Source organism: Promicromonospora alba, assembly GCF_042654905.1.
Lineage (GTDB): Bacteria > Actinomycetota > Actinomycetes > Actinomycetales > Cellulomonadaceae > Promicromonospora > Promicromonospora alba.
Map to the genome: position 1 here is coordinate 168,582 of NZ_JBHSFI010000007.1, position 40,442 is coordinate 209,023.

Consider the following 40,442-nt stretch of genomic DNA (forward strand, 5'->3'; position numbering starts at 1 on the left):
CTGCTGGTACATCTGCTCGAGCGTGCTCACGACGCTGCCTCTCTCGGTGCTGAAGTTCTCATTCTGCTCCGAAGAACGCGCGGACCCCCGCCAACGCTTCCCGGAACGCCACTACCTCTTCGACGGTCGTGTAGACCGACGCCGACGCGCGGGCCGTCGCCGCGACCCCGAACCGGCGGTGCAGCGGCTGCGCGCAGTGGTGCCCCACGCGGACGGCGATGCCCTTGTCGTCCAGCACCTGTCCGACGTCGTGCGCGTGCACGCCGTCGACCACGAACGAGACGACAGCCAGACGATCGGCCGTATCGAGCGGCCCGATGACCCGGACGCCCGGGATGTCGGCGATCTTCAGCATCTCGGCGGCCAGCTCGGTCTCGTGCCGGGCGACGCCCGCCATGCCGAGCTCGTCGAGGTACTGCGCCGCGCACCCCATGCCGACCGCCTGGGCGACCATCTGGGTGCCCGCCTCGAAGCGCTGCGGGGGCGGCGCGTACGTGGTGCTCTCCATGGTCACGACCTCGACCATGGACCCGCCGGTGACGGTGGGCGGCATGGCCTCGAGCAGCTCGCGCCGCCCATACAGTGCGCCGACGCCGGTCGGGCCGAGCATCTTGTGCCCGCTGAACGCGGCGAAGTCGACGCCGAGCTCGTGGAAGTCCACCGGCATGTTCGGCACGGACTGGCAGGCGTCGAGCACCGTGAGGGCGCCGACCCGCTGCGCCGCCGCGACGAGCGTGGCGACCGGCGCGACCGCCCCGGTCACGTTCGACACGTGCCCGAAGGCCAGCACCTTGGTCCGCTCGGTGACGACCGCGTCGAGGTTCGACAGGTCGAGCCTGCCGTCGTCGCCCACCGGGATCCAGCGCAGGACGGCGCCCGTGCGGGCGCACAGCTCCTGCCACGGCACGAGGTTCGCGTGGTGCTCGGCCTCGGTGACCACTATCTCGTCGCCCGGCGCGAGCCGGAACCGCTCGGCCGCCTCACCGCCGCGACCCAGGGACGCGTTGGAGAAGGCGTAGGCCACCACGTTGATCGCGGCGGTCGCACCCGGCTGCCAGACGATCTCGCCATCGGAGGCTCCGACGAACGCCGCCACGGCCGCCCTCGCCTGCTCGAACGCCTCGGTGGCCTCCTCGGCGAGCTGGTGCGCGCCGCGGTGGACCGCGGCGTTGCGCTGCTCGTAGAAGTCCACCTCGGTGTCGAGCACCACCTGCGGCTTCTGGGAGGTCGCGGCAGAGTCCAGGTACACCAGGGTCTGACCGCCCCGCACCGTGCGCTCGAGCAGCGGGAAGTCCGCGCGGACGGCGGCGAGCTCGGTCGTCGAGAGCTGCGTCTCGACGGGCCCGGCGCCCGCGACGGCGGCGGCCTGCGGTTCCTGGTTGCCCGGTCGCACGGTGGCGGTGGTGGTCATGGTCTTCCCCTTGCAGCTAATCAGCAGAGCGTCAGCGGTGGATCAGGCCGAGACCGTCTTGTTGTTGACGAGGTACCGGTCGTAGCCCTCTTCCTCGAGGCGGTCGGCCAGCTCGGAGCCGCCCTCCTCGGCGATCTTGCCGTCGACGAAGACGTGCACGAAGTCGGGCTTGATGTAGCGCAGGATCCGCGTGTAGTGCGTGATGAGCAGGATGCCGATGTCGGTCTGCTCCTTGGCGCGGTTCACGCCCTCGGACACGATGCGCAGCGCGTCGACGTCGAGGCCGGAGTCGGTCTCGTCGAGGACCGCGAAGCGGGGCTTGAAGAGCTCCATCTGCAGGATCTCGTGGCGCTTCTTCTCACCACCGGAGAAGCCCTCGTTCACGGAACGCTCGGCGAAGGCCGGGTCCATGCGCAGGTTCTCCATCGCGCCCCGGACCTCCTTGCCCCACGTACGCAGGGCGGGGGCCTCGCCGGAGATGGCGGTCTTGGCGGTCCGCAGGAAGTTCGCGACCGACACTCCGGCGACCTCGACCGGGTACTGCATGGCGAGGAAGAGACCGGCGCGAGCGCGCTCGTCGACCTTCATCGCCAGGAGGTCCTCGCCGTCGAGCGTGGCGGTACCCGAGGTGACCGTGTACTTGGGGTGGCCGGCGAGCGCGGAGGCGAGGGTGGACTTGCCCGAGCCGTTGGGGCCCATGATGGCGTGGGTCTCACCGCTGGCGATGGTCAGGTCGACACCGTGCAGGATCGGCTTGGGGCCTTCCTTGGTCTCGACGCTGACGTGCAGGTCGCGGATCTCGAGGGTGGGCATATCGATTACTCCAGGGTTGCTTGCGAAGTCAGAAGATTCAGGAAACGGGCACGGTGGCGTCGATGTCGACGAGCACCTTGTCGCCGTCGACGGTTACCGGGTAGACGGGCACGGGGCGCACAGCCGGAAGCTGGATCGGCTGACCGGTCCGCAGGTCGAACTGGGAGCCGTGCAGCCAGCACTCGACCAGGCAGCCCTCCACCTCGCCGTCGGACAGCGAGACCGCACCGTGGGAGCAGATGTCGGAGATGGCGTGGAAGTTGCCGTCCGCGTCACGGGCGACGGTCACGGGCACCGGGGCGCCGTCGGCGCCGTCGAGCTCCACGAGCATCGCCTCCTCCGGTCCCAGGTCGTCGGTCATACAGGCCAGCTGCGCGGTCATGCGGTCGGTGCTCCGGTGATCACGCTCATCGACTTCTCCAGCTCGGCCTCGATGGAGGCGAGCAGGCGCTCCTCGACCGACGGGATGCCGATCTCGTGGATGAGCTCCGCGAAGAAGCCGCGCACGACGAGCTTGCGCGCCTCGGTCTCGGGGATGCCGCGAGCCTGGAGGTAGAAGAGCTGCTCGTCGTCGAACCGGCCGGTGGCGCTGGCGTGGCCGGCGCCGGCGATCTCGCCGGTCTCGATCTCGAGGTTCGGCACCGAGTCCGCGCGCGCGCCGTCCGAGAGGACGAGGTTGCGGTTGAGCTCGTAGGTGTCGGTGTTCTCGGCAGCTGCCCGGATCAGGACGTCGCCCACCCAGACGGTGTGCGCGCCGGAACCCTGCAGGGCGCCCTTGTAGGTCACGCGGGACTTGCAGTCCGGTACCGCGTGGTCCACGAAGAGGCGGTGCTCCTGGTGCTGGTTCGTGTCCGCGAAGTAGAGGCCCACCATCTCGACCTCACCACCGGGGGCGGTGAACTCGGCGTCCGGCGTGACGCGCACGACGTCGCCGCCGAACGTCACGACGACGTGCTTGAGCTTCGCGTCGCGGCCCAGGCGTGCCCGGTGCGAGGAGGCGTGCACGGCGCCGTCGGCCCAGTCCTGGACGCTGACGACGGTGAGCTGCGCACCGTCCTCGACGACGATCTCGACCGTCTCGGCGAGCGTGCCGCTGCCGTCGTGGTCCAGGACCACGACTGCCTCGGAGTGCCGCTCGGCGCGGACCAGCACGTGGGCCGCCGTCGCGTCCTTCGAGACGCCGGTGAGGCGCACGGAGGTGACGTCGGAGGCCACGGCCTCCTTGGGGATCGTCACGATCGTGGCCTGCTCGAAGGCGTTCCACGCGGTGACCGCCGTGCGGTCGCCGGGCTTGCCGGCGGTGCCGAGACGGGCGTCGTCCCGGCCGACGGTCTCCACGGTGACCTCGGGGGCCGCCGTGACCTGGACCGTGACGCCCGAGGCGCCGAGCTCGGCCTGGAACAGCGGCTGGAGGCGGTCCGCCGGGGAGAAGCGCCACTCCTCCTCGCGGCCGTTGGGGACCGGGATGTCCGCCAGGTCGAAGGACGTGAGGCGCTCGGCTCGTGAGCCCTGGGGCTTGACGGCGCCGTGCGTGTGGGCGCCGTCGGCAACAGCGCGTGTGTGATCGGTAGTGAGAGTCATGTCAGCCGACGGACCCTTCCATCTGCAGCTCGATGAGGCGGTTGAGCTCGAGTGCGTACTCCATGGGCAGCTCGCGTGCGATGGGCTCGACGAACCCGCGCACGATCATGGCCATGGCCTCGGTCTCTTCCATACCCCGGGACATGAGGTAGAACAGCTGGTCCTCGCTCACCCGCGAGACCGTGGCCTCGTGACCCATGGAGACGTCGTCCTCGCGGACGTCGACGTAGGGGTAGGTGTCGCTGCGGGAGATCTGGTCGACCAGCAGCGCGTCGCAGAGGACGGTGGACGCGGAGTGCTTGGCGCCCTCGAGCACCTGCACCAGACCGCGGTAGGACGTGCGGCCGCCGCCGCGCGCCACGGACTTGCTGACGATCGACGACACCGTGTTCGGCGCGGCGTGGACCATCTTGGCGCCGGCGTCCTGGTGCTGGCCCTCGCCGGCGAAGGCGATGGACAGCGTCTCGCCGCGGGCGTGCTCGCCCAGCAGGTAGATCGCCGGGTACTTCATGGTGACCTTCGAGCCGATGTTGCCGTCGACCCACTCCATCTGGGCGCCCTCAGCGGCCGTGGCGCGCTTGGTGACCAGGTTGTACACGTTGTTCGACCAGTTCTGGATCGTCGTGTAGCGCACGCGGGCGTTCTTCTTCACGATGATCTCGACGACTGCCGAGTGCAGGGAGTCGGAGGTGTAGATCGGCGCCGTGCAGCCCTCGACGTAGTGCACGTACGAGCCCTCGTCGGCGATGATCAGCGTGCGCTCGAACTGGCCCATGTTCTCGGTGTTGATCCGGAAGTAGGCCTGGAGCGGGATCTCCACGTGCACGCCCGGCGGCACGTAGACGAACGAGCCGCCCGACCACACGGCGGAGTTCAGCGCGGAGAACTTGTTGTCACCGGCGGGGATGACCGTGCCGAAGTACTCCTGGAAGAGCTCCGGGTAGTCGCGCAGGCCCGTGTCGGTGTCAACGAAGATGACACCCTGCTCCTCCAGGTCCTCACGGATCTGGTGGTAGACGACCTCGGACTCGTACTGGGCCGCGACGCCCGCGACGAGGCGCTGCTTCTCCGCCTCGGGGATGCCGAGCTTGTCGTACGTGTTCTTGATGTCGTCGGGCAGGTCCTCCCAGGAGGTGGCCTGCTTCTCCGTGGAGCGCACGAAGTACTTGATCTTGTCGAAGTGGATGCCCGACAGGTCGGAGCCCCAGCTCGGCATGGGCTTCTTGCCGAAGAGGCGCAGGGCCTTGAGCCGCTGGTTCAGCATCCACTCGGGCTCGTTCTTCAGAGCCGAGATATTGCGAACCACCTCTTCGCTCAGGCCTCGCTGCGCGGACATACCCGCGGCATCGCTGTCGTGCCAGCCGTACTCGTAAGAGCCGATGCTGGCGATGATCTCATCGTCGGAGCGCTGCTCTGGCGCTTGCGTTTCTGCGCTCATCACTTTCCTTCGGTGGGGGTCTTCGCGGGGTGGTTCAGGGGGATGTTCACAGGCAGGTTCACGGGGATGTTCGTCGTGCACGCGTGCGCACCGCCCGCGATGGTCGCGAGGCGTTGGACGTGCGAGCCCAGCAGCTCGCTGAACGCGCGGGCCTCCTGCTCGCACAGCTCGGGGAACTCCTCGGCCACGTGCTGGACCGGGCAGTGCCCCTGGCAGAGCTGCACCGCACGGGCGACCGTGCCGGCGGTGGGACCGCTCAGCGGCGCCGGGACGGGTCGCACGGAGGCGGCGTAACCGTCGGCGGACAGCAGCTGGACGAGCTGGGCGGCGCGGCCCTCCGCGGTCTCCGCGGTGAGGTGCGGCGCATAGCTGCGGGCGACGGCGTCGAACCGCTCCTTGGCGAAGCCCGTCACCGCCGCGCTGCCGCCGGTCTCCCGCAGGAACCGCAGGACCTGCCGCGCGATCTCCTGGTAGCCGCCGGCGAGCTCGGACTGGCCGCCGCCCGTGACGACGTACCGCCGGGCGGGGCGCCCGCGGCGGGGCACACCCGAACGGGAGGCCTCGTGGACGGCGATCTTGCCGTCCTCCTCCAGGAGGGTCAGGTGCCTGCGCACGGCGGGCGCCGTCAGCTCCAGGACGGCGGCGAGGGCGCCGGCGGTGACCGGGCCCCGGGAAGCGACGAGCTCGAGCACTCGCCGACGCGTGGTGCCGTCGGTCTCGTGGCTCGCCACGTGGCCCGCTGCCACCTGTGTCGCTGCGCTCATGCTGGTCACCTCCCTCACGTCGGTCCTGCGTCTGCCTCGGGTCGGTCTCGCATCGGTTCGGGAGCAAACTTCACCCCCGGTGTGCACGCCTCGTAGACGCCAATGCTTTTGAGAACATCCTTGTTCCCTAATTCGAGATGCGCAAGGAAGGCGAACCTCAGTTCGGCCCGATCGCGACACATCTCACACGTGTGATCCACACCCAGGTCACGTCGTAAGACGGCGGTCCGCGCGCCGCCACATACGATTGTGCGGTGCCCTTGTCCGACGCGCCCGCGATCGACTCCGCCCAGGCGGCCACCGCAGGCGCCACCACAGCCAGCGCCGCCGGTCCGGCCGCCGGCGACCACGCGGTCGCCGTGGAGGTGCGTGGCCTCGTCAAACGCTACGACGGCCGCGCGGTCGTGGACGGCCTCGACCTCGTCGCCCACCAGGGCGCCGTCACCGCCGTCCTGGGCCCCAACGGTGCGGGCAAGACGACGACCATCGAGTGCTGCGAGGGCCTGCGCTCCCCCGACGGCGGCACGGTCCGCGTACTCGGCCTCGACCCCGTCGCCGACGCCCGGGCCCTGCGCCCCCGCGTCGGCGTCATGCTGCAGGACGGCGGTCTGCCCACCGGGGTGCGCGCACTGGAGCTGCTGCGACACGTCGCCGCCATGTACGCCAGCCCGCGCCCCGTGGACGAGCTCGCCGAACGGCTGGGCCTGCACGGCTTCGCGCGCACCACGGTGCGCCGCCTGTCGGGCGGGCAGCGGCAGCGGGTCGCCCTCGCCGCCGCGGTGGTCGGGCGGCCCGACGTCGTCTTCCTCGACGAGCCGAGCGCCGGCATGGACCCGCAGAGCCGGCGCGCCGTCTGGGACCTCGTGCGCGAGCTGCGGGCCGACGGCGTCGCCATCGTCCTGACGACCCACCTCATGGACGAGGCCGCGGACCTGGCCGACCACGTGCACGTCGTCGACCACGGCAAGGTGATCGCGTCAGGCAGCGTGCGCGAGCTGACCGACGGCGGATCCGGGCCGGGTTCCGTACGTGTCGAGGCCACCCCAGGCCTGGACCTGACGGACCTCCTCACTTCGTTGAGTGCTGGATATTTGTCCAGTCAGAGGCCCCCGGCCGGGCGAATACCCAGCACTCAACAGGGTGGGCAGGACGGGTGGGTCGGGTCCGAGGGCGAGGCCGGGGTCTACACCCTGACCGGGGCGGTGGATCCCGCCGCGCTGGCGGTCGTGACCGCCTGGCTCGCCGAACGCGGCGTGCTGGCCCGGTCGGTCAGCACCGGCCGCCGCACCCTCGAGGACGTCTTCCTCGACCTCACCGGAAGGAACCTGCGATGAGCGCCCTCCGACAGGATCGGGCGCCTGCCGAGACCCCTGCCGCCGCGCCGGCCGTCCGCCGGATCGCCGCCCAGGCCTCCTTCGAGACGCGCGCGATCCTGCGCAACGGCGAGCAGCTGCTCGTGACGATAGTGCTGCCCGTGCTGGTGCTGGTGGGGCTCGTGCGCACCTCGTTCCTCGACCTCGACACGCAGGGGTACACGCGTATCGACTTCGTGACGCCGGGCGTGCTCGCGCTCGCCGTGATGTCGACGGCGTTCACGTCCCAGGCGATCGCCACCGCGTTCGACAGGCGCAACGGCGTGCTGCGCCTCATGGCGACGACCCCGCTGGGCCGCGGCGGACTGCTGGCCGGCAAGGTGCTCGGCGTCCTCGCGGTCGAGGTGGTGCAGGTGCTCGTCATCGCGGGCGTCGCGGTAGCCCTCGGTTGGCGTCCGGAGCTCGGCGCGCTGCCCGCAGTCGTCGGCGCGGTGCTGCTCGGGACCGCCGCGTTCACCGCCCTCGCGCTGCTGCTGGCCGGGACCCTGCGGGCCGAAGGCGTGCTCGCCGTGGCCAACCTCGTGCTCGTGCTGCTCACGGTGGGCGGCGGCGTGCTCCTGCCCGCCGAACAGCTCGCCGGCCCGCTGGCGCATGTCGCGGTGCTCCTCCCCTCGGGAGCGCTGGGCGAGGCGATGCGCGGCGCCCTGCTGCACGGTTCCGTGCCGCCGTTCTCCGTGGTGATCCTGCTGGGCTGGACCGCCGCGCTCGGCGCCGGCGCCGCGCGCCTCTTCCGCTGGCACTGACCGGTCTGCCCGTATCCGGGTAAGTACCTACCGAGGGGCCATACGCCGGAGGTATGACCAAATCGTGGGGTTGGCGGGTGAAATCTGCACCTTTAGGGTCCATTTCACCTACGCTCCTCAGGAGGCAACGTGACTTCCACCCACAACAACCGCCGTCGGCTGATCGCCGGTGCGGGCATCGCGCTCGCGCTCGCGGCAGCCCCGGCCGCCGCGGCAATGACGCCGTCGGCACCGGCCACCGCACAGGACACCGCACCCGACGCGGCACCGGCGCCCGTCGCGGGCGCGCTGATCGAGGACTCGTACATCGTGGTGCTGAAGGACGACGACGTCGCCAAGGCCGAGGTCAGGAGCACGGCCAGCGGTCTCGTGCAGAAGTACGGCGGCGAGGTCCGCCACTCGTACACGAACGCGGTGCGCGGCTTCTCCGCGTCGATGTCGCCCGGCGAGGCGAAGAAGCTCGAGGCCGACCCGTCCGTCGCATACGTGGAGCAGAACCGTGTGATGACGGCGACCGGCACGCAGTCGCCGGTCCCGTCCTGGGGCCTGGACCGCATCGACCAGGCGACGCTCCCGCTCGACGACTCGTACACCTACGGCAACTCGGGCACGGGCGTGACCGCGTACATCGTCGACACGGGGATCCTGACCACCCACGAGGACTTCGGCGGCCGTGCGGTCAGCGGCATCGACACGGTGGACGGCGACGACGACGCCACCGACTGCGCGGGACACGGCACGCACGTGGCAGGCACCGTCGGCGGCACGGAGTACGGCGTCGCCAAGGACGTCTCGCTCGTGGCGGTCCGTGTGCTCGACTGCGGCGGCTCGGGCAGCTTCGACGGCGTCATCGCCGGCATCGACTGGGTCACCGCCGACCACGCCGCCGGCGAGCCGGCGGTCGCCAACATGTCGCTCGGCGGCGGCTTCTCGCAGGCGGTGAACGACGCGGTGTCCGCGGCCGTCGCGGACGGCGTCACCTTCGCCCTCGCCGCGGGCAACGACAGCGGGGCGGACGCCTGCGACGGCTCGCCGAGCTCGACCCCGGAGGCCCTCACCGTTGGCGCCTCCGAGGACACGGACGCCCGCGCCGCGTACTCGAACATCGGCACCTGCGTGGACATCTTCGCGCCGGGCACCGACATCACGTCGGCCTGGTACACCGACGACACGGCGACGAACACCATCAGCGGCACCTCGATGGCCACGCCGCACGTCGCGGGCGCCGCGGCGCTCGTGCTGGGCGGCAACCCCGCCGCCACGCCCGCCGAGGTCGGCGACGCCCTGACGGGTGCGGCCCTGCCGGACGTCGTCACCGACCCGGGCACCGGCTCGCCCAACCTGCTGCTGAACGTCGGCGGCCTCTGAGGTTCGCCCCCTGACATGTCAGACCCTCAGGTCACCGAGGTGACCTGAGGGTCTGACATGTCCGGTGCCACGCATCACCCGGCAACCTCCGGGTAAAGGCCGAACCAACCCCATATGTGGAGAGTATGACCTTTTTGTGAGGTATGCGGGATGAAATTGCCGATTTAGGGTCACCTCACCTACATACCCCAGGGGGGCAACGTGACCATGCACAGCAACGGCCGTCGGCTGATCGCCGGCACCGGTATCGCAATCGTCCTCGCAGCGGCACCGGCCGCAGCGGCGATGGCGTCGACACCGTTGGAGCAGGCGCCCGCGCTTGTCGCCGGCGCGGCGGTCGAGGACTCGTACATCGTCGTGCTCAACAAGGACGACGTGGCCAGGACGCAGGTCAGGAACGCGGCCAGCAGCCTCGTGCAGGAGTACGGCGGCAAGGTGGAGCGCTCGTACACGAACGCCGTGCGCGGGTTCTCGGCGACGATGTCCGCGGCGGACGCCAAGCAGCTCGAGGCCGACCCGTCGGTCGCGTACGTCGAGCAGAACCAGGTGGTGACCGCGAGCGCCACCCAGACGCCGGTGCCCTCCTGGGGCCTGGACCGCATCGACCAGCGGGCGCTGCCGCTGAACAACTCGTACACCTACGCGAGCACGGGCGCCGGGGTGAAGGCGTACATCATCGACACGGGCATCTTGACCACCCACCAGGACTTCGGCGGCCGTGCGATCCACGGCAGGGACACCGTGAGCAACGACAACAACGCCACCGACTGCCAGGGCCACGGCACGCACGTCGCGGGCACCGTGGGCGGAACGTCCTACGGCGTGGCCAAGAACGTCACGCTCGTCGCGGTCCGCGTGCTCGACTGCAGCGGGGGCGGCACCACCGCCGGCGTCATCGCGGGCATCGACTGGGTGACCGCCGACCACGCCGCCGGCCAGCCGGCCGTGGCCAACATGTCGCTCGGCGGCGGGTTCTCGCAGGCCCTGAACGACGCCGTCGCCAGGTCGATCGCGGACGGCGTCACCTACGCGGTCGCCGCCGGCAACGAGACCGCCACCAACGCGTGCACCCGTTCGCCCGCCTCCACCCCGGCGGCGATCACCGTCGGTGCCACCACGAGGACGGACGCCCGTGCCTCGTACTCGAACATCGGCACCTGCGTGGACATCTTCGCGCCGGGCTCCGAGATCACGTCGGCCTGGTACAACAGCACCACCGCAACCAACACCATCAGCGGGACCTCGATGGCCACGCCGCACGTCGCGGGCGCCGCGGCCCTCGTGCTCAGCGCCAACCCGGGCGCCACGCCGGCCCAGGTCGGCACCACGCTGAACAACGCCGCCACGACGGGCGTCGTGACCAACCCGGGCACCGGTTCGCCCAACCGGCTGCTGAACGTCACCGGTCTCTGACGATCCAGCCGGCCTCGTAGATGTCAGGCGCCCCGATCACTCCGGTGGTCGGGGCGTCTGACGTGTCTGTGCGCGTCCTGTGGGCGGCTGTGGCGTTCCTGACAGCTCGTCGGCTCAGGATCACAGTGATTCCGGGACCCGTGCGGGAGGCGACGCCGTCGTCGGCCGCTAGGTTTGGGGGGTGACCGCAACAGCCGCTCCCACCTCCTGGTTCGCCGCGCTCGCCGGACGGGTCGATCGCTTCCGCCACTGGACCCGCGCGATCCTCCTCGCGAACCTGGTCGGCCAGATCGGCATCATCGGGACCGGCGGCGCCGTGCGCCTGACCGAGTCGGGCCTGGGCTGCTCCACGTGGCCGCAGTGCGAGCCCGGGTCCTTCACCCCGCAGTTCCACGAGGCCACCACCCTGCACCCGTACATCGAGTTCGGGAACCGCACGCTGACCGGCGTGCTGGGAATCATCGCGGTGCTGCTCGCGGTCGCGGTCTGCACGGACCTCAAGCGTTCCGCGTCCTACCGCGTGCTCGGCCTGGTGCCGATCGTGGGCGTGCTGATGCAGGCCCTGATCGGTGGCGTCGTGGTGCTCCTGCACCTGCACCCAGGCTGGGTCTCGCTGCACTTCGGCGTCTCGGCCGGGCTCGTGGCCGCGTCGCTGTACGTGCTGCACCGGCACGGCGAGGGCGACGCCGCCCCGACGCCAGCTGTCGGGCCGCGCGTACGCGCCCTGGCCTGGACGCTGGCCGGGCTGACCGCCGTCGTCGTCGTGCTCGGTGTCCTCACCACGGGCGCCGGCCCGCACAGCGGCGACGCCGAGGTGGGTTATCGCATCGCCGTCGACCCGGCGCTGCTGACCAAGTGGCATGCCGCGGCGGTGTGGGCGTTCCTGGTGGTCCTGGTCGCCTACCTCGTGTCTGTGCGCGGTGGGCCGACGGCGGTGCGGCGCGCCGCCCTGATCCTGCTCGGGATCACGCTGGCGCAGGGCCTCATCGGGTACGTGCAGTACTTCACCGACCTGCCCGAGCTACTGGTCGGGCTGCACATGATCGGCGCGGCGGTGCTGATCGCCGGTACGACGCGGGTCGTGCTGACGACGCGGGTGCGGTGAACCTGCCCTGAGATCGACAGTTCGCTGAGCACTGCACCGAGGTCGCCGACCTCGGGACAGCGCGGCGTCAGCTCAGTGCGCCACGGGCAGCGCGGACGGGGTCCAGCTCGCGAAGCGCACCATGCCGTCGAGCGCCGGACCGGCGTCGTCCGCCCGTGTGAATCAGTTAAGTCCGTTGCCCGTGCGGACCGGCTCGCCGACCGTCGGAGGTGCGCTCGCACCGCGAGCGCCGTTCGACGACGCACGCATCGGAGGCCACCCCATGAACTCCCGTGCGGTCACCGGGGAGTACGCCGACCGGTTCCTGGCGATGTACGCGAAGCTGCACGACCCCGCCAACGGCTACTTCTCCGCGCAGGGCATCCCCTACCACTCGGCCGAGACCCTCCTGGTGGAGGCCCCCGACTACGGCCACGAGACGACGTCGGAGGCGTACAGCTTCTGGCTCTGGCTGGAGGCCTCGTACGGCCAGATCACCGGCGACTGGAACCCGTTCAACAACGCCTGGGACACGCTCGAGGCGTACATGATCCCGACCACGGAGAACCAGCCGACCAACGGCGCGTACAACCCCGCGTCGCCCGCCACGTACGCCCCCGAGCACAACCACCCGAGCGCCTACCCCGCTCAGCTCGACTCGGGCGTCTCCGTCGGCCAGGACCCGATCGGCGCGGAGCTCCGCGAGACCTACGGGACCAGCGAGATCTACGGCATGCACTGGCTGGCCGACGTCGACAACGTGTACGGCTTCGGCGCGGCCCCCGGTTCCTCCGAGCTGCTGGGACCGGACTACGAGGGCACGTCGTACATCAACACGTTCCAGCGCGGCCCGCGGGAGTCGGTCTGGGAGACGATCCCGCAGCCCGCCATCGACGACTTCTCCTACGGCGGCCCGAACGGCTACCTCGACCTGTTCACGGGCGACGCGAGCTACGCCCGCCAGTGGAAGTACACGAACGCGCCGGACGCCGACGCCCGCGCCGTCGAGGCCGTCTACTGGGCCAAGCAGTTCGCGAACGAGCAGGGCGCGGGCGGCGAGATCTCCGGCACCGTGCACAAGGCGTCCAGGATGGGCGACTACCTGCGCTACTCGCTGTTCGACAAGTACTTCAAGCAGATCGGCTGCGAGTCCCCGACGGGCCGTGCGGCGAGCTCCGGGCGCAGCTCGGCGCACTATCTGCTGTCCTGGTACTACGCCTGGGGCGGCGCCCTGGACACGAGCGGACCGTGGGCGTGGCGCATCGGCTCCTCGCACGCGCACTTCGGCTACCAGAACCCGCTGGCGGCCTACGCGCTGTCCGCCGACGCCGACCTGGTGCCCGCGTCCCCCACCGCGCGGGACGACTGGTCGACCAGCATGGACCGGCAGCTCGAGTTCTTCCGGTGGCTGCAGTCGGCCGAGGGCGGCATCGCGGGCGGCGCCACCAACAGCGTGGACGGGGCCTACGGCTCGCACCCGGCGGGCACGCCCACTTTCTACGAGATGGCGTACGACGCCGCGCCGGTCCACCACGACCCGCCGTCGAACCAGTGGTTCGGCACGCAGGGGTGGGGCGTGGAGCGGATCGCGCAGCTGTACCACCAGACGGGCGACGAGCGTGCGCGGTCCATCCTCGACAGGTGGGTGCCCTGGGTGCTCAAGGAGGTCACCGTGACCGCCGACTCGTGGCAGGTGCCGTCCGAGCTGTCGTGGAGCGGCGCCCCGGACACGTGGAACCCGGCCGACCCCGGAGCGAACGCGGGCCTGCACGTGGACGTCGTCGCGCACGGGCAGGACGTCGGCGTGGCCGGCGCCATCGCCCGCACGCTCGTCTACTACGCCGCGGCCTCGGGCGACCAGCAGGCGGCCGGCACCGCCAAGGCGCTGCTCGACGCCATGTGGGAGCAGAACAGCGACGAGAAAGGCATCGGCACCGTCGAGTCCCGTGCCGACTTCGCGCGGTTCGACGACGAGTACCAGCCCGGCGGGAACGGCGTCTACGTGCCGGGCGGCTGGACAGGCACCAACCCGAACGGCGACAAGGTCTCGTCCGGCGTCTCGTTCCTGGACCTGCGGTCGTTCTACGCGGACGACCCGATGTTCCCCGAGGTCCAGGAGTACCTGGACGGCGGCGACGTCCCGCAGTTCACGTACCACCGGTTCTGGGCCCAGACCGCCGTCGCGACGGCCATGGCGGAGTACGACCGCCTCCTGGGCGCCGGCGCGGGGTACTAACGCAAAAGCCCGCCCCCACCCAGCGATTGGGCCCGAAACCGTCGAGAGTTCCGGGCCGAATCGCTGGGTAGAAGCGGGCTTCGACCTGCGGCAGGCGCCGGTCAGACCTCCGGGACCCAGAGGTCCTCACCGTTGGGGGGCGTGCCGACGGCGCCGACGGAGACGGGCACCGGCGCGGCCTCCGGCAGGTCGCCCAGCGCGCGCTGCGCCACGGCACCCGACGAGAAGTTCGCGTAGCACTCGGGGCAGTACCAGTCGGGCGTCGGCACCGGGGTGTCGAAGCCGCCGTACACGACGTCCGGCTCGAGCTTCATGTTGTCGTGGATGGCCTGGCCCCACACGATGCGCTTGGTGGCGCCGCGCTGACCGCACGACGGGCACGACGGACGCATCTGCGCGCGCTGCGACAGCACCGCGTGCGGGTGGAGCAGCGCGTGGCACGGGCCGCACACCAGGAAGGTCTGCTCGATGAGCTCCGCGAGGGGGCGCTCGCCGGTCTCGCCGGTGTGGGCGCCGTCGTCGTGCGGCATCAGCTGCATGACGTCGACGAACCGCTCGCACGAGGCGCAACGCTCCTCGCGGCGCAGGTCGGTGCCCGCCACCTGCTTGTGCCCGAGGAGGCGCAGGACGTGCAGGTTCGGCGACAGCTCGTCGGTCTCGCAGTTGCCCGCGTCGAGCGTGCCGGTGGCGCCGTGCTTGTACTGGTGGGCGATGCCGTCGAGCACCAGGCGGGCGTGCTCCTGGGGCAGCCAGCCGGACGACCGCGCGTAGGCCGCGGCGCCGTTGAAGAGGTCGTCCCAGACGACGGGCTTGTCCGGGCCGAACACCTCGTCGCTGACCCAGTCCTCACCCTGGCTGGTGCCCATGAGCTCGACCGCGGCAACGATGCCCGGCTCGGAGCCCACGACGGTGACGACGACGTCGCCGCGCTGCGGGCCGTCGGCGCCGCCGGGCAGACGGTGCTCGTGGCTACGGCTCGCGATGGCGACCGCCTCGCCCAGCCAGTCCTCGGACCAGTTGAGGTAGACGGACGGAACGAGCCACGCCGGAAGGGACGATACGTTGGGAAGCATGTCGGGTTCGCTGGTCACGCGGGGAGAATAGCGCAGCCCGGTGACGTCGTTATGACAGTCCCGGTACGCGACCTCACAGACTTACCGGAACTCGACCACTACCTGGTCGAACCCGGACGCGGACAACATCACCTCAAGGGTTTTCACCGTGTTCGCCCGGGCGCGTTCGTCCAGGTCGGACTTCTCGGCGGCAGACGCTATCTGGTCCTGCGCCGCGGCGAGCGCCTCCTGGCGCGCGTCGGTGTCGGTGTCGAAGAAGTCACCCACCCGGTCGACCAGGCCACGGTCCTCCGTCAGGGCGCGGCTGGTGTCGAGATCGATGCGCGGCTCGGCGAGCTCCGGTTCGGGCAGCGTGACCGATACCGTCGCGCCGTCGTCCGAGATCGCTATGGCTTCCTCGGTGAGGCCTTCGAAGTCCACGTACGCCTCGACCGAACCGTTCACCACGAGGACGGTGCGCTCCCCCGCGACCCAGCCGGGCACGTACTTGACGTCGCGCTCCAGGTCGACGAGGACCTCGTACTGCGCCTCGCCCGCCACGAACCGCGCGAGGTCCTTCATGCTGAGCAGGACCGGACGCTCGGAACGGTCGACCTCGCTCGTCGTGAACGGGTTGAGGCCCTCCACGAGCACCCGCCAGAACGCGTCGCGGAAGTCGTCACGCAGCGCCGACAGCACGCCGAAGACCACCCCTGCGGCGAGCGCGAGGCCCACGAGGAAGCCGATGGTGCCGGCGAGCCAGGACGGCATGCGGCGGCGCGCGGGCGGGGCCGGTGGTACGGGCTTGGCGGTGCCACTGCCCGACGGCGGCTCCGGCGGCCGTCCCTGTGCGTGCACCTGCTTGGTGTCGGCGTCGGTGCCAGTCATCGCAACCGCCCCCTTAGGGAGATATGTCCGAATATCTCGTGGAGTCACACGCTAGCGCCACCCACTGACACTCGCTGGGTGGGCGTTAGATCGGTCGGTTGCACGGCGCCGCTGACGACTTCGGTCGGTTGCCGCGAGATCGGTCCATCAATGGACCGATCTCGCGGCAACCGACCGAAGTCAAGGAATCGAGGGGCGCAACTGACCGAACTCGAGACCCCGCAGCCGTCAGTTCTTGCGGTACTCCCACGGGCTGTCCACCGGGCGCAGCGTCTCCCAGTCCGAGGCCCGCCCGATCGCCGCCGCGAGCACCCCCGCGATCGTTGCCGCGTTGTGCAGCTTGCCCGCGAGCGCCAGCGCCGCGGCCTCCTCCAGCGGCACGGGGACGACGACCATGTCGGCCTCCTCGGCCTCCCGGACGTGCAGCTCGTCGTCGGGCACCGGCGTGAGGTCGCGGGCCAGGTAGACGCGTACCGCCTCGTTGCTGCCGCCCGGTGTGGGCAGCAGGTCGAGCAGCACGTCCCAGGTGGCGGCGGACATGTCCGCCTCCTCGGCCAGCTCGCGGGCCGCCGCGACGTGCGGGTCCTCGCCGTCCAGGTCGAGCAGGCCGGCGGGCGCCTCCCAGAGGAACGCGCCGACGGGATGCCGGTACTGGCGCAGGAGCAGGACGTCGCCGTCGTCGTTCAGCGCCACCACGACCACCGCGCCCGGGTGGTCCACGTACTCCCTGCGGACGATCCCGCCGGCCTCGCCCAGGTCGACCTCGTCCGAGACCATGTCGACCACGAAACCTTGGAACGGGACGTCCAGCCGACGCGCCGGGCGCGGGTCGATGACGTCGGTGACCTCGTCGCTGCTCATGCTCCCGCGGCCTGCTTCTCGAGCGCGGCCGCGATGAGGCCGGAGAACAGCGGGTGCGCGCGGGTGGGGCGCGACTTGAACTCGGGGTGCGCCTGCGTGGACACGTAGTACGGGTGCAGGTCGGCCTGGAGCTCGACGAACTCGACGAGCGACGAGTCGGGCGACGTACCGGAGATCAGCAGGCCCGCCTCCTCCAGCTCGGCGCGGTAGGCGTTGTTCACCTCGTAGCGGTGGCGGTGCCGCTCGGACACTCTCTCGCTGCCGTAGGCCTTCGCCACCACTGAGCCGGCGGTCAGCTGCGCCTGGTAGGCACCGAGGCGCATGGTGCCGCCCATGTCGCCCTCGCCCTCCACGATCGCCTTCTGCTCGGCCATGGTGGCCACGACGGGATGGCTGCTGGTGGGGTGGAACTCGGTCGACGACGCGTCCGCCCAGCCCAGCACGTTGCGCGCGTACTCGATGACCATCGACTGCAGGCCCAGGCAGATACCGAGGGTCGGCACGAGGTTCTCGCGCGCCCAGCGCAGCGCCCCGACCTTGCCGTCGATGCCGCGCACGCCGAAGCCGCCGGGCACGAGGATCGCGTCGACACCCTCGAGGGAGGCCTGAGCGCCCTCCGGCGTCTGGCAGTCGTCTGCCGCGACCCAGCGGATGCCGACCTTCGCGTCGTTCGCGAAGCCGCCGGCCCGCAGCGCCTCGGTCACGGACAGGTACGCGTCGGGCAGGTCGATGTACTTGCCGACCAGTGCCACCTCGACGTTGTGCTCCGGCTCGTGCACGCGCTCCAGGAGCGTGCTCCAGCCGTCCCAGTCCACGTCGTGGAAGGGCATGCCGAGGCGGCGCACCACGTAGGCGTCCAGGCCCTCGGAGTGGATGACGCGCGGGATGTCGTAGATCGACGGGGCGTCGGCGCAGTTGATCACTGCCTCGGTGTCGACGTCGCACATGAGCGCGATCTTGTTCTTGATGCCCTGCGGCACCGCGCGGTCCGAGCGCAGCACGATCGCGTCCGGCTGGATGCCGACGGTGCGCAGCGCGGCGACGGAGTGCTGCGTCGGCTTCGTCTTCAGCTCGCCGGACGGGCCGATGTACGGCACCAGCGAGACGTGCAGGAAGAACACGTTGTCGCGGCCCAGCTCGTGCCGCACCTGACGCGCGGACTCGAGGAACGGCTGCGACTCGATGTCGCCGACCGTGCCGCCGATCTCCGTGATGATCACGTCGACGGCGTCGGAGGCCTGCTCGCGCATCCGGAACTTGATCTCGTCGGTGATGTGCGGGATCACCTGCACCGTGTCGCCCAGGTACTCGCCGCGACGCTCCTTCGCGATGACGCGGGAGTAGACCTGGCCCGTGGTCACGTTGGACGAGGCGGGGAGCTCGATGTCGAGGAACCGCTCGTAGTGCCCGATGTCCAGGTCGGTCTCGGCACCGTCCTCGGTGACGAAGACCTCGCCGTGCTGGAACGGGTTCATCGTGCCGGGATCCACGTTGAGGTAGGGATCCAGCTTCTGCATCGTGACGCTGAGGCCACGGGAGCGAAGAAGGCGGCCGAGTGACGACGCCGTCAGCCCCTTGCCGAGAGAGGACGCCACACCACCGGTGACGAAGATGTGCTTGGTCGGCGTGGAGGCGCCGGACCGCTGACGGGACTGGAGACTGTTTCGGTGTTCGACCACGGAACTCCACCCTATCCGAGGTGCGGCGTGCTGGTGGTGTTAGAACCAGCACACGCGCTCATTACTCCGGGATTGTCGGTTTGATTCGGATCGAGTCTGCCCCTGTCGGGCCCATCGCGCTCGCTGTGTCAGGACTTCCGGGAGAACTTCCCCCGCAGCGCGCCCAGACGCGGCCCGACGGCGGCGCGCAGGTCACGATCGAGCAGCGCCGCGAGCACGAGCGTGACGAGCGCGGCCAGCAGGCCGACAGCCAGCCCGAGGCCCAGCTCGACGGCGAACTCGATCGCGTCGGGCGGCACCTCCGGGTGCGGCGCGGTCGCGAACCCGCCGAAGGGCATGCCCTGGGGCGACAGCCACGCGGACACGGACCATCCGACAGCGGCACCGGCCCCCGTGGCGACCACGAGCACCAGCAGTCCCCGCCAGACCCCGCTCAGCGCGTCCGGGCCCAGGTGCCTGCGCACGGCCAGGAGCAGCCCCAGCCCGGCCACGATCATCCCGGCGGTGCCGACGGCCCCCAGGACGGCCATGACGTCGTTCCGCAGCGCGTAGTCGAAGCACGCCGGCGAGGCGCAGTCCCGGTCCGGCGGCCGCCCGGCGAACAGCACCGGCACGAGGGCCGCGCCCAGCGCGGACACCCCCCAGCCGCTCGCGGTGGCGATCACGGCGGCGCGTCCGTGGTCGACGGCGTACAGCGCCCGTGACAGGTGCAGGATCAGCGCGAAGCCGATGAGCCCCGGCGCCAGCGCGATGAGTCCGACGGCCATGCCGGGAGCGTCCCCCAGCACGATGACGTCGAAGACCCGCTCGACGTACGGCGCGGCGGCCATCAGCGCGGCGACGCCGGCGGCCGTCACGAGCAGGAGGCTGCGGGTGGTGCGCGCCACGAGCGAACGGAGCTCGTCGAGGCGGCCCGCCGACGCGTGCTCCGCGAAGTGCGGGAACGCGCTGGTCGCGATGGGGAACGCGAGGACCGCGTACGGCAGCAGGTAGACCTGCTGGGCGTACAGGTAGACCGAGAGCGTGCCGTCGCCGCCCGCCGCGTTGGCCGCTCGCAGCGTCAGGAACACGGAGAGCTGCTGGACCACCAGGGCGCCCACTCCGGCGAACGCGAGGCGCGCGGCCCGGGGCCCCTCCCCCGACGGGAACCGTAGCGTGGGCCGTAGCCGGAGGCCGGTGCGCCACACGGGTACGACGAGCGGCAGTGCCAGGAACAGGACGCCGACCGTCGTCCCCCACGCCAGCCACACCAGCGCCCGGCCGGACAGCTCGGCGACCTGCTGCTGGTCGCCGTTCGCGAGCGCGCCGAAGACCGCGTAGACGACTATCACGACGAGGCTGGAGATCAGCGGCGCGAAGGACGGCCAGAAGAACCGCTTGTGAGCCTGCAGGATGCCGCCCAGCACGACGGCCAGGCCGTAGAGCGGTACCTGCACGGCGAACACGCGCAGGAACCCCGTGGCGACGTCTACGTGCACCGGATCGGTCAGCCCGGTCAGGCCGATGATCGGGCGCGCCAGGAGCGCCATGAGCCCGGCCAGCGGTACCAGCACCACCAGCGTCCAGCCCAGCAGCGCCGAGGCGATCCTCGACGCCTGTTCCTTCGAGGCGGTGGTTCCGTCGGCAGTGAACGCGGCCCGGCTCAGCGGCCCGGCGAGCAGCGGCACGACGGCCCCCGCGAGCGCACCGCCCGCGGCCACCTCGAACAGCAGGTTGGGCAGCTGGTTGGCGGAGTTGAAGACCGTCCCGACGCCGTCGGACCCGAGCCACGCACCCTGCCCGAGCCAGCGGCCGAACCCGACTATGCGGCTGGCGAGGGTGACGACGGTGACGAGCAGCGCGGCGCTCGCCAGGGTTCTGACACGACTCACGCGCCCGGGGAACCCATGGGGTCGGAGGCAGAGGTCGAACGCACGCCGCTGGAGACCGGACCGGGCTCGACCACCGGTGCCGGCTCGACCGGCCGCCTACCCAGCATGTCGATCTTGTTCAGCCACTCGTTCCCCGCGATGACCTTGGAGAAGCTGATCTTCTCGGAGGCCAGCATCAGCCCGACCACGCCCGCGAGCGCCGTCCACCGCACCGCGCGGGACGTGCCGAACGCGATCTGGCTGCCGACGAGCGCGCCGAGCGCGTTGGCGCCGCCGTCGCCCAGCATGTCCTGCTCCCCCAGGTCACCCGGGGCCGCTGCCGCCGCGGCGCCGAGCACGGCGCCCGTGGCGCCCGCGCCGCCCAGCATGAACGGGAGGCTCGCGGCCGCACCGGCCTTGAGCGCCCGGCCGGGGCGCAGGTCGAACAGGTTGATCAGGTTCGCGGTGCCCCCGATGAGCGCGCCGTTGAGCCCGACGTCGACCAGGTGCCCGAACGCGCTGCCCGTACGGCGCGTACCCACGGCGGATGCAAGGAGCGCCGAGCCGGAGATGCCGAGCACCTTGAGCCCACCGGTCGTCAGGCGGCCCTCCAGGAGGGCGCCGAGGTGGCCGCGCAGGCCCTTGGTGCGCACCGAGGTGTCCTCGGCGAGGTCGTCCACCAGGCCGAAGGCGCCCGCGGCGGCTGTGGCGAACGCCGTCGCGCCGGGGGCGTTGCCGCCCCCGACCGCCGCGCCGGCCACGAGGCCCACGGTGACCGCAGGGCCTTCCAGCAGGCTTATGGGTTCGCCGCGATGGTTGGTCCGCGTCCACGTGGCGGCGCCGCCGAGGCGGCCCTCCGCGACCTTCTCGTCGAGCTTGCGGCGCGCGAACGCCGTAGCGGCCCCGGCGACGATGCCAGCGGCGATGAACCTGCCTGCACCCATGACTACCCCTCGGTCTGTGTCGACTAGTACGTCAGCGATCGGTACGTCAGCAAGCTATTCGGCCTCGACGACCGGCGGTATGACGGCCGTGGCGTCGTCCTCGAAGCCGTACTGGCCCACGATGTCGTCCAGCCGGGCCGCGACCGCGAGCGGCACGTTGATGCGCCCCACGAGCCTGTCGATGCCGCTCACCGTGGTGACCTCGGCGGCGATGTCCTCGTCGTCGCGCACGGCCTGCACGGTGTCATTGGGCTCGTCGGTCGGACCGGCGAGCACTGCCGCTCCGGACACCTCCTGGGCGGCGCGGGTCACGGCGGTCCACACGTCGGGCGTGGGCTCCGCCGCCTCGGTGGCGCCGTCGGTCGTCGCCTGCGGCTGCGCGGCGGAACCGACGAGCAGCACGAGTGCCTGGGCGGGCTCCGTCTGCTCGTCGCCGGCCTCGATGTAACCCAGGCGCTCCAGCTGTACCTCGAGGTCCAGCGCCTGCGCGCTCCGCTCGGCACCGTTCTCCGTGCCGGTGAGCGCGAGCGCGAGCGCCGCGCCGAGGATCGCGCTCGGGTCGTCGCTCTCGGGGGCTGCCGTGCCCAGGTTGGCCAGCAGCCCCCCGGCGACGGTCTCGTTGGACGACGCCTCGGCGGCGTCGGTCCAGGAATCGGTGAGCACGGAGGTCGACACGACGTTCGCGCCCGCCGTGGTGAGCTGGTTCAGCACGCCGTCGGCGTCGTCCTGCGGGACCTCGCCGAGCTGCACGATCGCGACCCGCTGGTCCTGGAGCGCGCCGGTGACGAGCTGTGCGCCCGCCGCCTCGATGAAGCGCTCGTCGCCGTCGAGGGCGGTCTGCGTGGCGTCCAGCTCGGTGCGCAGGTCGGTGCGCTCGGCACGCAGCGCGTCCACCTGCTCCGTCAGGGTCTCCCCGATCGCGCCCTGCAGCGGGCCGGCGCCGAGGATGATGCCGACGGCGAGCGCGAGGAAGACGGAGATGAGCGAGACGAGGTGGTATCGGAAGTCGATCACGGTACGGAGGAGTCCTTAGGCATGTTCCGGGTGATGAGCCCGGCATCAGGTCGGGGCGGCAGGAGGTCAGGGAGCGAGCTCCCGACCGGTCAGCCGCCGAACAGTTGGCTGATCCAGGACACGACGTCGTCGATGCGTGCCCCGATCAGCCCGAAGAAGGTCTGGCCCGCCGAGGTCGAGGCGAGCGCCGCGAGCACCGCCGCGACACCCGCGCCGGACAGCAGCGTGAGCTGGGTGTTGGAGATCCGCGTGCGGTAGAGCCGCGAGACGCCCTTGGCGTCCACGAGCTTGCCACCGACGCGCAGCCGGGTGAGGAAGGTGGAGGCCATGCCGGAGCGCCCCTTGTCGAGGAACTCGACGAGCGTGGCGTGCGTGCCGACGGCGACGATGAGCTCGGCACCCTTGTCGTCGGCCAGCAGCATGGTGATGTCCTCGCTGGTGCCCGTGGCGGGAAAGACCACGGGCTCCACGCCGAGCGCCTTCACGCGCTCCAGACCCGGTGCCTTGCCGTCGCGGTAGGCGTGCACGACGATCTCCGCGCCGCAGGCCAGGGCCCGGTCGGAGACGGAGTCCATGTCGCCGACGATCATGTCGGGCTGCCAGCCCTCGTCGAGGATCGCGTCCGCGCCGCCGTCCACGCCGATCAGGACGGGCCGGTTCTCCCGGATGTAGGACCGCAGCAGCGCGAGGTCCTCCCGGTAGTGGTAGCCGCGCACCACGATCAGCACGTGGCGGCCCTCGATGGGGGTCGTGATGTCGGGCACGCCCACGCCGTCGAGCAGGAGGTCCCGCTCGCGGCGCAGGTACGTCATGGTGTTCTCGGCGAACCGCTCGATCTCGGCGGACAGGCCCTCGCGGGCGGCCGCCTGGTCCGCGGCCACCGTCTGCGGCGTCTGGTAGGTGCCCTTGGCCACCATCTCGCCGTCGACGAAGATCTCGTTGCCGACGATCTGGACATCTGCCCGCTCGTCGAGCGCCATGATCGCCGGGCCGAGGCCGTCCACCAGGACGATCCCCGCCTCGATCAGGATGTTCGGGCCCGTGTTGGGGTAGCGGCCGGAGGTCGACGGCGCCGCGTTCAGCACCGCGACGGGCCCCGCGGACACCAGGGCGTCCGCTGCCACACGGTCGATGTCCACGTGGTCGATCACGGCGACGTCACCGTTGTTCAGCCGGGACGTGAGCTCCTTGGTGCGGGCTCCGATCCGGGCAGGCCCGTGCACCGTGGCCTGCGTAGTCGCCAGGGACTGCGCCGCGGCGCTCTTCGCTGCGCTCTTCTCGGCGCGCTTCTCGGGTCGGGAGATCAGCTTCATCCGCTCTATCGTCCCACGACCGAGGACTCCAGGAGCTCCAGGGCGTGGGTACGCGCCGTCTCCGAGTCGTCCTGGCCGGACAGCATGCGCGCCAGCTCCCGGACCCGCGCGTCGGCGGTGACCTCGCGCACGCCCGTAACCGTGATCATTCCGTCATCTTCACCCTGTGCGCCGGCCTCGCCGTCGGAGCTCTTCGTGACCACGAGGTGCGCGTCCGCGAAGGCCGCGACCTGCGCCAGGTGGGTCACCACGACCACCTGGGTGCTGCGACCGAGCTGCGCCAGACGGCGGCCCACCTCGACCGCCGCCCGGCCGCCCACGCCGGCGTCGACCTCGTCGAACACGAAGGTGCTGCGCGGGGTGTCGGCAGTGCGCGCCGCGGCGGCACCGCCGGACGTCGCCAGCGCGACCTCGAGCGCGAGCATGACGCGCGAGAGCTCACCGCCCGACGCGCCCTTGCCCAGCGGCCGCTCCGGCGCGCCGGGGTGCGGCACGAGCAGGAAGGTGACCTGGTCCGCGCCGAACGGCCCGGGCTGGTCGAGCGGTTCCACCTGGACCACGAGGTGGGCGCCGCCCATCGCGAGGCCGTGTAGCTCGTTGGTCACCGCCTCGGCGAGCTGGGACGCGCCACGGCTGCGCTCGGCAGTGAGGATCTCCGAGAGCCTGGCCAGCTCGCCGTCCAGCTCGGTCACGCGGTCGCGCATCGAGACGAGGCGGTCGCCGCCGTCGTCCAGGTCGAGCAGGCGCAGGCCGGCGTCGCTCGCCCACTGCAGCACGTCGTCGATCGTCTCGCCGTAGGAGCGCGTCAGGGCGTTCAGCTCGGCCATGCGGTTGTGGGCCGTCTCCAGCCCTGCCGGGTCCGCCTGCAGGTCGTCCACGTACGCGGCGACGTCGGTCGCGACGTCGGACAGCAGGTAGCCCACCTCGGCGAACCGCGTGGCGAGCGCGCCGAGCGCGGCGTCCGAGTGGGCGGCGGAGTCCAGGACGCGCCGCGCCCGCTCCACGAGCGCTATCGCGTTCTCGCGCGCGCCGTCGGCGTCCTCTCCCGCGACCGCCTCGTGCGCCTCGGTCGCCGCGGTGCGCAGGGCCTCCGCGTTCGACAGGCGCTCGATCTGGGCCTGCAGCTCGGCGTCCTCACCCGTCACCGGGTCGACCCGCTCGATCTCCTCCAGGCCGATCCGCAGCAGCTCCACCTCGCGCGCCCGCTCGGCGCCGCGCGCCTCGAGGTCGGCGATCTCGGCGAGGAGCCCGCCACGTTCGGTCCAGGCGGTGCGGTACGAGGCCAGCACGCGCTGGTGGGCCGGGCCGACGAACGTGTCCAGGGCGTCGCGCTGCTTGGCCGACGTGCGCAGCCGCAGCTGGTCCGACTGGCCGTGCACCGTGAACAGGTCCTCGGCGATCTCCGCGAGCACGCCCTGCGGTACGGCACGGCCACCCAGGTGGGCCCGCGACCGGCCGTCGGCGATGGTGCGCAGGATGACGACGGTCCCGTCGTCCTCCACCTCGCCGCCCGCCTCGTCGACCCGGCTCAGCACCGCGTCGCGGCCGGAGACGCGCACGCGGCCCTCGACGGCCGCCGACGACGCCCCCGGCCGCACCGACTGCGGGTCCGCCTTGGCACCCATGAGCAGGTTGAGACCCGTGAGCACCATCGTCTTGCCCGCACCCGTCTCACCCGTGATGACGGTCAGGCCGTCGGACAGGGGTACCCGGGCCGAGCGGATGACGCCCAGGTTCTCGATAGCGATCTCCTCGAGCACCGGACTCCTTAATTCTCTGGTGGTATCTCTGCTGTGCTGGCTGCTGTGTCCGCTGCGGTGCCGGACGTGACGTCGGCCGGGTCCTTGATGTCGGCTGGGTCAGAAGGTACATCCTGCACCTCGGCGTGACCTGACCCGACACGGTCCCGCCACCCCGACACGGGCAGACTGAACTTCGACACGAGACGGTCCGCGAACGGCGCGTTCGACAGCCGCGCGAGCCGCACCGTACCGCCCTGCCGCACGACGACGCGAGACCCGCGGGGCAGCCGGATCTCCCGCCTGCCGTCGCAGGTCAGCACCCCTTCGACCGTCGACTGGGGCAGCACGTCGACCGTGTACCGCGACCGCGGGCCGATCACCAGCGGCCGCGCGAACAGGGCGTGCGCCGACAGCGGCACCATGAGCACGGCGTCGACGTCGGGCCAGATCACCGGGCCGCCGCCCGAGAAGGCGTGGGCCGTGGAGCCCGTGGCCGTGGCCATGATCACGCCGTCGCAGCCGAACGAGAGCAGCGGACGGCCGTCCACGCCGATCGCGACCTCGAGCATGCGGTCGCGCGTGGCCTTCTCCACCGTCGCCTCGTTCAGCGCCCAGCCGACCACCGGCTCCGCCGTGCCGGGCAGGTGCACCGTGACCTCGACGGTCGCCCGTTCCTCCACCTCGTAGTCCCGGGCCGCGAGCCGCTGGACGGCGGCGCGCAGGTCCTCCCGCTCCGACTCGGCGAGGAAGCCCACGTGTCCCAGGTTCACACCGAGCAGCGGCACGTCGGTGCCCCGGGTCAGCTCCGCCGCGCGCAGGATGGTGCCGTCGCCTCCGAGCACCATCACCGCCTCGGACGCGTGCACACCCTCACGGACCCGGTTCGCGGCCATGTGGTCGCCGAACTCCTCCGCGAGCGCGTCGTCGTGCAGCGTCGCCTCGAAGCCCGCCGCCTTCAGCTCACGCAAGGCCTCGGCCAGCGCCGCGACCGCCCGGGGACGTCCGCCATGGGTCACGATCAGGACGCGCCTGGTCACGGCTGCCGCTCCTTCTGCTCGTCGGTCTGCTGGTCGTGGGCCTGCCGTTCCCGTACGACGACGGCCGGCGGCACGGGCGGCGGGCCGGCTACCGCACCCGGCTCGCCCGCCGCGGGGTCCCAGGCGACGGCCTGTGCCACGGCCTCGTCGATCACACCGGCGGTCCCGGCGGGTCCCGCCGACACCAGCCAGAGGAAGAACTCACGGTTGCCGTTCGGGCCCGGCAACGAGCTCGGCACTACCGCACGGACCCGCAGGCCCGCCTCCTCGGCGGCACGGGCGACCGACTCCACCGCGTCACGATGCAGAGCCGGGTCGCGCACGACCCCGCCCGAGCCGAGCCGCTCCCGGCCTACCTCGAACTGCGGCTTGACGAGCAGCAGCGCGTGCGTGTCCGGGCCCGCGACCCGGGCCACGGCGGGCAGCACCTTCCGCAACGAGATGAAGGAGAGGTCCGCGACGACGACGTCCGGTATCCGCTCGAGGTCTCCCGGCGTCAGGTCGCGCGCGTTGAACCCCTCCACGACCGTGACGCGCGGATCTTCCCGCAGCTGGGGCACGATCTGGTCGTGGCCGACGTCGATGGCGAGGACGTGTTCCGCGCCACGCCGCAGGAGCACGTCGGTGAAGCCGCCGGTCGACGCGCCGAGGTCGACGCACCAGGCGCCGCCGACCACCAAGCCTGCCGCGAGGGCGTCCAGCGCGTCGAGCGCCCCGGCGAGCTTGAGCCCCGCGCGGGAGGCGTACTCGTACTCGGTGTACTCCCCGCCCGATACCTCGATCGTCTCGCCGGCCGCGACCGGCGCCGACGGCTTGGCGACCGCCCGGCCACCTGCCACCACCCGCCCGGCGGCTATCAGCTCGGCCGCGTGCTTGCGCGACCGCGCCAGGCCACGCCGCACCAGCTCGGCGTCGACACGGCCCTGACCCGCACCTGTCGTCGTGGTCACAGGGCGGCGTCACCGCTCAGGTGGGCCCGCAACGCGTCGTGCACTGCCTCGAACCGGGCGACATGCTCCGCCGGCGGCAGGTCATCGAGCCCGTCGAGCGCGTCGAGCGCACTCCGGACACCCGCGTCGGGATCCGCCGGGCCGCTCGAGGGTTCCTCGGTCTCGTAGAACTCATCCATCGTGCGTCAACGCTCCACTGTGCTCGTCCGTGCCCGTCGGCTTCCTGTCACGCCGTGCTTCGGGCCGTCTGCCTGCTGCCACACACGGTACCTGCCGCCTCCGACAGAACCCTGGAGGAATCGGCCGGGTTCTGTCGCAGACCATCTGCCAGGTGTGTTGCTCTCCGTAGACGTCGTCCACGCAGAGCAACACACCTCGAATCCGTACCGGCACCCCCCGAAGGGGCCCGTCCGCGGCCTCGGCTCAGGCGACGAGCTCAGGGACCGTCGCCGGGTCCAGGTCGTCGCCCGCGTCGGCAGCGGCCCACGCCGCGGCACATGCGGCGCGCACCAGGTCGATCCCCGACCCGTCGAGCCGCAGCCCGCCGCCGGCCACCTGCGCCGACGCACCACCGCACACGTACCAGCCGTCCGTGAGGACCGGCGCCGGGTGCGGTTCGAGCAGAGCGCGCAGGTCGGCCCCCAGGAACGACGGGCGCTCACCCGGAACGGCAAGCACCGCGTCGCGCGCCGTCGAGACGCCAGTCAGCACGTGCAGCCCCGGATACCCGCCACCGCGCGCACCCCCGAGGTCCGTGTCGAGCCGGTCCCCGATCACCAGCGGCCGGCTCGCCCCGGCCCGCTCGACCGCGAGGCGGTACATGGTCGGCGACGGCTTGCCTGCACTGTCCGGCGTCACACCCGTCGCCGACACCACAGCACCCACCAGGGCACCGTTCCCCGGCGCGAAACCACGCGCCGTCGGCAGCGACAGGTCCAGGTTGCTCGCCACGTGCCACGCACCGGCACCCACCGCGTAGGCGGCCTCGGCAAGCTCTGCCCAGCCCACCTCCGGCGAGTACCCCTGCGCGACGGCGTCCGGCTTGTCGTCAGCCGACCCCACCACCGTGAAGCCCGCCGACCGCACCGCCGTCACCAGGCCCTTGCCGCCCACCACCAGCACCTTCGCGCCCGGGTCGAGCCTGGTGGTGAGCAGCGCGGCACACGCCTGCGCTGCCGTCATCACCTCGTCCGGGTCCGTCGGGATGTCCAGACCCGTGAGCTGGCCGGCGACGTCCTCCGGCTCGCGCGACGCGTTGTTCGTCACGAACAGCAGGCGCATCCCGCCCGAGCGCGCGGCGGCGAGGCTCGCCGCCGCGTGCTCGATCGGGAGGTGCCCCTTGTACGCCACGCCGTCCAGGTCGACGAGCGCGAGGTCGTACGCAGCGGCGAGCGGGGTCGCGCTCGCCAGCAGGCCGGCGCTCGCGGTCACGCCTTCTCCTGCCCGACGTCGGACCGGTCGCCCTCGGCGCCCGGCTCACCCTCGGTGTTGCTCACCTCGGGTGCGGGGCCTGCGTCGTCGGCGTCCGGGCGGTCACCCGTCAGGTCGCCGGCCTCTTCGGCCTGCTCCTCGGCGGACTCCTCGTCCGACTCGGGATCGCTCGGCTCGTCGACGGCGTCCGCCTCGGGCTCGTCCAGATCCTCTTCGGGCTTCTCGGCAGGCTCCTCGTCGGACTCGTCGTCGTCCGTGTCGGGCTCGTCGGGTGAGTCGGCAGAATCCGCCGAGTCGGCAGAATCCGCCGAGTCGCCAGAGTCCGCCGAGTCACCTGAGTCCGCCGAATCCGGGGAGTCCGCCGAGTCCGCGGACTCGTCGTCCGAATCCTCGTCGTCGTCCTCGTCGTCCGGCACCGCAGCGCCCTCGTCGTCCGAGTCCTCGTCGTCCGACGTGTCCTTCGCGAACTCCTCCGGATGCTCGGCCGCGTACTCCTCCTCGGCGAGCGCCGCGTCCTCCTCGACGTCGAACACCGTGATGTCCTCGTCGAACGCCTCGGCGCCGATGGCACGCTCGAGCGCCTTGCTGTCCACAGTCTTCAGCAGCGCCACCGCCTCGTCGACACGGCCGGCCGCCTCGAGTGCCAGCGCCCGCGCCTGCACGACCCGGAGCCCCGAGTCGCCCTTGGCGTCCTCCGGGGCGATCTTGTCGAGCACCGCCAGCGCGGCGTCGTGCTCACCCAGGTCGGAACGTGCGCCGCTCGCGACGATCGCGAGCTCCACGCGACCCATCGCGTCGAGCGAGGCGGCCTCGTCCGACGCCGCCAGGGCGAGGGCACGCTCCGGACGGCCGAGCCCGCGTTCGGCGTCGGCCATGATCGGCAGGTGCTCCGACGAGCCGTTCAGCCGGCGGACGGTGCGCAGCTCGCGCAGCGCCTCCGCGTACCGGTTGGTGTGGTACGCCGCCAGGCCTGCGGCCTCGCGCACGATGTCGATCCGGCCCGCACCACGCAGCGCCGCCTGGGCGTGCTCGTAGGCGCGCTCGGGGTCGACGTCGATCAGCCTTCCGGCCATCAGCAGGTGCAGGCCGACGTACTCGGCGTGGTCCTTGCTCAGCCCGCGCAGGCGCGAACGCACTTCGCGGTCGAGCTGGCTGAACTCGACGCCCTCGGCGATCTCCGGCTCCGGAGGCCGCGGGGCTCGCTCCTCGCGGTCGTCCCGGACGGCCGTGCGCGGACGGTCGTCGCGGTCGTTGGACGGACGCTGCGGACGGTCGGTGCCGCGGTCGTCGCGCCGCGCGGGACGGTCGCCGTCCTTCGCGCGGAACGGGCGAGCGGCCCGGTCGTCGCGGCCGCGGCTGTCGCGGGCGCCCCTGTCGTCACGGTCGCCGAACGAGCGACGCGGACGGTCGTCGTCCCGGCGGACCGGGCGATCCGTGCCCCGGTCGTCGCGACGGACCGGACGGTCGCCGTCGGTGCGACGGGGACGGTCGTCGCCACGGGGACGGTCGTCGCGGCGCGGACGGTCGTCCTCCCGGCGTGCGGGACGGCTGGCGCCGCGGTCCTCGAAGCTGCGGCGTGGGCGCTCGTCACGGTCCCCGAACGAAGGACGGGCCGGACGGTCGGTGCCCCGGTCGTCGCGGCGCGGACGGTCACCACCCCGGTCCTCGAACGAACGGCGCGGACGGTCGTCGTCACGCCGTGCCGGACGCTCGTCGTCCCGACGCACAGGACGGCTGGCCCCACGGTCCTCGAAGCTGCGGCGCGGACGCTCGTCACGGTCCCCGAACGAAGGACGGGCCGGACGATCGTTGTCGCGACGGACCGGACGGTCCGAGCCACGGTCGTCGCGGCGCGGACGGTCGGCACCCCGGTCCTCGAACGAACGGCGCGGACGGTCGTCGTCACGCCGTGCCGGACGCTCGTCGTCCCGACGCGCGGGACGGCTGGCGCCACGGTCCTCGAAGCTACGACGCGGACGCTCGTCACGGTCCCCGAAGGAACGGCGCGGCCCGTCGTCCCGGCGTGCGGGACGGTCGTCGTCCCGACGCAGCGGGCGGTCGTGCTCACGACGCACGGGCCGCTCACCGTCGCGGCGTACCGGACGGTCTCCGCCACGGTTGTCACCACGGGTGTCCCGGTCCTCGAAGGACCGGCGCGGACGGTCGCCGTCGTTCCCGCGGTACGGGGGGCGGGCGCCGCGGTCGTCGCGGCCGCCCCGGTTGTCCCGGTCGCCGTAGGACCGGCGGGGACGGTCGTCATCGCTGCGCCGAGGCGCGCGGTCGCCGGCCCCCCGGTCGTCCTGCCGGGGGCGGTCGGTGCCGCGGTCGTCGCGGCGGGGACGGTCGGTACCCCGGTCCTCGTACGGTCGACGCGGGCGGTCGGCGCCGCGGTCGTCGCGCCGAGGGCCGTCACTGCCCCGAGGGCCGTCGAACCGGCGGCCCCGGTCACCACCGCGCTCTCCGCCGCGGTCGTCGCGACGCGGCCCCCGGCCTTCGTTGCGACTGCCGCCTGTGCGCTCGCCACGGCGGTCGCCCTCGCGGTCGTTCCCCTGGTCACGGGGCGTTTCGTTCACGGTGTTCCCTTCGATGACAGATGCTCGCTCATTCTCCCATGCGAGCGGCCGTCTCCCGGGGTCGAACGGCTGTGACGTGTGCGGCCGACGTCGTCCGACGTGCTGTCACACCCACGCCGGGACCACCTCCGGGTTGTACGCGTCGGTCTTTCGCAGCATCCATGTCGCCGCCAGGACCAGAGCCGCGACCACCACGAGCAGCATGACCGTGCCCACGTTGAACCCGAACCCGAAGATCCACAGGTATCCGATGCCACCTGCCGCGAGGCAGTAGTACGTCATCGGCAGGATCGTCTTGCGGATCAGGTCGCCCTCACGCCCGAGCAGGCCGACAGTGGCAGCCGCGGCGACCACGTTGTGCACCGCCACCATGTTGCCCGCGGCGCCGCCCACCGCCTGCAGCGCGGCCACGGTCTCGGGCGACGAAGCCCCGATGCCGATCCCGGTGTTGAACTGGAAGAGCGCGAACATCATGTTGGACACGGTGTTCGAGCCGGCGACGAACGCGCCGAGCGCGCCGATGAACGGCGAGACGATCGGCCAGCCCTGACCCGCGACGTCGGCGGCGGCCTGGGCGAGCGTGATGGGCATCGAGTCGAGCCCCGCGGCGTTGAAGTCCGGCCCGGAGTTGATGAAGATCCGCACCAGCGGCACCGCGCACAACAGAGCGAACGCCGCCCCGCCCAGCTGCCCGCCGGCGACCTTCCACGACGCCTTGATCTGCTCACCCTTCATGCCGTGCAGCGCATAAGTGATGAGGCACGCGAGCAGGAAGATGGCGCCCGGCGAGTACAGGAGCTCCAGGTTCTGGCTGATCCCGGTGCCGAAGATGTTCGCCACCTCGAGCGCGGCCGGACCCATGAGGAAGTCCTTGATCGCCGGGACGTTCCGGGTGACGAGCAGCAGCACCGCCACGATGACGTACGGAGACCAGGCCCGGACCATCGACATGTTGCGGGTGAGCGTGCCCGCCTCCTTGGTGGGGTCCACGGTGCCCATCCAGCGGTCGCTCCAGCGCTCGCGCGGCGGGAAGTCCCACACGTCCTTGGGCATGAGGAAGCCCTTCGAGGACGTGAACATCACGAGCACCAGCCCGAGGAACCCGCCGAGCATCGAGGGAAACTCCGGCCCGAGCACGTACGCCACCGTCACGTACGGGACGATCATCGCGAGCGCCGCGTAGATCGCGAACGGCGCCACGGCCAGCCCCGAGCGGAACGACCGCTTCTCGCCGTAGAACCCGCACATCAGGGTGACCAGGATGAGCGGCACCAGGATGCCCACTATCGCGTGGATGGTCGCCACCTGGGTAGCGGTGTGCGCGATGAAGCCGAGCTGGTCCAGCCCCAGCGCGTCGGCCCGCGCCTGCACCTCCGGCGCCAGCGCGCCGGAGGTGTCCGCCAGCCCGGTCCCGAGCCCGGTCAGCATCGGCGTGCCGACGGCGCCGAAGCTCACCGGGGTGGACTGGATGATGAGCCCTGCCATGACGGCGGCCGCGGCGGGGAAGCCCAGCGCGAGCAGCAGCGGGGCGACGACGGCAGCGGGCGTGCCGAACCCGGCGGCGCCCTCGATGAACGACCCGAACAGCCAGGCGATGATGATCACCTGGACCCGCCGGTCGGGGCTGATCGTGGTGAAGCCCGCACGGATCGTCTGCAGCGCGCCGCTCTTGGTGAGGGTCTCCAGCATGAGCAGCGCGCCGAAGATGATCCAGAGCAGCCCGACGGCGATCAGCAGCCCCTGCACGATGGACGCGCTGACGGCGACCAGCGACATCTTCCACGCGGCCAGGGCGACGATCACCACGACCGCGAGGCCGACGGGCATCGCCGTCCGCGCGGGCCAGCGGAAGCCGAGCAGCAGCGTTCCTACGACGAGGATCGGGAGGAGGGCGAGCAGGGCGAGGACACCGAGGTTGTCCATGGTGACTCCAGTCCGGCCGCGCTGCCGGGTAGGGTTCGCTGGAACTTTCGCATGTCGGAACTATCAGTCCGTTTACCGACAAACGTAGCAGTTACCCCGGGCAAGCGGGAGTACCTGTTTCACCCACGCAGCTCTCCCGGCGGCAGCCCCCGCAGCGACGCGTCCAGCACCAGAACCATATGCGCCGTCGGCATCTCCCGCCCCTGGCGGGCCAGGGCATCCGTGATCTGGAGCAAGCAGCCAGGATTGGACGTGACCAGGAGCTGAGCGCCGGTCGCCGCGACGTTCGCGGCCTTCCGGTCGCCCAGCTCCCGCGCGGGCTCGGGATTCGTCAGGTTGTAGATGCCCGCCGACCCACAGCACATGTCCCCCTCGGCGATCTCCTTGACCACGAGACCGGGGATCGTCGCGAGCACCGCACGCGGCTGCGCCTTCACGCCCTGGGCATGCCGCAGGTGACAGGCGTCGTGGTACGCCACGGTCAGCGGCAGCGGATGCCGCGGTGCCACGGGCTCCAGCTCCGCCAGCACCTCCGAGATGTCGCGGGTCTTCGCGGCGAACTCCGCCGCCCGCTCCGCGTACTCGGGGTCGTCCGCCAGCAGGTGCGCGTAGTCCTTCATGGTGGAGCCGCACCCCGCCGAGTTCGCCACTATCCGCTCCACGCCCGCAGCCGAGAAGGTGTCGATGAGCGCCCGCGCGTAGCCGAGCCCCTCCGCCTCGCGGCCGGCGTGCACGGACAGCGCGCCGCAGCACCCCTGGTCCGGCGGCACGACGACCTCGCACCCCTCCGCCGCCAGCACCCGCGCCGTCGCGGCGTTCACCCCCGGATAGAACTCGCGCTGCACGCAGCCGAGCAGCATCCCGACGGTCATCCGCTTCGCGCCGACGGCGGGTACGAGCGCCGGCACCGGGATCCGCGGACCGACGGGCGGCGCGATCGCCTCCATGGTCGCCAGCGTCGGGGACACCCGCGCGAGCACCGGCCGGACCAGCCGCGACAGGCCCGATCGCTGGTAGAGCGCGAGGAGCGGCCGGATCAGCCGCAGCCGCTCCGGCCGGGGGAACAGCGCGAAGATCGCCGAACGCAGCAGCCGCTGCCCACGCGTCCGGTGCTCGGCGCCGCGGCGCTCGACCTGCTGCCGGGTCGCCTCGACCAGCTTGTCGTACTGCACGCCCGACGGGCACGCGGTCACGCACGCCATGCAGCCGAGGCAGGCGTCGACGTGCTGCACCAGCGACGACGACATCGGCTCGCCCTCGAGCCCCTCCTTCATCAGGTAGATCCGGCCGCGCGGCGAGTCCATCTCCTCGCCCCACAGCGAGTACGTCGGACAGGCCGGCAGGCAGAACCCGCAGTGCACGCAGTCGTCCGCCAGCTCGCGAGCCGGCGGATGATGCGCGTCGAAGGCCCCTTCTCCGCCCAACGAGCCGAGCAGGTCCGGCTTCGCCTCAGTCATCAGATACCTCCCACGAATCGGCCTGGCGCGAGGTTGCGCCCCGGATCGAGCTGCTGCTTGATCGCCCGCATGAGGTCGAGCCCGCCCACCGGGCCCCACACGTCCAGCTCCGCGCGCACCTCGCGCGACGCCCGCAGCACGGTCACGGTCCCGTCGCGCGGGTCGGTCGCGGCACCCCGCAGGTGCCCGACGGCGGAGGCTGTGCCCTCCGGCGTCCCCGTCACCACCGCGTGCAGCACCCCGGCGGCGCTCCCCCGCAGCGCCACGCCGACGCCGTACCGCTGCTCGGCATCCCGGGCCGCAGCCAGCAGACCGGCCACGCCGACCAGGGTCGCGGTCGCCTTGGCATAGGTCCCGGTCGAGCCCGCCGCGACCCCCGGCAACGCCGCCCACCACCCGGGCGCCTCGACCTGCACCCGCCCGCCCAGCAGCTCGGCGACAGCCGCGGCCCGCTGCCCCACCGCACTCCCCGTGCCCTCGATCAGCACTGCCACCTCGGCGACGTCGCTCCCCGCCGGCCGGTCGATCTCCACCGCGGCGGGCGCGAGCTGCGACGCGACGACCTCCCGAGCCCGCGCGGCGACGTCGGTCAGCGGCCCGGTGGCCACGACGTACGCCTGGTCAGGCCGGGCCGGGTGCAGCCGGAACGCGGCCCGCACCACGATGCCCAGAGTCCCGTACGCGCCGGTCAGCAGCTTGGCCAGGTCGTACCCGGCCACGTTCTTGACGACCTTGCCGCCCGACGAGGCGATGGTGCCGTCGGCGAGCACGACGGTGGCCCCGAGCACGAGGTCGCGGATCCCGCCTCGCTGCAGGCGGCGCGGCCCGGACGCTCCGGTGGACAGCGCCCCGCCCACTGTGGATCCCCCGGCGAGCCGTTCCGGAGGCAGGTCCACCACGAGCTCCTGCGCCGCAGCCCGGACCGTCTCCGACAGCTCCGCCACCGGCAGCCCTGCCTCGGCGACCACCACGAGGTCGCCCGCGCCGTGCTCGACCAGCCGGTCCAGGCCCGTGGTGTCCAGGATCACGTCCACCCGTTCGGGCGGTGCGCCCCAGTCGAGGGCGGTCGCGGCGCCACGCGCGACCGTCACCAGACCCTGAGCGGTCGCCTCGCGCAGCACCGCGGCCACCCCGTCGGCCGACGTCGGCCGGGCGACCGCGACCGAAGGCACGCCGTCCACGACATCCGCCGGACCCGCCTCCTCGACCTGGCCACCGTTCTGCTTCAGCGCGTCCTCGAGCCGCTGCAGGTCCGCCATCAAAAGACCTCCGCCACGCCGGACTCCGCGAGCGGGTGCGCACCCTGGCGCCGGCCTGGCTGGTCCCCGCACAGCCGCGGCGTCGGGAAGACCTTGCCGGGGTTCGCAATGTTGTCCGGGTCGAACGCGCACCGCACGGCCTGCATCGTGTCGAGGTCGTCGGCGGTGAACATGCGCGGCATGTGACTCGCCTTGTCCGCACCCACACCGTGCTCGCCGGTGATGGAGCCGCCATGTTCCAGGCACAGGTCGAGGATCCCGCCGGCCACTGTCTCGGCCCGCTCGACCGCGCCCTCCACCGAACCGTCGAACAGCACGAGGGGGTGCAGATTGCCGTCGCCCGCGTGGAACACGTTCGCGACCCGCACGTCGGCCGCCTCGCAGAGGGCCGCGATCTCACGCAGCACCAGCGGCAGCGCGGTCCGCGGGATCACGCCGTCCTGGACTATGTAGTCCGGGCTGATCCGGCCCACCGCCGCGAACGCCGACTTGCGGCCCTTCCAGATCAGGGCCCGCTCGTCGTCGTCGGCCGCGACCCGCACCTCGAACGACCCCGCTTCCTCGCACAGGCGCACCACGTCGTCGAACTCCCCCGCCACGTCGGACGACGGCCCGTCCAGCTCGACCACGAGCACCGCGCCCGCGCCGGCCGGGTAGTTGCAGTGCACCGCCGCCTCGGCGGCCTCGATCGCGAGGGCGTCCATCATCTCGATAGCGGCGGGGATCACCCCGGCGGCGATGATCGCCGAGGTCGCGGCCCCGGCGTCGTCCATGGAGCGGAACGCCGCCAGCAGGGTCCGTACCTCCTGCGGCAGCCGGGTCAGGCGCACGGTGGCCGAGGTGACGATGCCGAGCGTGCCCTCGCTGCCCACCAGCGCGCCGAGCAGGTCATATCCGGGCGGGTCCGGCGCCTTGCCGCCGATCTCCACCTGTTCCCCGCCGGGCGTCACCAGGTCCAGGCCCGTGACGTGGTTCGTGGTGAAGCCGTACTTGAGGCAGTGCGCGCCGCCCGAGTTCTCGGCGATGTTCCCGCCGATCGAGCAGACGGACTGGCTGGAGGGGTCGGGCGCGAAGTAGTACCCGTCCGGGCTGGTCGCCGCCGTGAGCTGGAGGTTGATCACCCCCGGGTCGACGACGGCCCGCTGGTTGTCGACGTCGGCGTCCCGGATCGTCCGCATCTGCGACATCACCACCAGCACGCCCTCGGAGTGCGGCAGCGCCCCGCCCGACAGCCCCGTACCCGAACCCCGCGCGACGAACGGCACCGAGTGCCGTGCGCACGCTCGCACCGCGGTAGCGACGTCGTCGGGCCCCTGGGCGAGGACCACGACGCCCGGGATCACCCGGTAGACCGCGAGCCCGTCGCACTCGTACGTACGACGCCGCGGCCGGTCCGTGATCACCCGCTCCTCACCCAGGGCGTCAACCAGCTCGGCAATCACGACATCGAGCGCCACACCAACGTCACCGGACAAGGACAACCCCCTCGTTGCGTTGCGGCCACCACTGCTCCGTTGAGTGCTGGGTATTTGCCCTCCGGAGGCGGCCTGAAGGACAAATATCCAGCACTCAACGGGTCGGTCAGGGCATTCGGGCGTATGCCGGGAGAGTCAGGAAGTCCGCGTAGTCGTCCGCCACCGCCACCTCGAGGAACGTCTGCTTCGCCTCCTCGTAGTCTGCCGCGTCGCCGGGCAGCTTGGCGATCTCCTCCTCGACGATCTGGTCGATCAGCTCGCGCGTGACCTGGTGACCGGTGTCGGCGAGCGTCACGTCGTTGTGCAGCCACTGCCACACCTGCGACCTGGAGATCTCTGCCGTGGCGGCGTCCTCCATCAGGTTGAAGATGGCGACGGCGCCGAGCCCGCCGAGCCAGGCCTTGAGGTACTGGATCCCCACCGAGATGTTGCTCCGCAACCCGGCCTCGGTGATGTCCCCCGGGGTGCTCGCGACGTCGAGCAGCTGCGCCGCGGTGACCTGGACCTCCTCGCGGGTGCGGTCGATCTGGTTCGGCTTGTCGCCCAGCACCGAGGTGAAGACCTCCTTGCAGAGCTCCACCATGCCGGGGTGCGCCACCCAGGACCCGTCGAACCCGTCGTTCGCCTCGCGGGTCTTGTCGTCGCGGACCTTCGCGAACGCGGCCTCGTTGACCGCCTCGTCGCGGCTCGGGATGAACGCGGCCATGCCGCCGATCGCGTGCGCGCCGCGCGTATGGCAGGTCTTGACGAGCAGCTCGGTGTAGGCCCGCATGAACGGAACGGTCATGGTGACGGCGTTGCGGTCGGGCAGCATGAACTCCGTGCCGCGGGTCCGGAAGGACTTGATGACCGAGAACATGAAGTCCCAGCGCCCGGCGTTCAGGCCGGAGCTGTGCTCCCGCAGCTCGTAGAGGATCTCCTCCATCTCGAAGGCCGCGGGATACGTCTCGATGAGCACGGTGGCGCGGATGGTGCCCTGCGGGATGCCGAGAAAGTCCTGGGCGAGCACGAACGCGTCGTTCCAGAGCCGCGCCTCCAGGTGCGACTCCATCTTCGGGAGATAGAAGTACGGTCCCTGGCCCTTCTCGATCTGCCGCAGGCCGGCGGTCGCGAGGTACAGCGCGAAGTCCACCAGGCTGCCCGAGACCGGCCGACCGTCCACCAGGATGTGCTTCTCCGGCAGGTGCCAGCCGCGCGGGCGCACGATGATCGTGGCCAGCTCCTCGTCCGGCTTCAGCGCGTAGTGCTTGCCGTTCTCGCCGGTGAAGTCGATGGTGCGGTTGATGGCGTCGAGCAGGTTGAGCTGCCCGCCGACGACCGCGCTCCACTGCGGGGTGTTGGCGTCCTCGTGGTCCGCGAGCCACGCCTTCGCGCCGGAGTTCAGCGCGTTGATGGTCATCTTGCGGTCCGTGGGGCCGGTGATCTCGCACCTGCGGTCCTCGATCCCGGGCGCCAGCGGGGCGACGCGCCAGGTCGGGTCCTCGCGGATGTGCCTCGTCTCCGGGAGAAAGTCCAGCGTGCCACCCGCCGCGAGGTCCGCGACCCGCCGCTCCCGGGCTTGGAGCAGCTCGAGCCGCCGGTCGTCCAGCGCCCGGTGCAGGACGGCGATCAGCTCCAGCGCGCGGGGTGTGAGCACCTCCTCCGCGCGGGGTGCGATGTCGCCGGTGATCAGCAGGCCGTCTGGAGTGTCCACGTGTCTTCCCTCGGTCGAGTGGTTGATGTCGCTCGCTACTTCCACGATGCGGAAATCAAATACTTCCTAGTGAAAACCCTAGGCGCCCGACGGCGAGGGGTCAACGCGTGCTCAGTCGCCGGCGAGCTCCGCCCCGATGTCTTGCGCGACCTCGTGCAGCACCGGCACCGCTCGATCGCCGAACTCGAAGGACACCCGCGCCGCCGGACCGGACACCGACAGCGCCGTAGGCACGGGCGCCCCAGGAACGACGACGGCGAAGCAGCGGACGCCGATCTCCTGCTCACCGTCGTCCACGGCGTAGCCGCGCTCGCGCGCCTCGGCCGCCGCAGCCAGGAGCGCGTCGAGGTCGGTGAGGGTCCGGTCCGTAGCCGGCGCAAGACCTGCGCGCGCCACGATGTCGCGCACCGCCGCGGCGGGCAGCTCGCTCAGGAGCGCCTTGCCGACGCCGGTGCTGTGCAGGTGCACACGTCGCCCCACCTCGGTGAACATGCGCATGGAGTGCGACGACGCCGCCTGGGCGACGTACACGGCCATCTCTCCGTCGAGCATGGCCAGGTTTGCCGTCTCCCCGAGCTCGCGAGCGACCCGCGCCAGATGACGCCGCGCGCCCGCTCCGAGCTGGCGGCCCGCCGACTCGCCGAGGCGAATCATGCGCGCACCGAGCGCATAGCGTCGCGACGGAAGCCGCCGAGCGTAACCGCGGGCCACGAGGGTGCGCATCAGCCGGTGAATGGTCGGCAGCGGCAGCCCAGACCGCTCCGAGAGCTCGCTCAGGCCGGCATCACCGCCGACCTCCGCCAGAATCTCGAGCAGATCAAGCGCTCGCTCGACCGACTGCACGCCAGACTCTGCCACGTCACCCTCCCGATCGGACCGCCGGAGCTACCGGCTCACGGAAGCAGCATTCCATAGCGCGGAACGAGGGGTCAGCCGCACGCCGGCTGAAGTCGTCGTGGGTGTGCGGGGAGGGTCTGGGAATGCAGGAAGGGGGTGGAGCGGCACGACCCCGAAGGATTCGTGCTGCTCCACCCCCTTGCTGGGAATGGTTGTCCGGCGGCGTCCTACTCTCCCACC

General features: G+C 71.7%; 34 protein-coding genes (1 of these 34 only partly in view). 7 read left to right on the forward strand and 27 right to left on the reverse strand.

Annotated features, from left to right (window positions below):
• The 7 genes in view from sufU to ACFO6V_RS22370 are tightly spaced (at most 42 nt apart) and all read right to left on the reverse strand, a layout consistent with a single transcriptional unit that may run on beyond the window.
• Nucleotides 1-30, reverse strand: the 5' portion of a protein-coding gene (gene sufU, locus ACFO6V_RS22340; protein ID WP_377139597.1) for a Fe-S cluster assembly sulfur transfer protein SufU. 450 nt of this gene lie to the left of the window's left edge; the window shows 30 of its 480 coding nt (coding positions 1-30); the start codon lies at nt 28-30; its stop codon lies beyond the left edge, outside the window.
• A gap of 28 nt (nt 31-58) precedes the next feature.
• Nucleotides 59-1,411, reverse strand: a complete 1,353-nt coding sequence (locus ACFO6V_RS22345) for a cysteine desulfurase (protein WP_377139599.1) — start codon at nt 1,409-1,411, stop codon at nt 59-61.
• Nucleotides 1,412-1,453: 42 nt separating this feature from the next.
• The gene (gene sufC / locus ACFO6V_RS22350; protein ID WP_377139602.1) at nt 1,454-2,224 is read right to left on the reverse strand and encodes a Fe-S cluster assembly ATPase SufC; all 771 of its coding nucleotides are present in this window, start codon (nt 2,222-2,224) and stop codon (nt 1,454-1,456) included.
• A gap of 37 nt (nt 2,225-2,261) precedes the next feature.
• Nucleotides 2,262-2,606, reverse strand: coding sequence for a non-heme iron oxygenase ferredoxin subunit (locus ACFO6V_RS22355; RefSeq protein ID WP_357446543.1), 345 nt, complete (start codon nt 2,604-2,606; stop codon nt 2,262-2,264).
• Complete coding sequence (gene sufD, locus ACFO6V_RS22360) at nt 2,603-3,805, reverse strand: Fe-S cluster assembly protein SufD (protein WP_377139606.1); 1,203 nt, start codon at nt 3,803-3,805, stop codon at nt 2,603-2,605. Before sufD ends, ACFO6V_RS22355 begins: the two co-directional genes overlap by 4 nt.
• A gap of 1 nt (nt 3,806) precedes the next feature.
• Nucleotides 3,807-5,243, reverse strand: coding sequence for a Fe-S cluster assembly protein SufB (sufB, locus tag ACFO6V_RS22365; protein ID WP_357510494.1), 1,437 nt, complete (start codon nt 5,241-5,243; stop codon nt 3,807-3,809).
• Complete coding sequence (locus ACFO6V_RS22370) at nt 5,243-6,007, reverse strand: helix-turn-helix transcriptional regulator (protein ID WP_377139609.1); 765 nt, start codon at nt 6,005-6,007, stop codon at nt 5,243-5,245. Before ACFO6V_RS22370 ends, sufB begins: the two co-directional genes overlap by 1 nt.
• 254 nt (nt 6,008-6,261) lie before the next feature.
• Between ACFO6V_RS22370 and ACFO6V_RS22375 the strand changes: the two genes are divergently transcribed.
• The 6 genes from ACFO6V_RS22375 (at nt 6,262) to ACFO6V_RS22400 (ending at nt 14,224) form a co-directional block, all read left to right on the forward strand.
• A complete protein-coding gene (locus tag ACFO6V_RS22375) occupies nt 6,262-7,341 on the forward strand; it encodes an ABC transporter ATP-binding protein (protein WP_464720067.1) in 1,080 nt (359 codons plus the stop codon).
• Nucleotides 7,338-8,123, forward strand: a complete 786-nt coding sequence (locus tag ACFO6V_RS22380) for an ABC transporter permease (protein WP_377139612.1) — start codon at nt 7,338-7,340, stop codon at nt 8,121-8,123. Before ACFO6V_RS22375 ends, ACFO6V_RS22380 begins: the two co-directional genes overlap by 4 nt.
• A 129-nt stretch (nt 8,124-8,252) precedes the next feature.
• Nucleotides 8,253-9,491 (forward strand): S8 family peptidase, encoded by a 1,239-nt coding sequence (locus ACFO6V_RS22385; protein WP_377139615.1) that lies wholly within the window; start codon nt 8,253-8,255, stop codon nt 9,489-9,491.
• A 207-nt stretch (nt 9,492-9,698) separates the two neighbouring features.
• Nucleotides 9,699-10,904: a S8 family peptidase gene (locus ACFO6V_RS22390; protein ID WP_377139688.1), complete on the forward strand. Its 1,206-nt coding sequence runs from the start codon at nt 9,699-9,701 to the stop codon at nt 10,902-10,904.
• A gap of 181 nt (nt 10,905-11,085) precedes the next feature.
• Nucleotides 11,086-12,009, forward strand: a complete 924-nt coding sequence (locus ACFO6V_RS22395) for a COX15/CtaA family protein (protein WP_377139618.1) — start codon at nt 11,086-11,088, stop codon at nt 12,007-12,009.
• Nucleotides 12,010-12,271: 262 nt separating this feature from the next.
• Nucleotides 12,272-14,224, forward strand: coding sequence for a glycoside hydrolase family 48 protein (locus ACFO6V_RS22400; RefSeq protein ID WP_377139621.1), 1,953 nt, complete (start codon nt 12,272-12,274; stop codon nt 14,222-14,224).
• 101 nt (nt 14,225-14,325) lie between these two features.
• Here ACFO6V_RS22400 and ACFO6V_RS22405 read toward each other — a convergent pair whose 3' ends face one another.
• The 14 genes from ACFO6V_RS22405 to ACFO6V_RS22470 all read right to left on the reverse strand — a co-directional run bounded on the left by ACFO6V_RS22405 (nt 14,326) and on the right by ACFO6V_RS22470 (nt 30,121).
• Entirely contained in the window at nt 14,326-15,315 is a 990-nt protein-coding gene (locus tag ACFO6V_RS22405; protein WP_377139624.1) for a hypothetical protein, read from the reverse strand.
• Nucleotides 15,316-15,378: 63 nt separating this feature from the next.
• The gene (locus tag ACFO6V_RS22410; protein WP_377139627.1) at nt 15,379-16,164 is read right to left on the reverse strand and encodes a DUF4230 domain-containing protein; all 786 of its coding nucleotides are present in this window, start codon (nt 16,162-16,164) and stop codon (nt 15,379-15,381) included.
• A 228-nt stretch (nt 16,165-16,392) separates the two neighbouring features.
• A complete protein-coding gene (locus ACFO6V_RS22415; protein ID WP_377139630.1) occupies nt 16,393-17,025 on the reverse strand; it encodes an NUDIX domain-containing protein in 633 nt (210 codons plus the stop codon).
• Nucleotides 17,022-18,704, reverse strand: a complete 1,683-nt coding sequence (locus tag ACFO6V_RS22420) for a CTP synthase (protein ID WP_377139633.1) — start codon at nt 18,702-18,704, stop codon at nt 17,022-17,024. The genes ACFO6V_RS22415 and ACFO6V_RS22420 overlap by 4 nt, the downstream gene beginning before the upstream one ends.
• A 128-nt stretch (nt 18,705-18,832) precedes the next feature.
• Complete coding sequence (gene murJ / locus ACFO6V_RS22425; RefSeq protein ID WP_377139635.1) at nt 18,833-20,575, reverse strand: murein biosynthesis integral membrane protein MurJ; 1,743 nt, start codon at nt 20,573-20,575, stop codon at nt 18,833-18,835.
• Nucleotides 20,572-21,498 (reverse strand): hypothetical protein, encoded by a 927-nt coding sequence (locus tag ACFO6V_RS22430; protein ID WP_377139638.1) that lies wholly within the window; start codon nt 21,496-21,498, stop codon nt 20,572-20,574. The genes murJ and ACFO6V_RS22430 overlap by 4 nt, the downstream gene beginning before the upstream one ends.
• 54 nt (nt 21,499-21,552) lie before the next feature.
• Nucleotides 21,553-22,512, reverse strand: a complete 960-nt coding sequence (locus ACFO6V_RS22435) for a copper transporter (RefSeq protein ID WP_377139640.1) — start codon at nt 22,510-22,512, stop codon at nt 21,553-21,555.
• Nucleotides 22,513-22,601: 89 nt separating this feature from the next.
• Complete coding sequence (gene steA, locus ACFO6V_RS22440) at nt 22,602-23,825, reverse strand: putative cytokinetic ring protein SteA (RefSeq protein WP_377139643.1); 1,224 nt, start codon at nt 23,823-23,825, stop codon at nt 22,602-22,604.
• Nucleotides 23,826-23,830: 5 nt separating this feature from the next.
• Complete coding sequence (gene recN / locus ACFO6V_RS22445) at nt 23,831-25,585, reverse strand: DNA repair protein RecN (protein WP_377139646.1); 1,755 nt, start codon at nt 25,583-25,585, stop codon at nt 23,831-23,833.
• A gap of 8 nt (nt 25,586-25,593) precedes the next feature.
• On the reverse strand, nt 25,594-26,604 hold the full coding sequence (locus tag ACFO6V_RS22450) for an NAD kinase (protein WP_377139649.1): 1,011 nt from the start codon (nt 26,602-26,604) through the stop codon (nt 25,594-25,596).
• Nucleotides 26,601-27,554, reverse strand: a complete 954-nt coding sequence (locus ACFO6V_RS22455) for a TlyA family RNA methyltransferase (RefSeq protein ID WP_377139651.1) — start codon at nt 27,552-27,554, stop codon at nt 26,601-26,603. The genes ACFO6V_RS22450 and ACFO6V_RS22455 overlap by 4 nt, the downstream gene beginning before the upstream one ends.
• The gene (locus tag ACFO6V_RS22460) at nt 27,551-27,733 is read right to left on the reverse strand and encodes a hypothetical protein (RefSeq protein ID WP_377139653.1); all 183 of its coding nucleotides are present in this window, start codon (nt 27,731-27,733) and stop codon (nt 27,551-27,553) included. Before ACFO6V_RS22460 ends, ACFO6V_RS22455 begins: the two co-directional genes overlap by 4 nt.
• A gap of 244 nt (nt 27,734-27,977) precedes the next feature.
• Nucleotides 27,978-28,985, reverse strand: coding sequence for an HAD hydrolase-like protein (locus ACFO6V_RS22465; RefSeq protein WP_377139655.1), 1,008 nt, complete (start codon nt 28,983-28,985; stop codon nt 27,978-27,980).
• Nucleotides 28,982-30,121 (reverse strand): tetratricopeptide repeat protein, encoded by a 1,140-nt coding sequence (locus ACFO6V_RS22470; RefSeq protein ID WP_377139658.1) that lies wholly within the window; start codon nt 30,119-30,121, stop codon nt 28,982-28,984. Before ACFO6V_RS22470 ends, ACFO6V_RS22465 begins: the two co-directional genes overlap by 4 nt.
• Between ACFO6V_RS22470 and ACFO6V_RS22475 the strand changes: the two genes are divergently transcribed.
• The gene (locus ACFO6V_RS22475; RefSeq protein WP_377139661.1) at nt 30,086-31,633 is read left to right on the forward strand and encodes a hypothetical protein; all 1,548 of its coding nucleotides are present in this window, start codon (nt 30,086-30,088) and stop codon (nt 31,631-31,633) included. The genes ACFO6V_RS22470 and ACFO6V_RS22475 overlap by 36 nt on opposite strands.
• Nucleotides 31,634-31,663: 30 nt before the next feature.
• On the opposite strand, the gene ACFO6V_RS22480 is transcribed toward ACFO6V_RS22475, so the two are convergent.
• The 6 genes from ACFO6V_RS22480 to ACFO6V_RS22505 form a co-directional block, all read right to left on the reverse strand.
• Complete coding sequence (locus tag ACFO6V_RS22480) at nt 31,664-33,481, reverse strand: L-lactate permease (RefSeq protein ID WP_377139663.1); 1,818 nt, start codon at nt 33,479-33,481, stop codon at nt 31,664-31,666.
• Between the two features lie 119 nt (nt 33,482-33,600).
• Nucleotides 33,601-34,938 (reverse strand): glycolate oxidase subunit GlcF, encoded by a 1,338-nt coding sequence (gene glcF / locus ACFO6V_RS22485; RefSeq protein ID WP_377139665.1) that lies wholly within the window; start codon nt 34,936-34,938, stop codon nt 33,601-33,603.
• A complete protein-coding gene (locus ACFO6V_RS22490) occupies nt 34,938-36,197 on the reverse strand; it encodes an FAD-binding oxidoreductase (protein ID WP_377139668.1) in 1,260 nt (419 codons plus the stop codon). Before ACFO6V_RS22490 ends, glcF begins: the two co-directional genes overlap by 1 nt.
• The gene (locus tag ACFO6V_RS22495; protein WP_377139671.1) at nt 36,197-37,672 is read right to left on the reverse strand and encodes an FAD-linked oxidase C-terminal domain-containing protein; all 1,476 of its coding nucleotides are present in this window, start codon (nt 37,670-37,672) and stop codon (nt 36,197-36,199) included. Before ACFO6V_RS22495 ends, ACFO6V_RS22490 begins: the two co-directional genes overlap by 1 nt.
• A gap of 106 nt (nt 37,673-37,778) precedes the next feature.
• Nucleotides 37,779-39,365 carry a malate synthase A gene (gene aceB / locus ACFO6V_RS22500; protein WP_377139674.1) on the reverse strand — a complete coding sequence of 529 codons (1,587 nt, stop codon included), beginning with the start codon at nt 39,363-39,365 and terminating at the stop codon, nt 37,779-37,781.
• Between the two features lie 111 nt (nt 39,366-39,476).
• A complete protein-coding gene (locus ACFO6V_RS22505) occupies nt 39,477-40,208 on the reverse strand; it encodes an IclR family transcriptional regulator (RefSeq protein ID WP_377139690.1) in 732 nt (243 codons plus the stop codon).
• Nucleotides 40,209-40,442: the final 234 nt, after the last annotated feature.

Bases quoted from the DNA above. Each gene is read 5' to 3' on its own strand.
- ACFO6V_RS22355 (WP_357446543.1), bottom strand. From the start codon at position 2,606: ATGACCGCGCAGCTGGCCTGTATGACCGACGACCTGGGACCGGAGGAG.
- ACFO6V_RS22430 (WP_377139638.1), bottom strand. From the start codon at position 21,498: ATGGGTGCAGGCAGGTTCATCGCCGCTGGCATCGTCGCCGGGGCCGCT.
- ACFO6V_RS22480 (WP_377139663.1), bottom strand. From the start codon at position 33,481: ATGGACAACCTCGGTGTCCTCGCCCTGCTCGCCCTCCTCCCGATCCTC.
- ACFO6V_RS22370 (WP_377139609.1), bottom strand. From the start codon at position 6,007: ATGAGCGCAGCGACACAGGTGGCAGCGGGCCACGTGGCGAGCCACGAG.
- ACFO6V_RS22410 (WP_377139627.1), bottom strand. From the start codon at position 16,164: ATGACTGGCACCGACGCCGACACCAAGCAGGTGCACGCACAGGGACGG.
- sufD (WP_377139606.1), bottom strand. From the start codon at position 3,805: ATGACTCTCACTACCGATCACACACGCGCTGTTGCCGACGGCGCCCAC.
- sufC (WP_377139602.1), bottom strand. From the start codon at position 2,224: ATGCCCACCCTCGAGATCCGCGACCTGCACGTCAGCGTCGAGACCAAG.
- ACFO6V_RS22400 (WP_377139621.1), top strand. From the start codon at position 12,272: ATGAACTCCCGTGCGGTCACCGGGGAGTACGCCGACCGGTTCCTGGCG.
- sufB (WP_357510494.1), bottom strand. From the start codon at position 5,243: ATGAGCGCAGAAACGCAAGCGCCAGAGCAGCGCTCCGACGATGAGATC.
- ACFO6V_RS22460 (WP_377139653.1), bottom strand. From the start codon at position 27,733: ATGGATGAGTTCTACGAGACCGAGGAACCCTCGAGCGGCCCGGCGGAT.
- ACFO6V_RS22390 (WP_377139688.1), top strand. From the start codon at position 9,699: ATGCACAGCAACGGCCGTCGGCTGATCGCCGGCACCGGTATCGCAATC.
- steA (WP_377139643.1), bottom strand. From the start codon at position 23,825: ATGAAGCTGATCTCCCGACCCGAGAAGCGCGCCGAGAAGAGCGCAGCG.
- ACFO6V_RS22415 (WP_377139630.1), bottom strand. From the start codon at position 17,025: ATGAGCAGCGACGAGGTCACCGACGTCATCGACCCGCGCCCGGCGCGT.
- ACFO6V_RS22490 (WP_377139668.1), bottom strand. From the start codon at position 36,197: ATGGCGGACCTGCAGCGGCTCGAGGACGCGCTGAAGCAGAACGGTGGC.
- glcF (WP_377139665.1), bottom strand. From the start codon at position 34,938: ATGACTGAGGCGAAGCCGGACCTGCTCGGCTCGTTGGGCGGAGAAGGG.
- ACFO6V_RS22345 (WP_377139599.1), bottom strand. From the start codon at position 1,411: ATGACCACCACCGCCACCGTGCGACCGGGCAACCAGGAACCGCAGGCC.
- ACFO6V_RS22380 (WP_377139612.1), top strand. From the start codon at position 7,338: ATGAGCGCCCTCCGACAGGATCGGGCGCCTGCCGAGACCCCTGCCGCC.